Origin of the sequence: Acinetobacter sp. YZS-X1-1 (assembly GCF_000804305.1) — a bacterium.
In the GTDB taxonomy this organism is placed as follows: domain Bacteria; phylum Pseudomonadota; class Gammaproteobacteria; order Pseudomonadales; family Moraxellaceae; genus Acinetobacter; species Acinetobacter variabilis.
Window position 1 is genome coordinate 1 of the sequence record NZ_JWHB01000027.1, and the last position, 47,496, is coordinate 47,496.

General features: G+C 41.3%; 45 protein-coding genes, 2 pseudogenes and 1 riboswitch. Of the genes and pseudogenes, 21 read left to right on the forward strand and 26 right to left on the reverse strand.

Translation table 11 applies throughout. The features are described 5' to 3' along the window. Positions 1-28 precede the first annotated feature (28 nt). Positions 29-355: pseudogene (locus RJ01_RS12705) on the forward strand (MFS transporter); the annotation flags it as partial. Positions 356-429: 74 nt separating this feature from the next. Here RJ01_RS12705 and RJ01_RS12710 read toward each other — a convergent pair. From RJ01_RS12710 to RJ01_RS12730, 5 genes and pseudogenes are all read right to left on the reverse strand, one after another. Then, complete coding sequence (locus RJ01_RS12710) at positions 430-1,626, reverse strand: PilT/PilU family type 4a pilus ATPase (RefSeq protein WP_005235842.1); 1,197 nt, start codon at positions 1,624-1,626, stop codon at positions 430-432. A gap of 400 nt (positions 1,627-2,026) precedes the next feature. Then, positions 2,027-3,205, reverse strand: a complete 1,179-nt coding sequence (locus RJ01_RS12715; protein WP_005235844.1) for a PilT/PilU family type 4a pilus ATPase — start codon at positions 3,203-3,205, stop codon at positions 2,027-2,029. Between the two features lie 266 nt (positions 3,206-3,471). Next, the gene (locus RJ01_RS12720; protein WP_005235846.1) at positions 3,472-4,521 is read right to left on the reverse strand and encodes a 3-deoxy-7-phosphoheptulonate synthase; all 1,050 of its coding nucleotides are present in this window, start codon (positions 4,519-4,521) and stop codon (positions 3,472-3,474) included. Positions 4,522-5,072: 551 nt separating this feature from the next. Continuing rightward, complete coding sequence (locus RJ01_RS12725) at positions 5,073-5,603, reverse strand: hypothetical protein (RefSeq protein ID WP_005235848.1); 531 nt, start codon at positions 5,601-5,603, stop codon at positions 5,073-5,075. A gap of 208 nt (positions 5,604-5,811) precedes the next feature. Then, positions 5,812-6,925, reverse strand: a pseudogene (locus RJ01_RS12730) (S-(hydroxymethyl)glutathione dehydrogenase/class III alcohol dehydrogenase). Positions 6,926-7,045: 120 nt separating this feature from the next. On the opposite strand from RJ01_RS12730, the gene RJ01_RS12735 reads away from it, so the two are divergent. From RJ01_RS12735 to RJ01_RS12745, 3 genes are all read left to right on the forward strand, one after another. After that, positions 7,046-8,599, forward strand: a complete 1,554-nt coding sequence (locus tag RJ01_RS12735; RefSeq protein WP_034171359.1) for a phospholipase D family protein — start codon at positions 7,046-7,048, stop codon at positions 8,597-8,599. Between the two features lie 263 nt (positions 8,600-8,862). Then, positions 8,863-9,300 carry a hypothetical protein gene (locus RJ01_RS12740; RefSeq protein ID WP_034171360.1) on the forward strand — a complete coding sequence of 146 codons (438 nt, stop codon included), beginning with the start codon at positions 8,863-8,865 and terminating at the stop codon, positions 9,298-9,300. Between the two features lie 178 nt (positions 9,301-9,478). Next, positions 9,479-9,970: a pyridoxamine 5'-phosphate oxidase family protein gene (locus RJ01_RS12745; protein ID WP_034171361.1), complete on the forward strand. Its 492-nt coding sequence runs from the start codon at positions 9,479-9,481 to the stop codon at positions 9,968-9,970. Between the two features lie 60 nt (positions 9,971-10,030). On the opposite strand, the gene RJ01_RS12750 is transcribed toward RJ01_RS12745, so the two are convergent. From RJ01_RS12750 to RJ01_RS12780, 7 genes are all read right to left on the reverse strand, one after another. Next, the gene (locus RJ01_RS12750) at positions 10,031-10,615 is read right to left on the reverse strand and encodes a uracil-DNA glycosylase family protein (RefSeq protein WP_034171362.1); all 585 of its coding nucleotides are present in this window, start codon (positions 10,613-10,615) and stop codon (positions 10,031-10,033) included. Between the two features lie 32 nt (positions 10,616-10,647). Next, on the reverse strand, positions 10,648-11,358 hold the full coding sequence (locus tag RJ01_RS12755; RefSeq protein WP_005235857.1) for an SGNH/GDSL hydrolase family protein: 711 nt from the start codon (positions 11,356-11,358) through the stop codon (positions 10,648-10,650). A gap of 218 nt (positions 11,359-11,576) precedes the next feature. Next, on the reverse strand, positions 11,577-12,635 hold the full coding sequence (locus RJ01_RS12760; protein WP_005235858.1) for a fatty acid desaturase: 1,059 nt from the start codon (positions 12,633-12,635) through the stop codon (positions 11,577-11,579). 412 nt (positions 12,636-13,047) lie between these two features. Beyond that, positions 13,048-13,791 carry an SDR family oxidoreductase gene (locus RJ01_RS12765; protein WP_004785546.1) on the reverse strand — a complete coding sequence of 248 codons (744 nt, stop codon included), beginning with the start codon at positions 13,789-13,791 and terminating at the stop codon, positions 13,048-13,050. 54 nt (positions 13,792-13,845) lie between these two features. Further along, positions 13,846-14,544, reverse strand: coding sequence for a histidine phosphatase family protein (locus tag RJ01_RS12770; RefSeq protein ID WP_034171363.1), 699 nt, complete (start codon positions 14,542-14,544; stop codon positions 13,846-13,848). After that, positions 14,541-15,662, reverse strand: coding sequence for a phosphotransferase family protein (locus tag RJ01_RS12775; protein WP_034171364.1), 1,122 nt, complete (start codon positions 15,660-15,662; stop codon positions 14,541-14,543). Before RJ01_RS12775 ends, RJ01_RS12770 begins: the two co-directional genes overlap by 4 nt. Positions 15,663-15,716: 54 nt before the next feature. Then, complete coding sequence (locus RJ01_RS12780) at positions 15,717-16,958, reverse strand: acyl-CoA dehydrogenase family protein (RefSeq protein ID WP_034171365.1); 1,242 nt, start codon at positions 16,956-16,958, stop codon at positions 15,717-15,719. A 94-nt stretch (positions 16,959-17,052) separates the two neighbouring features. Here RJ01_RS12780 and RJ01_RS12785 point away from each other — a divergent pair, with 94 nt between their 5' ends. Both RJ01_RS12785 and RJ01_RS12790 read left to right on the forward strand, forming a co-directional pair. Then, a complete protein-coding gene (locus RJ01_RS12785) occupies positions 17,053-17,970 on the forward strand; it encodes a LysR family transcriptional regulator (protein WP_005235863.1) in 918 nt (305 codons plus the stop codon). Between the two features lie 160 nt (positions 17,971-18,130). Beyond that, a complete protein-coding gene (locus tag RJ01_RS12790) occupies positions 18,131-18,748 on the forward strand; it encodes a thermonuclease family protein (RefSeq protein WP_034171366.1) in 618 nt (205 codons plus the stop codon). A gap of 81 nt (positions 18,749-18,829) precedes the next feature. On the opposite strand, the gene RJ01_RS16160 is transcribed toward RJ01_RS12790, so the two are convergent. From RJ01_RS16160 to RJ01_RS12800, 3 genes are read right to left on the reverse strand one after another with little or no spacing between them, the layout of a single operon-like run. Next, entirely contained in the window at positions 18,830-18,937 is a 108-nt protein-coding gene (locus RJ01_RS16160) for a DUF2474 domain-containing protein (protein WP_104426067.1), read from the reverse strand. A gap of 9 nt (positions 18,938-18,946) precedes the next feature. Then, on the reverse strand, positions 18,947-19,951 hold the full coding sequence (gene cydB / locus RJ01_RS12795) for a cytochrome d ubiquinol oxidase subunit II (protein ID WP_034171367.1): 1,005 nt from the start codon (positions 19,949-19,951) through the stop codon (positions 18,947-18,949). Next, on the reverse strand, positions 19,948-21,393 hold the full coding sequence (locus RJ01_RS12800; RefSeq protein WP_005235865.1) for a cytochrome ubiquinol oxidase subunit I: 1,446 nt from the start codon (positions 21,391-21,393) through the stop codon (positions 19,948-19,950). Before RJ01_RS12800 ends, cydB begins: the two co-directional genes overlap by 4 nt. A gap of 260 nt (positions 21,394-21,653) precedes the next feature. Between RJ01_RS12800 and RJ01_RS12805 the strand changes: the two genes are divergently transcribed. From RJ01_RS12805 to RJ01_RS16295, 3 genes are all read left to right on the forward strand, one after another. Next, complete coding sequence (locus RJ01_RS12805; RefSeq protein WP_004785531.1) at positions 21,654-22,097, forward strand: MarR family winged helix-turn-helix transcriptional regulator; 444 nt, start codon at positions 21,654-21,656, stop codon at positions 22,095-22,097. After that, positions 22,094-23,293, forward strand: a complete 1,200-nt coding sequence (locus tag RJ01_RS12810) for an MFS transporter (RefSeq protein WP_034171368.1) — start codon at positions 22,094-22,096, stop codon at positions 23,291-23,293. Before RJ01_RS12805 ends, RJ01_RS12810 begins: the two co-directional genes overlap by 4 nt. Positions 23,294-23,378: 85 nt before the next feature. Beyond that, on the forward strand, positions 23,379-23,522 hold the full coding sequence (locus RJ01_RS16295; protein WP_161792067.1) for a hypothetical protein: 144 nt from the start codon (positions 23,379-23,381) through the stop codon (positions 23,520-23,522). A gap of 45 nt (positions 23,523-23,567) precedes the next feature. Here RJ01_RS16295 and RJ01_RS12815 read toward each other — a convergent pair whose 3' ends face one another. Next, on the reverse strand, positions 23,568-24,548 hold the full coding sequence (locus RJ01_RS12815; protein WP_034171369.1) for a GlxA family transcriptional regulator: 981 nt from the start codon (positions 24,546-24,548) through the stop codon (positions 23,568-23,570). A 78-nt stretch (positions 24,549-24,626) separates the two neighbouring features. On the opposite strand from RJ01_RS12815, the gene RJ01_RS12820 reads away from it, so the two are divergent. Next, positions 24,627-26,450: an acyl-CoA dehydrogenase gene (locus RJ01_RS12820; RefSeq protein WP_171248478.1), complete on the forward strand. Its 1,824-nt coding sequence runs from the start codon at positions 24,627-24,629 to the stop codon at positions 26,448-26,450. A 54-nt stretch (positions 26,451-26,504) separates the two neighbouring features. Here RJ01_RS12820 and RJ01_RS12825 read toward each other — a convergent pair whose 3' ends face one another. Next, positions 26,505-27,719: an alkane 1-monooxygenase gene (locus RJ01_RS12825; protein ID WP_005235872.1), complete on the reverse strand. Its 1,215-nt coding sequence runs from the start codon at positions 27,717-27,719 to the stop codon at positions 26,505-26,507. Positions 27,720-27,907: 188 nt separating this feature from the next. On the opposite strand from RJ01_RS12825, the gene RJ01_RS12830 reads away from it, so the two are divergent. Then, on the forward strand, positions 27,908-28,858 hold the full coding sequence (locus RJ01_RS12830) for an AraC family transcriptional regulator (protein WP_034171370.1): 951 nt from the start codon (positions 27,908-27,910) through the stop codon (positions 28,856-28,858). Here RJ01_RS12830 and lpxB read toward each other — a convergent pair. Then, positions 28,847-30,019, reverse strand: a complete 1,173-nt coding sequence (gene lpxB, locus RJ01_RS12835) for a lipid-A-disaccharide synthase (RefSeq protein ID WP_034171371.1) — start codon at positions 30,017-30,019, stop codon at positions 28,847-28,849. The genes RJ01_RS12830 and lpxB overlap by 12 nt on opposite strands. A 408-nt stretch (positions 30,020-30,427) precedes the next feature. On the opposite strand from lpxB, the gene RJ01_RS12840 reads away from it, so the two are divergent. The 3 genes from RJ01_RS12840 (at position 30,428) to RJ01_RS12850 (ending at position 33,126) form a co-directional block, all read left to right on the forward strand. Further along, positions 30,428-31,318 (forward strand): sulfite exporter TauE/SafE family protein, encoded by an 891-nt coding sequence (locus RJ01_RS12840; protein ID WP_034171372.1) that lies wholly within the window; start codon positions 30,428-30,430, stop codon positions 31,316-31,318. Between the two features lie 127 nt (positions 31,319-31,445). After that, positions 31,446-32,537: a 3-deoxy-7-phosphoheptulonate synthase gene (locus RJ01_RS12845; protein WP_152606034.1), complete on the forward strand. Its 1,092-nt coding sequence runs from the start codon at positions 31,446-31,448 to the stop codon at positions 32,535-32,537. Positions 32,538-32,601: 64 nt separating this feature from the next. Next, entirely contained in the window at positions 32,602-33,126 is a 525-nt protein-coding gene (locus RJ01_RS12850; protein WP_034171373.1) for a protein tyrosine phosphatase family protein, read from the forward strand. 2 nt (positions 33,127-33,128) lie between these two features. On the opposite strand, the gene ispF is transcribed toward RJ01_RS12850, so the two are convergent. Then, the gene (gene ispF / locus RJ01_RS12855) at positions 33,129-33,617 is read right to left on the reverse strand and encodes a 2-C-methyl-D-erythritol 2,4-cyclodiphosphate synthase (RefSeq protein WP_034171374.1); all 489 of its coding nucleotides are present in this window, start codon (positions 33,615-33,617) and stop codon (positions 33,129-33,131) included. A gap of 99 nt (positions 33,618-33,716) precedes the next feature. On the opposite strand from ispF, the gene RJ01_RS12860 reads away from it, so the two are divergent. Next, the gene (locus RJ01_RS12860; protein ID WP_034171375.1) at positions 33,717-34,370 is read left to right on the forward strand and encodes a hypothetical protein; all 654 of its coding nucleotides are present in this window, start codon (positions 33,717-33,719) and stop codon (positions 34,368-34,370) included. Between the two features lie 196 nt (positions 34,371-34,566). On the opposite strand, the gene RJ01_RS12865 is transcribed toward RJ01_RS12860, so the two are convergent. The 7 genes from RJ01_RS12865 to RJ01_RS12895 form a co-directional block, all read right to left on the reverse strand. Beyond that, on the reverse strand, positions 34,567-35,811 hold the full coding sequence (locus RJ01_RS12865; protein WP_034171376.1) for a D-amino acid dehydrogenase: 1,245 nt from the start codon (positions 35,809-35,811) through the stop codon (positions 34,567-34,569). Between the two features lie 134 nt (positions 35,812-35,945). After that, positions 35,946-36,033, reverse strand: a riboswitch (glycine riboswitch). 292 nt (positions 36,034-36,325) lie between these two features. Then, the gene (locus RJ01_RS12870; protein WP_034171377.1) at positions 36,326-37,234 is read right to left on the reverse strand and encodes an AEC family transporter; all 909 of its coding nucleotides are present in this window, start codon (positions 37,232-37,234) and stop codon (positions 36,326-36,328) included. A gap of 160 nt (positions 37,235-37,394) precedes the next feature. Next, the gene (locus RJ01_RS12875) at positions 37,395-37,829 is read right to left on the reverse strand and encodes an Imm44 family immunity protein (RefSeq protein WP_034171378.1); all 435 of its coding nucleotides are present in this window, start codon (positions 37,827-37,829) and stop codon (positions 37,395-37,397) included. Between the two features lie 61 nt (positions 37,830-37,890). Continuing rightward, complete coding sequence (locus RJ01_RS12880) at positions 37,891-38,412, reverse strand: GNAT family N-acetyltransferase (protein WP_034171379.1); 522 nt, start codon at positions 38,410-38,412, stop codon at positions 37,891-37,893. Positions 38,413-38,476: 64 nt separating this feature from the next. Further along, positions 38,477-39,571 carry a chorismate synthase gene (aroC, locus tag RJ01_RS12885; protein ID WP_004785500.1) on the reverse strand — a complete coding sequence of 365 codons (1,095 nt, stop codon included), beginning with the start codon at positions 39,569-39,571 and terminating at the stop codon, positions 38,477-38,479. Between the two features lie 12 nt (positions 39,572-39,583). Beyond that, a complete protein-coding gene (gene prmB / locus RJ01_RS12890; protein WP_034171380.1) occupies positions 39,584-40,594 on the reverse strand; it encodes a 50S ribosomal protein L3 N(5)-glutamine methyltransferase in 1,011 nt (336 codons plus the stop codon). A 197-nt stretch (positions 40,595-40,791) separates the two neighbouring features. Next, positions 40,792-41,178, reverse strand: a complete 387-nt coding sequence (locus RJ01_RS12895; protein ID WP_034171381.1) for a lysozyme inhibitor LprI family protein — start codon at positions 41,176-41,178, stop codon at positions 40,792-40,794. 201 nt (positions 41,179-41,379) lie between these two features. Between RJ01_RS12895 and RJ01_RS12900 the strand changes: the two genes are divergently transcribed. The 6 genes from RJ01_RS12900 (at position 41,380) to RJ01_RS12925 (ending at position 47,368) form a co-directional block, all read left to right on the forward strand. After that, positions 41,380-41,688, forward strand: coding sequence for a hypothetical protein (locus tag RJ01_RS12900; RefSeq protein ID WP_004785493.1), 309 nt, complete (start codon positions 41,380-41,382; stop codon positions 41,686-41,688). A 156-nt stretch (positions 41,689-41,844) separates the two neighbouring features. Then, positions 41,845-43,218, forward strand: a complete 1,374-nt coding sequence (locus RJ01_RS12905) for an AarF/ABC1/UbiB kinase family protein (RefSeq protein WP_034171382.1) — start codon at positions 41,845-41,847, stop codon at positions 43,216-43,218. Between the two features lie 252 nt (positions 43,219-43,470). After that, positions 43,471-44,757, forward strand: a complete 1,287-nt coding sequence (locus tag RJ01_RS12910) for an acyl-CoA dehydrogenase family protein (RefSeq protein ID WP_171248479.1) — start codon at positions 43,471-43,473, stop codon at positions 44,755-44,757. Positions 44,758-44,780: 23 nt separating this feature from the next. Continuing rightward, positions 44,781-45,980, forward strand: a complete 1,200-nt coding sequence (locus RJ01_RS12915; RefSeq protein ID WP_034171384.1) for an acyl-CoA dehydrogenase family protein — start codon at positions 44,781-44,783, stop codon at positions 45,978-45,980. 106 nt (positions 45,981-46,086) lie between these two features. Next, positions 46,087-46,575: a GNAT family N-acetyltransferase gene (locus tag RJ01_RS12920; RefSeq protein WP_034171385.1), complete on the forward strand. Its 489-nt coding sequence runs from the start codon at positions 46,087-46,089 to the stop codon at positions 46,573-46,575. A gap of 286 nt (positions 46,576-46,861) precedes the next feature. After that, positions 46,862-47,368 carry a lytic transglycosylase domain-containing protein gene (locus RJ01_RS12925; RefSeq protein WP_227504435.1) on the forward strand — a complete coding sequence of 169 codons (507 nt, stop codon included), beginning with the start codon at positions 46,862-46,864 and terminating at the stop codon, positions 47,366-47,368. Positions 47,369-47,496 lie beyond the last annotated feature (128 nt).

Sequence of the window (47,496 nt, forward strand, 5' to 3'; positions counted from 1 at the left end):
TTGGTGTAAAGCCAAATGAGGACACGCCCTAGTATTTAGTTTAGGACTTTTTTTACTCAGTCAGATTCAGACGTTGTGGGGATTCCTGCTGGCTGCGGTATTGATCGGTGTCGGTTTTGGTAGCGCACAACCTTGCATCCAGACACTGGCCATTCAACGTGCACCGAAACACCGGATTGGTTATGCGACTTCGACCTTTTATACCTTTTATGATGTAGAAATTGCGGTCGGCTCGCTCCTGATTGGGGTGCTTATTGCGACTTATAGTTATCAGTTCGCCTTTATTCTCTGTAGTTTACTCACCCTATGCAGTATTGTTTACTTTAAATTGGTCGTTCAAGTTAAGACTGCCTAATACAAGTTAATGTCTAAATATAATAAAAAACAGGCAGATGAACTGCCTGTTTTAATTCTGACACGAAGATGTATTTATTCAGATGCTGAAGTATTTTCTTGTTCTTTTTCTTCTGCTTTCGGTTCTTGCATCATCGTGAATTGTGTTGCTTCTCCGGCAGCAGGATTATCTTGGCGGTTGCTTTTCAGCTTGATCTGTAAACGTAATTCATTAGTCGAATCGGCATTACGCAATGCTTCCTCATAAGAAATCGCACCCTCGTTATACAGGTCAAATAAGGCCTGATCGAAAGTCTGCATGCCCAGTTCACGAGATTTGCCCATAATAGCTTTCAGCTCATGAAACTCACCTTTTAAAATCAGATCAGAAATCAAAGGTGTATTTAACATGATTTCAATCGCAGCCCGACGGCCTTTCCCATCCTGAGTACGAATCAGACGCTGGGAAATAATTGCCTTCATATTCGAAGATAGATCCATCAATAACTGATTACGGCGTTCTTCCGGGAAGAAGTTAATAATCCGGTCCAAAGTCTGGTTAGCATTATTGGAATGCAGTGTGCCCAGACATAAATGTCCGGTTTCGGCGAAGGCAATTGCGTGTTCCATGGTTTCAGTATCGCGAATCTCACCAATCAGAATCACATCAGGTGCCTGACGCAAGGTATTTTTCAACGCATTGTGCCAGGAATGGCAATCTACCCCGACTTCACGGTGAGTAATCATAGATTTCTTGTGCTTATGCACATATTCCACTGGGTCTTCCACGGTAATAATATGCCCTGCAGAATTTTCATTGCGGTAGTCGATCATCGCTGCCAAAGAGGTCGATTTACCTGAACCTGTTCCTCCCACAACCAGTACCAGACCACGTTTTTCCATAATCACGTGTTTCAATGATTCTGGTAATTTCAGTTTCTGAAAATTTGGAATTTCTGCCGTAATGGTCCGGATCACCATCCCAACCTGAAGCTGTTGTACGAAAACATTTACTCGGAAGCGCGATACACCCGGCACGGTAATCGCGAAGTTACATTCTAGTTCAGCTTCAAACTCTTGACGCTGTTTGTCATTCATCAAGCTATAGGCAAACAGTTTGGTTTTTTCAGCAGTTAAGGTCTGTTGTCCAAAGGGCTTCATTAAGCCCTGGTGTTTAATACTCGGTGGAAAATCTGCGGTAATAAATAAGTCTGAGCCCCCATATTCCACTACTTTGGTCAGCATGTGATGCATGAATTTTTTTGCTTCGTCCAACAGTTCTGCCGTGAACATTCTCTTCCCCTGGAAATACACAATTACATGAATTTTAAATGCTTGATTCATGCCAATATCATTTGATTTTTATTGTGCAGCGTTTTTTTTAAAGCCTCAAATAGATTTGATTTATAAAGAAAATATTTTTGGAAAAATATGTGATACAGTTCAATAAAATATCAATTAAGTGGACATGATTTGATTTTTAAAACTATTCCACTTTAAAAGAATATTACGATGAAAAGATCATATTTAGGATAAATGCAGACAGGGTTAAATTAAATTCGTCAGGACAGAAAGGATAGAATTTAAAATAGATAGATGGCCGAAAACTGCCTTGCTTAAAAGCCACCATTAAAGAAGATTTATGACTCAGTTCTATTGAGCTGAATGACAGTCTGTTAATAAAAAGCAAAGATTAATCAGGAGAAAGTGCACGTAATCTGGACTGTTCCAGAAGTGATATTTGTGCATTTTCTGCCCGTAAGACTGGATTAATACGACTGCTCTTTAGCTTGATTTGTAGACGTAATTCATTGCTGGAGTCTGCATTACGCAAGGCTTCTTCATAAGAAATAATGCCTTGGTTATATAAATCAAACAACGCTTGATCAAAGGTTTGCATGCCCAGTTCCCGCGAACGAGCCATAATCGTTTTAAGTTCATGGAATTCACCTTTACGAATCAGGTCAGAAACTAAAGGTGTATTTTGCAGAATTTCTACCGCTGCCCGACGACCTTTACCATCTTCAGTACGAATTAGGCGCTGAGAAATCACGGCTTTGATATTGGCTGATAAATCTAGCAATAGCTGATTACGGCGTTCTTCCGGGAAGAAGTTAATAATCCGGTCCAGTGCCTGATCGGCATTATTGGAATGAAGTGTGGTAAGACATAAATGGCCGGATTCAGCAAAGGCAATTGCATGTTCCATACTGTCTGTATCGCGGATTTCACCAATCACGATGACGTCAGGTGCCTGCCGCATGGTATTAATCAGTGCATTGTGCCAGGAAACACAATCCACACCAATTTCCCGCTGGGTAATCATCGATTTTTTATGCTGATAGACATATTCCACCGGATCTTCGATTGTAATAATATGCCCTTCAGTATGCGTATTACGGTAATCAATCATAGCTGCTAATGTAGTCGATTTTCCGACACCCGTTGCGCCGACTACCAGCACCAGACCACGTTTCTGCATGATGACCTGTTGCAATGAAGCCGGTAAGCCTAGTTGCTCAAAGCTTGGAATATCTGTCGTAATGATCCTAATCACCATGCCTACATTGTGCTGTTGCTGGAAGACATTAACCCGGAAACGAGACACATTCGGGATGCTAATACTAAAATTGCATTCCATCACCGATTCAAACTCCTGAATCTGTCGCTCGTTCATCAAGGCATAAGCAAACAAACGGGTCTTTTCGGCTGTGAGTTTCTGCTGGCCAAACGGTTTCATTAACCCCTGCTGTTTGATACTAGGGGGGAAATCAGCTGTGATAAAAAGATCGGAACCACCATATTCAACGACTTTGGTCAGCATATGGTGCATAAATTTACGTGCTTCATCGAGCAATTCAGTTGTATACATAGCAAGATTCCTGGGATCATGACTCATCCGCTGTATAAAAACAGTGTCAGACTGACCTCTAATAAGTTATTGTTATTGTTATTGTTATTGTTTATTTTTTAAATTAATTATTTTTTATTCAATTTTTAAAATCGTTTTAATACTCATTGTTTTAATTTTCAAAATATCGAATAGTTTTCTTGAGTGTCCAAATATACACTTCTTAATACCCATATTCGATCATAATATCTTTCCCCAACGAATTGAGGAAAGACAAGACCGTCAGTTTAAGCGCTACGCTTTAAACTTTCGCATCGCAGTGAATCTGCCATATTTAACAATAATTGCTCGGTTTTTGTCCAGCCCAGACATCCATCAGTCACTGACTGGCCGTAAACCATATCTTCTGAGATTTTCTGGTTGCCATCGACCAGATGACTTTCGAGCATTACACCACGTACATTGTTGTGCAAACGTTCAGCGACGATCTGCTCCAGCACTTTAGATTGTAGCATTGGGTTTTTTGAACTATTGCCATGACTGCAATCAATAACCAGGGCCGGCAAATCGATTGAGTGTTTTGCTTTAATCTTTTCAATTTCAGACAACTGGTAGTTCGGACCACTATTTGAACCACGCAGGATCAAATGTGCTTTTGGATTACCTTGTGAGTTCAGGATACATGGCAAACCCGATTGACTCATGCCCATGAACTGATGGGAGTTGGAAGCTGACTGAATGGCATCAAGAGCAATTTGAATCGAACCATCTGTCCCATTTTTGAAACCGATGCTGTACGACATATGGCTGGAAATTTCACGGTGAATTTGTGATTCACTGGTACGCGCGCCAATCGCGCCCCAGGTCAATAGATCATCAAAATACGCCGTTGCCATTGGACTTAAGATCTCTGAGGCAATCGGCAGGCCCATGCCAATCAGTTTTAGGTACAGTGCACGAGATTTTTCCAGACCCAATTGCATATTGGATGAGCCATCGAGTTCTGGGTCATACAGGAAGCCTTTCCAGCCGACAGTAGTCCGTGGTTTTTCAATATAAGCCCGCATAACCAGGAAAATTTGATCTGAGACCTGTTCCTGAAGCTGTTTTAATTTTTCTGCATATTCCAGTGCGGAAGCTTCATCATGAATGGAACATGGTCCGGTAATCACCATTAAACGGTGATCTTTACCCTCTAAAATATTTTGAATAATTTGACGCTGTTCAGCGACTTGTACAGCCAATTGCGGAGACAGTGGCAATCGCTGCTTAAGCTGCTGTGGCAAAGCTAAAATGGTTTCTGTTTGATGTTGTTGTGATGTATTTGCAATATTCATGACTTTAAATCCTGGGACTGGCAATCAGTCCAAACTTTTATTTGAGCGTTATGGGTCTAATCGAAGATGTCGAAAGCGTCATTAGCTGGCTAAAGTAAGACCAATAAAAGTTGCTAAAGTATGAATAGTTAAAGTTTGTCATGTCTGTCTCCAAAAACTGTTAAATCACATGCATAAAAAAACCTGATCAGGGTTGCCGATCAGGTATTAACTGGTGGGCAACCTTTTCATTGCCCAAACGCATTCAGGCAATTATCTAAACTGCCAAAAATAAAAATAAGCGTTTGAAATGATAGGTTGCTTTAACATGTTTATGTCTTTCATAAAAATGTGAATCTGAAATTAAAATACGCGCTCTATCCAGTTTTGACAAGTAGTAAATATAAAAAAATATTTATCAGTATTTGTACTTTTACTTATCGCCCTAGAATTCTAGCCTTTCAGTGATTAATTTTCAGATATTAATAATGAACAAAGTCGTGAAAGTCAGCGGACTTTGCCCATTTCCTTAAAACCAAGAGCATATTAGATCTTGGTTTTGGCATTTGCAATTAACGGGTTACGCGATTCCATGCATCACGTACTGCAAATTTTGCCTGTTCCCAGTTCAGACGTGACTGGCCTTTTGCTTGCTCCCATTTTACTTTCAGATCGCTTTCTACGTCTTCAAAACGGGTATTAGCATCATATGCCCCACGGTTTTCATAACCGACACGATAGGCCGCATCATAGTCACGATCGTAATCTAAATCGCTATACGTGGTACGGGCATCTGAATAATAAGGGGTTTCAACAGCATTATCTCGCCAGAAAGCTGCTTCTTCAGTCGGGTTCACAGCTTCGCCTACGCCTTTACCTGCGAGACCACCGACCACTGCCCCAACAACACCGCCTACTGCTGCACCGACCGGACCGCCTGCGGCACCGACCGCTGCACCTGCCGCTGCGCCACCTGCAGCACCAATACCTGTACCCACAGGATGAGCACCAGGTTCACCAGTAATTGGATCAGCATTTAAATCATCGCGGACATCTTTAGGCGCATTCTTAATTACATCACGATCAAAATTATCATTCGACATAGAGCTTATCCTTATTCTTTAAAATGGTTTTATCACGTATTTTCATACGTCCTATTTAATATAAGCATCTGGCATGTAATGACATTAGCAGGCGTGTGTTGTTTCAGTGACTCTCTGTGAGGCTTTCATGCACTAATGTATCTTGAATCAAGTGAAAGCCGCATAAAAAAGACCGGATTGGTACCGGTCTTTTTTAGATTAAAACAGCTTAGTCAAAATGAATGACTGTACGGATTGATTTACCTTCATGCATCAGGTCAAAAGCTTCATTGATCTGATCTAATGGCATCGTATGTGTCACAAATGGTTCTAATTGAATTTCGCCTTTCATGGCCTGCTCAACCATGCCCGGTAATTGAGAACGGCCCTTAACACCACCAAATGCCGTACTCATCCATTTACGGCTTGTGACTAGCTGGAATGGACGAGTCGAGATTTCTTTACCTGCACCTGCTACGCCAATAATCACAGACTGACCCCAACCGCGATGCGCACATTCTAGTGCTGAACGCATTACGTCGACATTACCAATACATTCAAAAGAGTGGTCTACGCCCCAACCGGTCATTTCCACAATCACTTGCTGAATTGGCTTGTCATAGTCTTTCGGATTCACAAAATCAGTAGCACCAAACTGTTTAGCCAGTTCGAATTTATCTGGATTGGTATCCACGGCAATAATACGACCTGCCTTAGCCTGACGAGCACCCTTGTACAACTGCAAGTCCAATACCGCCTAAGCCAAATACAGCAACACTATCGCCTTCCTGCACTTTAGCAGTGTTATGTACTGCACCAATACCTGTAGTCACGCCACAGCCCAATAAACACACTTGCTCATGGTTAGCTTCAGGGTTAATTTTCGCCAGAGAAACTTCTGCAACGACTGTATATTCAGAGAACGTTGAACAGCCCATATAATGATAAATTGGCTGGCCATTATAAGAAAAACGGGTAGTTCCATCTGGCATTACACCTTTACCCTGAGTCGCACGAACCGCTACACACAGGTTGGTCTTACCCGATTTACAGAACAGACATTCACCACATTCTGCTGTGTAAAGTGGAATCACATGATCACCCGGTTTCAGACTCGTTACGCCTTCACTTACCTCAACGACCACACCCGCACCTTCGTGGCCTAAAATTGCTGGAAATACGCCTTCCGGATCATCACCAGACAAGGTAAATGCATCGGTATGACATACGCCAGTATGGCTAATTTTTACCAGTACTTCACCTGCTTTTGGTGGAGCAACATCTACTTCCACAATTTCTAATGGCTGACCTGAGCCAAATGTAACCGCTGCACGTGATTTCATGTAAAACAAGCCTTTTATTACTGATTTACAGATGGTTAACAGTAACCTCTTTCTATTCGGAGATTCAACCATTAACATCACTAGTTGAGGAATAAAACCCCTATAACAAATGGAACATCAATGACTAAGCCCTCGTCAATTACATGTTTAAGTATTTTTGTTTTTAGCCTGACTATTTCTGGCTGTGAATTAGCTCCCAATACAGCAAAAGAAGAAGCTATTACTCCCGTACAATCGGCCCACTGGATTAGAGAGGAACAGCTACCACAGATTCAGGAAGGTAAAACGGCTTATCTGCCTTTATATGATGGTTTTATGAGTATGGCGGCAAGGTTATATCTGATCAATCAGGCCAAATACCATCTCGACCTGCAATATTACATCTGGAAAGATGACTATATTGGCAACATGATTCTCTCCCAATTATTAAAAGCCGCTGATCGAGGCGTGAAGGTTCGGGTTCAGATTGATGACCAGAACGGAACTCAACTGGATGATAAGCTGCTGGCCTTAGCTCAGCATCCTAATTTCGAAGTCAGATTATTTAATCCTTATAAATTCCGTCATTTGCGTGCCCTAGATTACGGATTCCGTATGAAATATGTTAATCCGCGCATGCATAATAAACTGATTATTGCGGATGGTACGGCAGCGGTCACAGGTGGTCGGAATATCAGTAGTGAATATTTTGATGCCAGTGAAGACTTTCAGTTTAGCGATGTTGATATTTTCTTTGCCGGAAAACCAGCACACGATGCGAATCAGACCTTTATCAAATTCTGGAACGATGATCTAAGCTATGACATCCGACAAGTTCTAAATGATTCAGGTAATCCACAACTTTTAAAACGGTTGAGAACAGAATTTAAAGAAGATGAAGTCGATAAAAATGAACTAAGACGTCGAGTCGGTATTGCGGAACAGCAGATTGATGAGCAGCTGAGAAAGCGCCCGATAAAATGGGGAAATGCCTATTTTGTTGCCGACGCCCCTTCCAAGGTCCGTGGTAGCACCCAGAATGGTGATTATATTTATACTCATATGCTGGAACTTATGGGTGAGCCCAAAGACCATCTGGAACTGGTTTCTTCTTATTTCATTCCTACTCAGGAAGGTGCGGATTATTTAAGTAAACGTGCCCAACAGGGTGTCAAAATCAGAATTTTAACCAATTCGTTCCAGGCAAATGATGTTGCTTTGGTTCATGCCTATTATCAGCAATACCGTAAACAGCTCCTCAAAAATGGAATTGAACTCTGGGAATTTAAACCCTATATTGAACGACCAAAACGGACTTGGTATGAAATTATGACCGGTAATATTATTCCGGCCAAAAATAAGAACAGTTCCAGTCTACATGCCAAATTCTTTGATCTGGATGGCATGGTATTTATTGGTTCCTTTAACTTCGATCCACGTTCTGCCTATTTAAACACTGAAATCGGTCTGGTGATTGAATCTGATCAGCTCCAAGATGAAATTACCAAGTCCTTAAACCAGTATTTACCCAGAATAGCTTATCAACTTAAGTTAAATAAACAGGGCGAGATCATTTGGCTGGAACATCAAAAAAATGGTTCAGTGATTCAGCATAATCATGACCCTGAAACAACACAATTCCAGCGTTATATGATGAATCTGGTGACAAAATTCCCGGGAGAATGGTTAATGTAATGACAGATACATTGCGATCAAATCACATTTAGTGTGGTTTTTCCTTAATTGATAGTTGGCTTTAGATATTTTAGATCTTTATTGGTAATAAGCTGAACAATATAAAATTGACTAAATCTCTAAATCGAGTTTTTCTACTTATATTTTTCAGCTTATTTCTTATACATTAATCAGATCAATGCTGACAAAGGTTTTACCTATTCCGTTGATTGCTCTAGAATTACACTTTTCTAGTATTTTGCGAATTTTCGCTTTCCACTCCCATGCAATTTTTTGATTTAAGCCGCCAGTTTAAACTCAGTGATATTCTCACCCCTGTTAAGACCTTGCAGGATCTGTCTCAACAAGAATGGTTTTTAGCCAAAGTACGGGTTGAACATGATTGCCTGTCTGATTCAGACTTGGTCGAAGGTCAGGTCGTACTTAAATCTAATCAGAATATCCAGATCGAACTGGAATGGTTGATTCAGGATAACGGTTATGAATTACAGGTACTATTTAAAGGTGTTGAAACCGAAGCTTCTGAAGAAACGCTGGTGATGGTTAAAGGTGCACAACTGGTCGATGAACAACAGCAACTGATTTCTGCACAGGCTTTAAGTTTATGGATTGACGGGACATTACTTCCAATGTTGCCAAATATTCGCAAGGAAATTAAAGCGCGCTTAAACCTGTGGGATTATGTGGAATATGAAAGTTAATTCATTTTTCCATTTTCCATTTCTAAAATTTAAAAGAGCCATATCGGCTCTTTTTGTTCATAGGAAATTTATTTCTTATTTTTAATTGGTTAAATTGCCTTGACCTGAATATTTTTATGGCAATGCCTATTTTAGACATACAGATTAAGCTTGATTAAAATAATAAAGAGAAAACATCATGATTTCCCCTTCTGAATGGCAAAATATCCGTCAGGTAGTTGCTAATGCACAGCGTGCAGCAATGTATTGTTCGATCGCAACCGTCAATCCCCAAGGTTTTCCTAGTATCACTCCGATCGGAACTGTCTTCCTGGATCAGCAGTCTAATACAGGTTTCTTTTTTGATATCTACTCCACCACCTTCTCTGAAAATTTACAGCATCAGCCACTTGCATGCATTCAAGCTGTGAATAGCAGCAAACTTTTCTGGTTAAGCTCCATGTTTAAGGGAAAATTTAAGCATTATCCCGGTGTACGTCTATATGCAGAAATTGGCTCTTTACGTCCTGCTACAGCGGAAGAGATTGAGAAAGTTGAATCTCGTATTTTAGCTTTAAAATGGAGTAAAGGGAGCAAACTGATCTGGTCCAGCTTTCATCATGTGCGGGATATTAAAGTTAAGGATTATCGCTGGGTCGAATATCCCAATATGCAGGTAGAAAATATTTAAAAACTTTCTAAAAGTAAGTTTATTTCAAAAATATACTTAAAATTTATATTTATTCATAACTCAAATTAGACCGACATGCTCGAACATCATCCGATAACTGTCTGCTTTCTTATCTAGAGCCAAAGGATAAGCTCGGGATGAAGACGGCATCCGGTATAAATACAGCTCACGTCCAAGAAAATGTGCCTGAGTGGGCTCGCCTATACTTGGTTTCAACGTACCTTCAGGCATCGATAGCATCAGGGTATCTGTAGCCTTGTCGCCTGTGGTCATGATGTGGTTGCAGTCTGGCATTTTCCCTAATAGATCCTGCAAATTGGTTGGTACTACAATTTCCAGAAATTTATCGGAAGCATTTCCCTTCAGGCGTCGGATCTGATAAGCACTGTCAAAAATCGCAATCCCCGTTTCAGTTAGAAACTCACGGATTAGATGTTCCTGAAATTTTTTATTGGGTAAGTCCAAAAAGTAATCTTTATTTTTAAAGAAAATTAACCCAAATATCCGCCACATATCATTTTGGTAATTCGGATAATAAAAATTCATTTTCCAGCGCGTTGCGGGTGGTGGAAAGCTGCCCAACATCAGTAATTTGGCATTGGGCGGTAAAAATGGCGGTAATGGATGGGTTTCAATATCCAACATAAACTGTTCCAGATTCAGGTATTTCAGTTATTTTAGAATGCCTGACGGATCTTACTAGCAACTTCTTGTCCCCAAAGTGTATAAACTTCCTTACTTGGATGAAATCCATCTTGGGCCATTTGTAAATTCATGGCACGATATTTTTCAATATCGTATTCAATCCATTGCATGTTTTTCTGTTTGTTCACAAATTTTTCCAGTTGCTGGTTCATGTGTTTGGCATATTGACCAAATAACCAGGCCAGAGGATTCGGTAAAGCCGGGAACATATTCATCGGAGGAACACCGGCTGCAATGACCAGTTTTGGATTAAACTTTTGCTGGATTTTGCTATAAAACTGTTCCTGCTTCTTGATCCAGACATCGGCAGGCATGAGTTTAGTTACATCATTCACGCCGACTGAAGTCACGACCACATCATAGGATTTAGCTTCAATCTGATCTAAAGTATGAATGACTTTTGAGGTGGTATCGCCTGTTTTTGCCTGCAACTTCCATTCAATTTCAAAGTCATTTTTTAGCTCATTCAGAATCGCGCCGAGTAAGGCATCATCCTGATGATCTACGCCCACGCCTGCTGCTGCTGAATCACCTACAATCAGTAATGAAAGTTTTTTTCCTGTTCCTGTTTGCCCTTCACGTGCACCTTCTGGTTCTGGAAGTTTTATCGTATTTTTTTTGACACGGTTACCCTGAATTATGAGCGCGGGAATTAAGGCGATAGTGGCAGCTTTGAGCAACATAATGGACTAATTTATATAAAGATATGATTGATTTTACTGCAATTTATGGATTACGAGTAATACCTCAGCAGTCATTTTTAATGAATATTCACGTAACTTAGAATTTTGTCCGTACATTGCTTTCTAATATTTGTATATAAAATTTTTACTTAACGAGTAGATTAAAAAATTAAAAAATCCCGCCATTTAGCGGGATTTTTTTTAATGTAGCTGATCTATCAAACTTTATGATCATTCCAGCGGTTCATGCGCTTGAAAGTTCCGATATCATTAAAGCGTACACCCACTTCTTTCATGACTTTATGCGCCGTTTTAGAGGTCAACTGACGTATATAAAAGGGTTCTTTGACCACAAAATGATGGATCGCATGAGTTGAACCGAAATTACAGCAAAATAACTGGAATGGCACCATCCACCATGGATTCAGTACCTGAGTCTGCTTGATGACATCGCGTGGATCAATATCACCATAATAATGCATATTGGAGCTAACGAATTGCAGGCTAAAAGAACGGATAAAATTCGGAATGATCCAAACTACTGTCAAGAAATTCACGAGCGGCATAGCTTCGATGATACTTTCCGACCAAAGCATTTCATAACCAAAGATTGGTGCAACAGCATTGCCTACATGAAAAACTACAAATAAATAGCACAGACCATAATAAATCATGCTTAATGGCAAGAAGCCCAAGAGCTGAGAAATCATGGCAACTTTACGTTCTTTTTCAGGTTGTTTTTCCATAAAAATATGAATCATTTTAAACATCTGAAATGGACGTAAATAGACCGACATGAGCTGGTCACTTATCACTAGTATGCGGCGAATCCCCCATGGCATACCATTACTGATGCCACGTTCTTCAAGATCATATTCAGTTCCTGAATATTTATGATGGTGCAAATGTAAACGACGACGTGCCCATGGACTAATTGTATTTGGACGAGCCAGCCACACCAAAGCCAACATTAAATGATGTGCCCAAGGCGTTTTTTTGAAATACATATAATGAATCAGGTCATGTTCCAATTCATGTGTCAGTGAAGCAAAAATTGCAATCAATGGAATGGTGAACCACGCCGAAAGATAACCATATCCATATGCCAATGCGCATGCGATCATCCCCGTCCAGGCAAAACCTAAAATACTCGCACCAATAAAATTCTGATGTTTGAGTATAGGATAACGGGTACGTATTTCTTCCCCGGCCTGTGTAACGATATTTCTGACCTTAGAGATTCGCTGTTGGTCAGTCATATCCGAAGATGTAGACATATGGACAACCTTTAATTTCTGAACAATTGTACATTAAAGGAATTTATAAAAAAGAGAAGTTATCTTTCCACTTTCGCAGCGAGTATGTCCAAGTTTTGGGCAGTTTTAGTAATTTTTTTAAGATCAAGAATAAAGCAGAAAAATAAGGAGATATTTTCTATAAAATTTATCGTCTAAAAATTCTTTTCTTAAAAATTTAATTATCTCTATTCTGATAAAATTTTTATTTTTATATAGAAATAAAATTTATTCATCATCAAAGTGTTAATGACTTTTAGGGATTTAACTAAACATCTTAATAATTTATAACGCCTTTAAATCCGATACCAGAATTATCCAACCTACTTTTATCCAAATTTTTAAATACTAAAAATTAAAAAAGCCCCTGATGGAGCTTTTTTGAATTGAAGTTTTAACCTAATTTATTGACTAATTTTAGCGGTAATACTTTCATTGCTAAACCGAGTGGCAACCAAGGCCACTTCGGTACATAAGCTTTGACTGGCGCTTTTTCAATTTCTTCTGCCAATAGACGTGAACCCGTTTTCTCATCCACTTCAAACGGTAATTTTTTCGCGCCTTCATTAATTTCAGTACGAATATAGCCTGGGAAAATGGTCGTAACTTTAATTGGTGTATCAATTAGTTCAGCACGAATGCCTTCAGCCAGATGTGCAACTCCAGCCTTACTTGCGCCGTAAGCGGTCAAGTGTTTTGGCATACCACGCATTGCGCTCATCGATGAAATCATCACCAGATGACCGGAGTTTTGTGCGCGGAAAATTTCCACTGCAGCTTCACATTGTGCCAATGCAGAAATAAAGTTAGTTTCAACAGTAGCTTTATTGATCGCAAAATTACCTTTACCAATCCGGCGGCCTTCACCTACACCGGCATTGACAATAATCCGGTCAATGGTGCCAAAGTCTTCTTTAAAGGCACGGAAAACTTCAAAAACCTGATCATAATTGGTTACATCCAGTGTTTTGGCAATGACTTTAATATCATATTGGCTTTCGAGTTCTTGTTTCAAAGTTTCCAGACGTTCCAGACGACGTGCACAAATCGCCAGGTTATACCCTTTTTTTGCAAATTCACGTGCCATACCGGCACCAATCCCTGAACTTGCACCAGTAATTAAAATCGTTTTAGCCATAATTTTTACCCTATCCCTTTATTTTTTTCTAAGGTGTTTTATCTTCAAAAATTTTTAAATCCAGGTTAGCAGGTCTGGACGTTGTGCTTTAATAAAATGATGTTCATTCAAGCTGAGTAGCTGGGGTTCATTTCCGACCAGACGTAATGTAGTAATGCTGGTATTGGTAATTGCCCAGTTTAAAGCGAAAGTTTTCTCTGGACTCAGACCCAGGATTTTGCCTACCGCGACAGAGATGACACCACCCGAGGTATACACGATTGCATAGCGCGGTTTAGTTTGCGCAAGCTGGTCACATAAATTTTGCAAACCGGTTTCTACACGGCTTTTAAAATTGGGCCAGGATTCATCATATTCGTGGTGATAATCATCACAGGTCCATCGAGCAATCGCTCCACTAAAGATTTTGCTCAAATAGTCTCGCGGATTGGCATGTTCTGAGACATCCTGCTTCAGCAGTTCTGGCTGATTAAAACGCGGTTCATAACGGGCAAAGACCTGCTGATGATTAAACTCATTCCAGGCACTATCGGTCAAAATCTCGCTTTCAGGAAAACATTCTTCTAGAGATAACTGCGCCGTTTGTTGATGACGTTGCATAGAACCAGCCACTACATACGGTGCTTCTTTCAGAATTTCATCAAAATAACGACCGAGCAATTTTGCCTGTAGTTCCCCATTTGGCGAAAGCTGATCATAACTGGCTGCCCCGAAAGATGCCTGTCCATGCCGGATCAAGTAAATGGTGGTCATTTTTGCATTAACTCTTTAAATTTCAGGATATATTTTTGTGCAATGTCATTGGCTTCAAGCTTTTGTAGACCAATCAGTTTTAATGCACGGATATGCAAGGCATGAATCACTACCCAAAAATCCTTAAAGGCCGGATTGTTGGTTTGTTTGTGGTAATAACGGTAATAGATCTGCTGAGCAATCACTGAGAGACGGAAAATCCCAAACACTTCATAGAATGTCCAGTTTTCCGGTTGCAGACCGGTTTTCTCCAGATAGTAATCCACCACTTCTTTACGGGTAAACATACCTTTTAAATTGGTGGGCTGACGACGTGTTGCTTTAAAAATGGCATTGTCCGTATCTTCTACCCAATAAGCCAAGGCAGAACCCAAGTCCATCAGCGGATCACCCAGAGTGGCCATTTCCCAGTCCAGCACCCCAATAACTTCAGTTGGATTTTCTGGATCCAAAATGACATTATCAAAACGCCAGTCATTGTGAATGACACAGGTTTTAGAATCAGATGGAATATTATCTTTCAGCCAGTTACGCACGTATTTAAAAGATGGAACATTTAATGTTTTGGCTTTTTCGTAACGTGCATCCCAGCCTTCTACCTGACGACGGCAATAGCCTTCACCTTTACCTAACTTTTCCAGTTCTGTACCAGTGTAAGGAACTTGGTGTAGTTCGATCAGCTTATCAATCACATTAATACATAGAGTCTGGATATCTGGTTCAGTCAGTTGTAATTCAGGCGGCAGCTTGGCACGCGGAATAATACCTTCAATGCGTTTCATCACATAAAAATCACAGCCAATGACTGATTCATCCTGACAAAGTGCCACCATTTCAGGTACGACTGGATAGTGTTCAGCCAAAGCTTTTTGTACATGATATTCACGTGCCATGTCATGCGCAGATTTAGCTTTAGTCCCTTGAGGCGGACGACGTAGAATCAAATCGGCATTGGCATATTGCAAACGATAAGTCCAGTTTGAAGCTCCACCGGAATATTGAGTAAGCTCTAAAGGACCTTCTACATTTACTCCTTGTTGATTTAACCAATCTGTGATGGCCTGTACATCCAGTTCCTCACCTTCACGAACTGATCCACCTACATCAATGACCGCCATAATTTTTCCTTAAAATCTTCTAATACGTTTCAATGTTCTGTATATAAAGCCAGCTTATTTTTTACGACGTGTGCTATAACCACGTTTTGCCAGTTCCAGCTTGGCAATCATACCTTTATGCACTTCATCCGGACCATCAGCCAGACGTAAGGCACGGGCTTGGGCAAAGAATCCGGTCAGCGGTGTATCACGAGAAACACCCGCACCACCGTGGATCTGAATCGCCATATCCACAACTTTTTCCAGTACACTTGGCGCAACGACTTTAATTGCAGAAATTTCAGTCAGTGCTGCCATATTCCCTAAAGTATCCATTTTATAGGCAGCATACAAGGTTAATAATCGAGCCTGATCAATGGCAACGCGAGCTTCTGCGACACGTTCCAGGTTACCACCCAGTTTTAAAATCTCTTTACCAAATGCGGTACGGCTCATACCCCGGTCAATCATAAGTTCTAATGATTTTTCAGCAGCACCAATGCAACGCATACAATGGTGAATACGGCCTGGCCCTAAACGCCCTTGGGCAATTTCAAAGCCTTGACCTGCACCCCCAATAAAATTCGAAACTGGAACACGAACATTATCGAAGCTGACTTCGCCGTGACCATGTGGTGCATCATAATCACCAAAGACTGGAAGCATCCGTTCAATTTTCACGCCTGCAGTATCGACTGGAACTAAAACCATGGAATGCTGATGATGACGGTCTTTGGATTCATCCGGTGTATGTGCCATAAAGATGATGATTTTGGCATTCGGATCCCCCAAACCCGAAGACCACCATTTACGACCATTCAAAACAATTTCATCACTTTCAACTACTGCCGTCGCCTGCATATTGGTAGCATCACTTGAAGCCACAGCAGGTTCAGTCATACAGAACACTGAACGGATTTTCCCTTCCAGAAGTGGTATCAACCATTGCTGTTTTTGTTCTTCAGAACCATAGCGCCACAATACTTCCATATTACCGCTATCTGGCGCATTACAGTTAAAGACGGTAGGTGCAATCAGGCTTCGTCCAGAAAGTTCAGCGATATGTGCATATTCCTGAACGGATAATCCCTGACCTAATTCTGGACAAGGCAAAAACATATTCCAGAGACCTGCCGCTTTGGCTTTATCTTTCAATATTTCAAGCTCTGCCGGCCATTGCCATTTGGTCCAGTCGCCACCTTGATTCAGTTGATGCACCTGATGCCAGAAACCAGCCTCGACAGGTTCAATTTCATCAGTAATAAACTTTTTTGTTCTATTTAAATAATCCTGCGCTCGTGCAGACAACTCAAACATTGCTTTATCCCTCTGAATATTCTAATTCATACGCTTTACAACACCTTAACCCAAAATATATTATGAATAAAATGATTTAATTCCATATAGTAGTATGCATAGTATTCATTCAAAAACCGTGATGGACCTACGAAATTTTCATCGTATTGATATTAATCTTTATCCACTTTTTATTGCCATTTACGAACAAAACAGTATTTCTAAAGCCGCACAAATTCTATCGATAAGCCAGTCAGCGGCCAGTCATGCTTTACAACGTTTAAGACAGCATTTACAGGATGATTTATTTGTGCGAACGGGTAGCAAGATGCAGCCCACACCGTTTGCGGATCAGATCTATCCTGAAATTAAAAATGCACTTTTTGCGATTCAGAATATTTCGATGCAGCATCAGCAATTCAGACCGGAATTGATTCATAGCTTAAAAATCGCTGTACATGATGAAATTGAACCCATGATATTTCCAAAACTGGTTCAACATTTTCAAAAAATTAACCTGGATCTTCAGCTGAGTAGCATGAAACTCGACCGTAAAAATATTGCTGCAGATCTCGCCTCTCAACAGGTCGATTTTGTCATTGATCTGGAGCAAAGTATTAGTGAAAAAATTCAGTTTGAACGACTGGTACAAGATGAATTCGTGGTCTGTACACAACAAACAGAAATGAATGAACAGATTTATCTGGCCTCACCTCATATTGGCGTTTCCTCACGCCGTACGGGAGTTTTAGTTGAAGATATATATTTAAGTCGAAAACATTATTCCCGGCAGATTTTTTTACGTTGTCAGCACTATTCCACAGCCCTGCAAATTCTGGAACAGCAAAAGACTGCTATGCTGACAATTCCTAAAAATGTATTGACACATCTACAGTTAGCAAACTGTCTGAATATTTTTGACGTTCCTGTACAACTGCCGAAAATTAATATGGGGATGTATTGGCATAAAGATCTGCAAGAAAATAAAAGACATCAATTTTTAAGAAATGAAATTTATAAAATTTTTACTTAGGCTATTTATGAGATGATTTAAAATTGCTTAGGCTATTTTATTATCAAGTTTTAGGATTGAGATTGGCCTAATTTGATAGTGCTTAGGCTATTTTATCGGTACAAAACTAAACACTGATTGATGACTTTTTAAGCCTTATGCGGAGTGGCTTTGATCTAAAATGGCTCAACTTTTAGCTGTGTTTATGCGGCTGTTTTTGCTGATTTGGATCTTGCCCTTGTTACATCTCTCTACCACCTGGCAAATTGTGCTGGGCTTCGTACTTCTGTGTTTTTCCTATTATCTGCTGCATAAAATTACGGTGTATTTAAAGGACCTATTTCGCCCCTTTAAGAAAGGTAAGAAATACTGGTGCCGGGTTAGTGCTGTCAGTGATGGCGATACCCTCACCTGCTACCGTTTTAATATCCGTCGCTCTGAGACCAAACTGCGCTTTGCTTATGTCGATGCACCTAAATCTTCACAGGCCTATGGTAAGGAATCGCTACGCCTGGTTCAAAGTATGGTTAAAAATAAAATGATTCGTGTACAAATTACTGATATTGACCGATATGGTCGCTGTGTCGGTGTGGTCTATCGTTATCGCAAGAATATCAATGAAGAGATTGTGAAACGTGGTGCGGCATGGGTTTATGAGGAATATATACGGGATAAAAACCATTTACGCTATATGATGGAACTACAGAATAAAGCCAAAAAGCAGAAAAAAGGGTTATGGAAAAATAGCCGCCCTGTCCGTCCAAGTGTGTATCGTAAACAGATCAAAGCCGCATCTTGATTTTAAAGATCTAAAATTTAGCTTATAAAAAAGGGATCTGTACTAACAAATCCCTTTTGCTTGTTCAGTTCATATCATGACCTAATAGGCCAAATGCACCAGAAAGCGGAATGCCCCTGCAATAAGTGCCAGTGTCAAAAAACCTGCAAGCCATAAGCCTACAAACCATACTATCTGTTTGCGTGTCATACCTGCTCCTTAATGATAACCATCATCACCAACACGCACCTTATGCCGGAATACCCAATAGGACATGCAGGTATAAATCACGATAATCGGAATCAGGACTAAGGCTCCAATCAAAGCAAATAACTGACTATTTTCATGTGCCGCTGCCTGCCAGATCGTGACTGATGGTGGAATAATATAAGGCCACAGACTAATCAGAAAACCGGTATATGCCAGGAATACCAGCACTAACATATAGGAAAATGGGCCTAGTTCACTGCGTCTTTTACAGGCACGTAAGGCCAGCCAGGTAAACAAGATGACCAGGATCGGTACGGGCATAAAGTAGGTAAATTGAGGCTGGCTGAACCAGCGCTCCGCAATTTGCGGATGGGTCAACGGCGTATAAACACTAACAGCACTTAGAATAATCAATAAGGCTATAATCAGCTTCGGCATCAGTTTAAACATGCGATCCTGTAAATCATCACCGGTTTTATAAATGAGCCATCCACAGCCTAATGCTGCATATAGCACCACGACACTGATTCCTGTAAAGATACTAAATGGACTGAGCCAATCCAGACCACCACCTACATAGACACCATTTCGTGTTTCAATTCCCTGAATATATGCACCCAGGATCATCCCTTGCAAGAAACTGGTGATGATCGATCCACCTATAAAAGCTTTATCCCACCAGTGTTTGCTTTTATTCGCCTTAAAACGGAACTCAAAAGCAACACCACGAAAAATCAAGGCGATCACCATCAGGATAATGGGCATATACAGTGCTGAGAGTACCGTCGAATAAGCCAATGGAAAGGCAGCAAATAATCCAGCGCCCCCTAGAACCATCCAAGTTTCATTACCATCCCAGACCGGAGCGACCGTATTCATCATGACATCGCGTTCATCCTGATGCGGGAAGAATGGAAATAGAATGCCAATGCCCAGATCGAAACCATCGAGAATAGTATAGACCAGTACACCCAGTCCAATAATCGCAATCCAAATTAATGATAAATCAATCATTTTTTATCCTCCTGATCCGGATGTTCAGGAACCTCTTCAATACGTTCGCGAATACTGCTCAATGGTCGACGGGAAGCCTGAACCACATCGCTATCCGATTCATGGTGTGGTCTGGAATGAATAAATTCTGGACCTCTATGCATTAGGCGCAACATGTAGAAAATTCCTACGCCAAAAACAACGCAGTACACCACCACAAAGATAATCAAGGTCAAACCGACCTGTTCAGCGGACACTGGTGATAATGCATCTTTGGTCCGCATAATGCCGTAGACAACCCAAGGCTGACGGCCGACTTCTGTGGTAAACCATCCTGCCAGCATGGCAAGAAATCCAGATGGACCCATGATGAGTGCAAAACGATGCAGACCACGTGACTCATAAAAACGTCCTCGGGTACGTGACCATAGTCCCCATAATGCAAGCAAGAGCATCAACATACCCATCCCGACCATAATCCGGAAACTCCAGAACACGACCAGTGAATTGGGACGATCTTCAGGCGCAAAATCTTTAAGCCCCGTGACTTTTCCATCCATAGAATGCGTCAGAATCAGGCTACCCAATTTAGGAATACCAATTGCATATTTGGTTTCTTCCGCTTGCATATCTGGAATCCCAAACAGGTATAAAGGCATTCCTTCATCATGATTGGTTTCCCAATGGCCTTCCATCGCGGCCAGTTTGGCTGGCTGATGTTCAAGTGTATTCAGACCATGCATATCCCCCACAAAAATTTGTAAAGGTGCAAGTGCCAGAATCAGCCACATGGCCATGGAAAATGAAGTTTTAACTAAAGGATCGCGACGACCCTTGATCAGATGCCATGCCGCTGTTGAGGCTACAAGTAAGGCCGAGACCAGAAAGGCGGCCATCGCCATATGGGCCAGACGATAAGGAAAAGACGGGTTAAATACGATCGCTACCCAGTCCTGCGGGACGATTAGGCCGTTTTCAATCGCAAAACCTTGTGGGGTCTGCATCCAGCTATTGGAAGATAAAATCCAGAACATGGAAATACAGGTGCCGACTGCGACCATTAAAGTGGAGAAAAAGTGTGCTCGTGGGCCAACCCGATCCCAGCCAAAGAGCATGATGCCCAGGAATCCGGCTTCTAAAAAGAACGCAGTTAAAACTTCATAAGCCAGCAAGGGTCCGGTCACACTTCCAGCGACCCGGGAAAACTCACTCCAGTTGGTTCCGAACTGATAGCTCATTACCACACCGGATACGACGCCCATACCAAATGCAACGGCGAAAATTTTGACCCAAAACTTGAACAGATCCTGAAAAATCGGATTTTTAGTCTTTAACCAGCGCCATTCCAGAATAGCCAGAAAACTTGCCAATCCGATTGAAATTGCAGGAAAGATAATATGAAAAGATACAGTAAAGGCGAACTGTATACGTGCTAACTCTAATGCAGTTAAACCCAGAGTCATAAACTTCACCTATGTAGTGTTATTTGGCATATCTGCCCTTCAGTTATTAAGTGATGGATTTTTCTAGTGCTTAGGTAGCTTAGGCTGAATCATTCTTAAAAGTATGTAGTCTTTTGTTGATTGTTTTTTAATCAGGTTAAAGACTTGTAATAACTTAGTCAAAAAGACGTTAACCATGCAAAAATTTTCAAAATTTCCCTCTTGTCTAATTGAATAAAGAGGCGTAAATTAGGCACAATTTAGTTAGCCAGGTTAACTATATGTTTCAACCCTCTTCCAGATTTCGTTCACTGTTGCTGCGTTGCGCACGACTCATGAGTGATGAAATCAATACTATTTTGTTATCCTCCCAACTTAATTATTCCTTATGGCAAGTGCTCTATACCATTCAATCCCAACAGCAATGCACGCTGGTTGATATTTCAAGCTATTTAAATGTTTCAAAACCAAGCATAACCAAACGTATCCAGCATTTAAGTGAACTCGACTTAATCTGCCAGATCGAAACCGAAGATAAACGTCAAAAAGTATTTAAACTCAGCGAGCAAGGGGTTAAAACCTTTAACCTGTGTTCTAAACAGATTGATGCTTTTGAAGATCAGTTACTGCAACAGATTGACGCAGATGATCTGCAAAGCAGTAAAAATACTTTGGTTCAGCTGATTCAGCAATTACACCCTTCATCTCAGGAAACACCACAATGAGCCAAGATCAAGCCCGCCTATGGACCCCTAATTTCGTCCTGGTCAGTCTGGTTAATTTCCAGCTTGTTCTGGTGTTTTACCTGCTGGTGATTGTGATTGTCGGTTTCTCGGTCGCTGAACTGGGAGCATCGACTGCACAAGCCGGTCTGGTATCCGGTCTGTTTATTGTCGGAACGCTAATTGGACGCTTATTTATTGGGAAATTGCTGAATCGTCTAGGGCTGAAAAATACTCTGGTGATTGGCCTGACCGGCTTTTTGCTATTTTCCGGACTTTATATGATTCCGGCCAAACTAGAAGTGTTATTGGGTATTCGTCTGATCCACGGCTTTATGATGGGTATGGCCTCTACCGTACTCGGCACAGTAATTGCGCAAACCATTCCGGCAACACGACGTGGTGAAGGTATCGGTTATTTCAGTATGAGCAGTACGCTTGGTACAGCGATTGGTCCTTTTGTCGGGATTTGGCTGATGACGAATTTTAATTATCAGGTGATTTTTATCTTCACCACTATCGTTGCGCTCAGCTGCCTGATCTGCGGTCTGTTTATCCAGCCGCCGCGCCTTAAAGCGAGTGGTACATCAACTTCCTCTGTTCCACAATCTGCCAGTAAACTCGCTCAATATGTAGAGCCCAATGCCTTGCCGATTGCTGTCATTGTCCTGCTGGTGGCCACCTGTTATTCAGGCGTACTGTCCTTTATCCACTTCTATGCCAAGAACATCAATCTGGTTGAAGCAGCCTCTTTCTTCTTCCTGATGTATGCCTTTGCTATTCTGCTGTCGCGTCCTTTTACTGGCCCATTAATGGACCGTAAAGGTGAAAATATCATTATCTACCCTGCAATCGTGATTATGGCAGTAGGTATTCTGATGCTGAGTCAGACACAAAACTCTGTGATGTTACTGGCGAGTGCCGCGTTATTAGGTTTTGGTTTCGGGAATATCCAGTCCGTGTGTCAAACCATTGCTGTGAAAAGTACCACCTTGCAACGGATGGGTCTCGCCACCTCAACCTTCTTTATTGCACTGGATGCAGGTCTTGGTTTCGGCCCTTATTTCCTCGGCATGCTGCTGGATCAGGTGGGTTATCGTCAGCTTTATCTGTTCTCTGCATTGCTTACCTTTAGCTGTCTAATCTGGTATTACCTGCTGCATGGCCGCAAGGTTAAATCGACCTCAGTCAAAGCTTAAACGAGTTGATTCAATACTTTTTTAAACGGGCATCAAGCCCGTTTTTTATATCTCAACTTATTTTTTGGGAATTAGTTCAGCCTTTTTGATCATCATCGGATTTGAAGGCTTCGGACTAAAATGGTTAGAACGTGAAGTTTTCATTTACTGGATCATGTTCACTGGCTTCCTGCAAAGCATCGCCTCAACTATTTATACGCATTATTTACGTAAAGACATCTTTAGCTAATAAGTATGTTAAGAGAGACTTTCGAATCTCCCTGTTTATCAAAATCTAGAAACGTCGGCTAAAACGACGGCGATATTCTAAGGGTGTTAACCCTGTTTTTTTATAAAATAAACGCCGAAATGAGCTTGGATCCTGATAACCGACATTTTGCATAATCAGATCTATTGCCTGATCAGTTTCCTCAAGCCGTTTACGTGCTGCTTCAATGCGAATGGCTTGCAGATACTGGCTCGGTGCAATATTTAGCGCCTGCTTAAAATGCCGGATTAAAGTACGAGTGGTGACATTAAAACGTTCTGCCAGTGCATTCAAAGTGAATTCTTCATGAAAATGCTGCTCTAACCAGTCCTGAACTTTTTGCACCAGTTCATCATGATGAGGTTGACCAATCTTCATTAATGAATAAGACAATTGACTATCACGTCGATAATCAATCACAAAGGATTTGGCAGATTGCATGGCAACTTCAAAACCATAGAAACGTTCAATCAGATGCAAGCCTAAGTCAAACCAGGCCAAGCCTCCACCTGCACAGTAAATATTCTGATCCCGGCTAATCATCAGATCGGCATTGAGTTTGACCTGAGGATAACGGGCACGAAACATGTCCTGAAATCCCCAATGCGTTGTCGCCACACGTCCATCTAAAATGCCGGCTTCTGCCAGAAAGAAATTCCCGGTGCAGTTTCCAGCGATTAAGGTGGATTGTGTATGAGCGGAAGTTAAAAACTGAATCAGGCCTGGATTTTCATCCAGTACCTCTTGAATAGGTGCGGCAATGGTCGGCACTACCAGAATATCTGCTGTTTGAATCTCTTTATACGCACAATGAGCTTGCAATTCCAGACCATTAATGCAACGAATTGGCTGTCCATCTGGACTGGCGATCCTGACTTTAAACAGGCGTTGCACATCCTGCCGCTGAATCCGGTTCCAGCTGACGCCCGCCATAGCAAATAAATCGACGACACCCGTAATAGCCGAAGCTAAAGCACCATCAAAACCTAAAATCACTACCTGTTGCATATTTTTCTATTTGTCGTTTTTCACCCGTTTCATGTCATTATTGACAATCCTCCTTGATAAATGCAACTGCTAGTCTTGATGCTATCTCAAGGATTGTATATTCAGGATCGTACTGTGACTCAGCTGATTAATGATAAAGACTTCAATTTTCTGCTTTATGATGTTTTCAAACTCGAAGCCTTAACTGACCTGGAACGTTATCAGGATCATGACAAAAATACCTTTGATAGCATTCTGGAAACGGCAAAAGGCATCGCGACCGATTATTTTGCGCCGCATAATGCCAAGGCTGATCATCACGAACCGAGCTTTGATGGCAAACAGGTGAAGACCATTGATGAAGTGAAAATAGCATGGCAACAATTTGCTGATGCTGGTCTACTCTGCGCCCAGCATGATTACGCAGACGGCGGCATGCAATTGCCGACTTTGGTGAATATGGCCTGCAATGCCTATTTCATGTCGGCGAATCCTTCGACTGTTGCCTACTCTTTTCTGACAGCCGCTGCAGCAAATCTGATTCAGGCCTTTGCTTCTTCAGAACAAAAACAAATGTTCTTGCCGCATATGCTCAGTGGCCGCTTTGCCGGGACTATGGCGATGACCGAGCCGAATGTAGGTTCCTCTTTGGGAGATCTGACCACTAAAGCGATTTCTCAGGCAGATGGAAGTTATAAAATTAAAGGCCAGAAAATGTTTATTTCTGGTGGTGATCAGGACATTACTGAAAATATTGTGCATCTGGTTCTGGCTCGTATCCAAGATGCACCACAAGGCATAAAAGGTATTTCCCTATTCATCGTGCCGAAACTCAAAACCAATACAGATGGCACTGTAGGTGAATCCAATGATGTACAGTTAGCCGGCCTTTTACATAAAATGGGTTATCGTGGCACTACTTCAACAGTGCTAAGCTTTGGGGAAAATGACAATTGCTTAGGCTATTTAATTGGTGAAGCGGGGCATGGCTTAAAATACATGTTCAAGATGATGAATGAAGCACGTGTCGGTGTTGGTCTCGGTGCAGCCATGATTGGTTATCGTGGTTATCTGGAATCTCTGGACTATGCCAAAAACCGTCCTCAAGGCCGGCTGGTTCATGAAAAAACACCTGGTGCCAAGCCCGTAAATATCATTGAGCATACTGATGTCAAACGTATGCTATTGGCACAAAAGTCTTATGTTGAAGGTGCTTTGGCGCTGTGCTTATTTGCAGCTCGTTTAATTGATGAACATCAGGCTGCACAAGATGAAAATAGTGCCATTTTACTCGATCTTATTACACCCGTGGTCAAGTCCTTCCCTTCTGCCTATGGTCCTAAAGCCAATGATCTGGCGATTCAGGTCTTGGGTGGTGCGGGCTATACGCGTGAATATCCGGTTGAGCAATGCTATCGTGATAACCGCCTTAATCCGATTCATGAAGGCACTTATGGGATTCAGTCTCTGGATCTATTAGGCCGTAAACTCTGGCAGCACAATGGCAAAGGCCTGACTCTGCTCATGCAACGCATCCAGAAAACCTTATTTGAGATTCAGGATAGTAAGTTAACAGAACTGACAGATGTCTATAAACAGCATCTTGCCACTGTGCAAAAGACCACTCAGGTTTTAGGTCAGGCTCTGCATCAAGGCAACGTTAGTGAAGCTTTGGCCAATTCTGGCCTATATCTGGATATAATGGGCAAAACTATTATTGCGTGGTTGTGGCTGGAAATGGCTAATCAGGCTCAACTTAAGTTTGGCACATCTTCTCAACAGGAAGATCAAGCCTTTCTGACGGGTAAAATTCAGGCAGCTCAATATTTTATTCATTGGGAACTGCCTGAAATTGAACATCAGGCTAAATTACTGATGAACTTCGATGACACCTGTCTAAATATGCAAAGTGACTGGTTCTAATTAAAAATCAATAAAAATGCGCCTCGAATGGCGCATTTTTATTTGTTTACATCATCAAGCCGCAGCGTCTTTTAGACCAAATTTCTTAAGCAGCTTGGCACGCTTCGAAGGCAGAATATTCGCTTTAGTCAGATCGCCTTGATAATGCTGATACACACGTTGATCCATCATCTTGTACCACAATGGTGGAATCAGTGCCGGGATCAGCATGGTGGCATAACCACTTGGTAATTCTGGCGCTTCATCAAAATGTCGCAATGCCTGAAATGGCCGGCTTGGATAGGCATGATGATCTGAATGGCGCTGTAACTGGTACAGAAACAGATTAGTCACGATGTTGTTATTGTTCCAGCTATGTTCGGGCAAGGTTCGCTCATAGGTACCATCCGCTTTTTGCCCGCGTTTCAACCCATAATGCTCGATATAATTCACGATCTCAAACAGGCTGATGCCATAGAAGGCCTGGGTCAGCGTATAAGGAATAATTTTTTTGCCATACGTTTTCAGCATCAAGGCATGATAGCCCGCACTCATGGCCCAGCCATGAAACAGTTCATTCTCCTGACTAAAGAATTTTAAGCCTTTACGTTCCAAACGTCTTTTTTCTATCTGAATTGCTGATTTCAAGCCACCCAATACAGTACGTGGCCAGAAACGGTAGAAAGATTCACCCATTTTCGAAGATGCCGGGTCTTCTGGCGTCGCCACCCGTTTATGATGTCCATAAGGATGCTCAATCCGGAAATGGTTATAGGCCAGTGGCATCAGGCTGGCATGCGACCAGTAATGGTCTTTTTTCTGAGGACGATGGCTCAGCTCGTGCGCAGTATTCACGCCGATCCCATTAATCGCCCCCATAGATACACCAAGTAACACCTGATCGACTAGAGAGACATTTGGACGAGATACTACATAACCTGCAAAAGCATTGGCAGCCATTTGCAAAGGAATAAACATCTTCACGATCCGGTCATAATAAGGATCTCTGACCAATGCCTGAATCTGCTCATCATTTGGATTATTGGCATCATCACCAATTAAAGCATCCAGAGTCGGGATAATCACATGCAATAATAAAGGTCCACCCATCGCAAAGACTTTTTTAGTGGCTTTGGGACCAAAATGATAGCCAGCCAGAATTCCCATACCGATCACAGGCAAACTGGGACTGAGCAGCCAGCCAAAACGTTTTTTATCCAGTTGTAAACCTTTCAGCACTGACGCATCCTGCGTGAACTGAGCTTTGCTAATTTGTGCAGGGGCATTCATTGCGACCCTCCTTTTTTATGTTACTCTGCACATATAGTTGAATATTTCAGCATTAGCGAACAGTATTGAACGTCCAGAAAAACTATGTCAGCGTCTTTGGCGCAATAGGCTAAATCTTGGCCTTAAATCACAATTCTGGAGTATTTAAATTTAATTAAATTAATTAAAACAAAAGAATAGAGTCAGGCATGGATGCTTTAAGTAAAATTTTTGATGATATTCATCTGGAAAAATCAGAATATCTCTACCTCAATGTGTTCCATCCAGGCGGGTTTGATTATGAATATGAACCTTCCATGCTGGCTTATGTGTTATTGCAAGGTCAAGCGCAATTAATATTTAAAGATGGTGATTTGCTTGAGCTGCAACAAGGCGATCTAGTGTTATTGCCTGCAGGTTCTACCCATCGGATTTCTAGTCCCGGTAATGCAGATTTTTCTGAACATCATTCGATCAATTCTTATTTTCAGACTCATGCACAGCAATGTGTGGATCTCAATATCACCCATTCAGCAGAACGCAGTTTTATTCTGGCGATTCGTTCCAATCTGGATATCCAGATGGCGAAACCGCTATTGAGTGCTTTACCCAAATTTCTGCACATCCAGCATATTCTGGGAGATACAGCACCAGAATGGTTACAGGTCGGTTTGCAATTTCTGGCGCTAGAAACCCAACAACTTCGTCCTGGACGGGACAAGATTCTGGATCATCTGGTCAGTATTTTACTGATTGAATGCGTACGAGATTATATTTTGAATCTGGAAAATGCCTCAAGCTGGCTAAATGCCCTTTCGCATCCTGAACTATCCAATGCCTTGGCAGCGATTCATGGCAAACCAGAACAGCCTTGGACTGTAGAAAGTTTGGCTGAACAATGCCATATGTCGCGTTCCAAATTTGCCCAGCTGTTTACCCAGATTGTTCGTGAGCCGCCATTAGCTTATCTGCAACAGCATCGACTTCGACTGGCAGCACAATATCTCAGAAATAGCGGATTTAGCATCCAGCAGATCGCCTATCTGGTGGGCTATTCTTCGGAAACGGCGTTTAGTCAAAGCTTTAAAAAACAGTTTGAACTAACCCCGACCCAATATCGTATTGCCTGTCAGAAAAACAAGACGCCTTTATTGGACTAAGTCTAGTACCGCTTTGACAGGATCTTCACTATTGCCGGAAAGCAGCTGCTTATGCATGGTGAGATGCTGCATCACTTGAATTTGAGCTGCTTCAATATCCATCAATTTTTCAATTTCAGCAGCCAGATTTTCAGGCGTTGCTTCAGACTGAATTAATTCCTGAATGACTTTTTTGCCAGCAATAATATTTGGCAACGAGAAATAAGGAATTTTGACCAGCAATTTGGCAATCTGGTAAGTCAGCCAGTGCAATTTATAAAAGGTCACCATCGGACGATGCAATAACATGGCTTCCAGTGTCGCAGTACCTGAAGCTAAGGCAATAATATTGGAAGCATTCATGACTTGGCGGCCAATTTTTGACTCGCTACTGGTATTTTCTATCAGGCGGATATTCGCTTTTAAACTGTCCGGATATTGTGCCAGCAAGTTTTCAATCTGCTGTTTGCGCATCTCATTAATGGCAGGAATCAGAAACATATAATCCGGATATTTCTGATGCAGAATTTTGGCTGCATCCAGTACCAATGGCCCTAAGCGTTCAATTTCACCACGGCGGCTCCCCGGCAGCAATGCAATATATTTTTGTGCAGGATCTAAACCCAGTTCTGCCTGTGCTTCAGCCAGATCATTGTTGAGGGGTAACTGGCTTGCCAATGGATGACCGACAAAGGCAGCCGGAACATCCCATTTCTTGAAAAATGCTTTTTCAAATGGAAATAGGCACAGCACCAGATCAATACAGGCCTTGATACCATGTACCCGGCCCTGACGCCATGCCCAGACTGAAGGACTGACATATTGCACGGTCTTAATCGGTAACTGTTTTTGCTTCAGGCTTTTGGAAAGTCGCAAATTAAAATCAGGCGCATCAATACCGATAAACACATCGACTGGATCTTTCGTCCAGGTCTCGACCAGACCATCACGAACTGCAAACAGTTTTTTAATATCTTTCAGGACTTCAACAATGCCCATGACTGAGAGAATATCCATTGGATAGTAGCTCTTGAAGCCTTCCGCCAGCATTTGTGGTCCGCCGATCCCTTCAAACTCTGCGTCAATACCCTGCTCTCGAAAACTACGGATGAGCTTCGCACCAAGCGTATCTCCAGATACTTCTCCCACCACGATTCCGATTTTAAGTTTCCGATTCTGCAAGTGTATTCCCTCGAATGAGACAAATTAATTCCGTTCAGATTCTATCATAAAGCATGATTTGAGCATGCTTAAGTGTTGAACTCACAAATCGTGGCTACCTCAAATAATTAAACTACTGGAATCTGGACAATGCTCGCACCTTAGCTAAGCTTAAAAATTAAAATAAATTTAAAGCGGCTGATCTTTAGACAAATAAATCAAAAGGCATTTTGCAGAATCTTTATCAATTTTCGTACTTAGCAATAGAAAGGTGTGCTAGATGATTCAAATTAAAATATAAATCAGGATGAATTACTTTAAATTTTACAGTCTTTATCTCTTTTTAGAATAAGCAAATCAATAATCAAGACAACGACTTATATTTAAAAGTCATAAGATATGCTCGTTTTTTGATTTTGGCATATATGCATGTTTGGTCCGATTGAATTTATTTTAGCAGGTGTATTGGTAGGTTTCTGTGTCGGGATTACCGGTGTCGGTGGCGGTTCGTTAATGACCCCAATTCTGATTACACTGCTTCGGGTTGAACCGCATATCGCGATTGGTACAGACCTTCTTTATGCCGCAATTTCTAAATTCTGTGGTTCATTGGTTCATGCCAAGAAAATGAATATTGTCTGGCCCATTGTAATCTGGCTGGCGATCGGTAGTATCCCTGCCTCATTTGTGACCCACTGGGTACTTGAGAATTACCTTAGTCAATCGACACATTATAAAGCAACACTGACTATGGTATTGGGCTTTATGCTGACCCTTACCGGTGCATCTATTGTATTCCGCAATTCTATTGAAAAGTTTTTTAATAAATACCGCAAACAAGAACTGCCTGACATGACTCAGGATCTGGACAAAGTTGACTTTAAATCTGGTAATAAACGTGTCTTGATCGTGATCATGGGGATTGTACTGGGCGTGTTTGTGACCCTGTCATCTGTCGGTGCCGGTGCTTTCGGTATTATGGCCTTGATCCTCATGTTTCCGAATTTACCCATGATTCGCATCATCGGTTCGGATGTAGTACATGCTGTACTTCTAACTTTAGTCGCAGGTCTGGGCCATATGAGCGCAGGTAATGTAGACTTTACTTTATTAGGCTGGTTACTTTGCGGTTCTATTCCAGCAATTGTGATTGGTACACTGATCAGTTCACGTATGCCAGAGAAAATTATCCGTAAAATTCTTGGGATTACCCTGTTCTGTCTTGGCGTGAATTTCATTGTGAATCCAGTCAAGTCAAAACCGGCACAACCCGCCCAACCTGAATTGGTAACAGCAGCAGAAAAAGCTGCTGCTGTTTAAACTAAATCATGGATTCATCACTTTTTTTTCAAAGAAGTATTCATCTTTTTTATAACAAAGTGACGCATCATTCATGTTATATTCAGGCTATTAAACAACCTTTTGTATGATCAAACCAGTGACGGCAATGAATACACTACAGTCAAAACCTATTTCAGCATCAGATATTGATGACGTGAATATCCAAAGCATGATTCCTTTGGTAACACCTGCTCAGTTGAAAGCAGAGTTACCTTTGACTGAAACTGCTTATCAAACCGTACTGCATGGTCGTGAAACGATTCGTAATATCCTGGATGGCAAGGATAAGCGTATTTTTGTAGTGATTGGTCCATGTTCAATTCATGATCCAGCGGCTGCGCATGAATATGCTGAACGTTTAAAAGCTTTAAGCGAAAAAGTAAGAGATAGCCTGTATATCGTAATGCGTGTTTATTTTGAAAAACCGCGTACAACTGTAGGCTGGAAAGGTCTGATCAATGACCCTGATATGAATGACTCTTTCAATATTGAAAAAGGTCTGCGTATCGGTCGTAAACTGTTACTGGAGCTAAATGAACTTGGCCTGCCATGTGCTACAGAAGCACTGGATCCAAACTCTCCACAGTACTATCAGGATCTAATTTCATGGTCAGCGATCGGTGCACGTACTACCGAGAGCCAAACTCACCGTGAAATGTCTTCTGGCCTGTCTTCACCAGTCGGCTTCAAAAATGGTACAGACGGCGGCTTAACTGTTGCGACCAATGCAATGCAGTCTGTTAAACATGGTCACAGCTTCTTGGGCCTTAACGATCAAGGTCAGGTTGCGGTGATTCGTACTTCAGGTAACCCATATGCACACGTGGTTCTACGTGGCGGTAATGGCAAACCTAACTACGATGCAGGTTCAGTTGCAGATGCTGAGGCAGCTCTTGCGAAAGCAAAAGTCAGTGGCAAGATCATGATTGATGCCAGCCACGCAAACTCAAATAAAGACCCGTACTTACAACCGCTTGTCTTAAAAAATATTACTGAACAAATTCTTGATGGAAACAAGTCAATTGTTGGTATTATGGTAGAAAGTCACCTGAAAGGTGGTCGTCAGGATATCCCTGCCAATCTTTGTGATCTGGAATATGGAAAATCAGTAACTGATGGCTGTATCGATTGGGAGACCACAGAAAAAGTGTTGCTTGACATGCATGAGGCATTGAAGGACGTTTTACCTAATCGTTAAACGAACTGACAAACGCCATCGACAAGATGGCGTTTTCATTTCTGAACAAGGAAAATTTTATCTGATGAATGAAATTGAAACTGCATTAAGTCAAATTGAAAATTTTCAGTTCATCCATGACCATCTGTTCAGCTCTGGTCAGCCGACAACTGAACAACTGAGGTTGATTAAAGAATACGGCGTCTCTACCGTAATCAATGTGGCATTAACAGATAGCGATCATCATCTGTTACATGAAGATAAAATTTGTCTTGATCTTGGCCTGAACTATATCCAGTTGCCGATCTCATGGGAAACCCCTTCGGATAGTCAGTGCCTGCTGGTACTGGATCTGATTGATCATCTGGTCAAAGAACAAATGGTCTGGGTACATTGTACGCAGAATTATCATGTCAGCTGCCTGATATATCTATATCGTCAATACTATATGAATATGGATATGCCGACTGCGCAGGAATATCTGCATCAGCTCTGGGAACCGAATGAAACCTGGACCGGTTTAATTCATGCGGCTGCCCTACAGCTGCAAGGCCGTAAAGCTACACATGAACTGGAATTATCCCTGATTCATCCCAATAACTTCGGTTGATGTTATTTGTAGTGGCTGATTAGAACAGTTGCCATAGACAGAATACCTTCCTGACGGCCAGTAAATCCTAATTTTTCAGTGGTTGTGGCTTTAATACTGATTTGAGTCACATCCACATCCAGTACATCGGCAATGCTCTGACGCATTTCCAGATTATGTTTAGCCAGCTTTGGACGTTCACAAGCTACAGTGATATCAGCGTTATTCAGGCGATAACCACGATCCAGAATTAGCTGATAGACATGCTTTAACAAGACCTTGCTGTCCGCACCCTTAAACTGCGGATCGGTATCCGGAAAATGTTGACCAATATCGCCCAGTGCTAAGGCACCTAATAAAGCATCACAAAGTGCATGTAAAACTACATCACCATCAGAGTGTGCTTTCAAGCCATGCGTATGTGGAATCTGAATACCTGCCAGAGTGACAAAATCACCTTCTTCAAATGCATGTACATCCAGTCCCTGACCAATACGAATTTGTGCAATCACTTTTATATCCTTTAGAAATAACTGATTGAAATCTTGTACACCACGTTTCTATTTCGCTATAGTTAGACCTAGCGTAACACAGTGAAAGTATAAGCGATCATGCTACTGAAAACTGATATAAATATGATGAAAATAATGGGACTTTTACTCGGGACAGGCCTTTTTGCTAGCAGCATTCATGCTGAATCGCTGGACTGTAGCAGTCATCATAACAATAACGCAGCCATGAAAAAGATCTGCTCAACCTCTCTAGCTGAACCGCGTGAAAAACTGACAGATCAATATTTTACCGCTTTTCTGATTACAGATGCACCTGTTCGCTTGTTGCAAGATACCCAGCAACTATGGAGCACACGCTTACAGCAATGTAAAACGCTGGACTGCTTTAAACAGCAATTTGACCAGCGTCTGGATGACCTCAATATTTATATTTCTTTGAATCAGAGCCTGACTCAGCACTATCTGAAGTTTGAACAGGGCCAAATGGCCAAACAGCCGATTCATCTCAAGATTCATCAGCTGACGAAAGACCGCATCAAGATTGAAGGGGTCGCCTACCGTAATCCGAATAATCGTGCAGAAACCCAGACCATTCCTTTTCTGGCCTATACCACGACCGAAACTAAAAGTCAGATTACGGATAATGAGCATGACTGCAAATATAACTTTAATTATAGCAAGGCAATCTTGACGGTCAGTACTGAACAAAAAGGCTGCGAGCGCTTTAGTGGTATTTATCGTTTATATGATTAAACAGCCGACTTTTATTTGTATCTATCAATGTCCTAAATATATATTTAAAAATTTAAGCTAGAAATTCCTTCTCCTTATTGGAGAAGTTTTTATAAAGATTCCCTTCACCCCAACCTTCTTCCCCAAGTAGAAGGAGCTTAATTGATAAACAATTATTTTTTGATCTTTTAAAATAGCCCGCAAGCGGGCTATTTACTTATGCCGGGTAATGCTGAGCTATTTCTTGGCTAATCATGGCTGCGGTTGCCGCTGATAATGTCCAACCCAAGTGTCCATGACCGGTGTTATAAAAGACACGTTCCTGTCTACCACGGCGCACTACAGGCATCATATTCGGCATCATGGGACGCAGACCTGCCCACGGAATCACATGTTCAGTACACAGATCGAAATTGCGTTGTGTCCAGTCAATTAAAGGCTGAATCCGGTCAACACGAATATCGCGATTATAACCATTAAATTCCGCGGTTCCTGCAACACGTAAGCGGTCTTTACCTAAACGTGATAAGACAATCTTGGCACTCTCATCTAGCAGACTGACCCAAGGAGCATTTTGCTGACTTTGCTCATCATTGAGCTGTACCGTAATTGAATAGCCTTTCACCGGGTAGACATTCACTCGCTCACCCAACAGATCTGCCAACTGATAACTGCTGACACCAGCACATACTACAATGGCATCTGCCTGAATCTCGAGCACATCTTCAGCATCAGCACGCACATTTTCAGAGCTGGGCCTGCATTTAACTATAATCTGCTGTGTCTGGTGATCGACTGCAAATACATCCTGACCAAATTCGAATTTCGCCCCTTTTTTCATACAGGCATTTGCCAGTCCAGTACTGAATTTATGAATATCTCCAGTCGCATCACTCTGGCAATAAAACCCCGCGTAATAATCCCCAGTTAATGCAGGTTCAATCTGCTTGATTTCCTCATTGGTAATTGCATTACGTTCTAGACCACCACTACATAGGAGATCATTGACCTTAATTGCGACATCATAATCAGCTTTATTATGGTAGAAATGTAGAATTCCGCGCTTTTCCAGATCAAAATCAATTTGCTCAATTTCGGCAATTTCAAACAGGCGTTTTCGGGCCAGTAACGCGAGTCTTACCGTTTCCCGGGTATTGGTTTCATAATTTTTAATATGACCTAGAAATTCCATCAGCCAGCTATATTTATGCAGACTAAAAGAAGGATTGAGCAATAGCGGGGCGGTTTTTTGTGACATCCATTTGATGCCTTTTAACACAGTGGCTTTCTGATTCCAGACTTCTGCATTACAGGCAGAAAGTTGCCCGCCATTGGCGAAGGATGTTTCCATCGCGGGATAAAGATGACGGTCGACCACCGTGACCTGATAACCGAGTAAAGCGAGCTCATAAGCTGTTGTTACACCGGTAATGCCTGCCCCCACCACAATAACATGACGCATAGACACCTCTCCTTAATATGTGATGTCTTTCCCATCTGTCATGTGTACCTGAGAGCTTCGGTGACTGCATCATAACTGTATGCAGCAACCTTCCCCCTTCGGTGAGTGATTCAACACTTCTCTCCAGAGTTTAATATATTATTGCAGTCCTTTTGCCTGAGAGTTTCCTGGGACCTTGCTCCTTCGGCGAATGCAGTAGCATTTCTCTCCTGCAATAATATTTTTATTATCCTGAGCAATTTATATACCATCTTATCGGGGACTACAGTTTTTTATTTATGTTAATTCACGTGATTTAAGTGGTAACAACACTTTCAATAAATTTAGAAGAAATAACACTATCCATTTCAAATGAGTTTTAAGATTTTAATTTGGTTTTTTGCCTCATTTTTCTACGTCATGCTCCAATAAAAAGCATTTAAGAAAAGCAATAAAGTTTATAATTGCTTAGGCTATTTACGGGATTGATTTACCAAAAAACGCTCAATATACGACCAGCCTTCAGATCCTAAAATTAAATTAACCAGGAAAGAATTAACATGAGAGATCCAGCCGCGACTACCGTTTGCATACTGATAATACTAGCCATGAACTGGCTATCTCCTCCATAGACACGTGTCAACACATAAGAAGCTGAAGCGGTAGGTAAAGCAAAAAACAACACCAGTACCTGTGTGGTTAAAGGGTCAATATTAAATAATTGGCAGACAAAGAAAGCAGCAAGTGGCATTCCTAATAAACGTCCAAAAGTCGCCAGGCTCAATAGTAAGATATCCCGTTGGAAGCCTTGGAACTGTAGGGCAGCCCCCACACACATCAAGCCAAGCGGCAAACTGCATAAGGCAATCTGTTTTAGGAATAATGCAAACCCGGCCCAGAGTGACAAGCCTGAAAGATTAAATAGGCCACCCACAAGAGAGCCTAAAATTAAAGGATTCTTTAACAGATCAACCAGAATTTTGAAGATCTGCATATCTGAATTACGAGTAAATGCAAGTACAGATAAAATATTGACCAGTGGAATACACAACACCATCACTACGGCGAAAATGGTCATACCCTGCTGATGAAATAAGGCATTCACTGCTGCAAGTCCGATATAGGTGTTAAAGCGCAGAAGTGCCTGCACATAGACCCCAAAACGTGCATAGCCAATCTGATAAATCTTGCGCAGTACATATAGCGCAATACTGACCACCGCCATAAGGCTAAAGACCACCAGAATCACATCTTTAATGACTGCCATTTCAATCTTGGCTACGGCCAGATTTAAAAACAGCATAACTGGAAACAGGACAAAATAATTGAGTTTTTCTGCCCCACGCCAGAAACTATCTTCCAGCCATTTCCTTTGTTTTAATACATAGCCCAAAGTAATCAGGCCAATAAGCGGAAACAGTACAGTGAAGATAGTCTGAAACATTGAACAACTCATGATATGGGTTTTGCGGCAATCGCATCCAATTCAATTGCCTATCAATGAGCAAGGATACAACAAGTGGCTCGTTTCAGGATAAAAATAGTGGAAAATTCAATGGATAATAAATAAAAAACACTCTGGCTGGCTTTAATTAAAATACGCTTTAAATCCAACTTTCATCTTTTGCAATATTTAGTGCATCATTTTTTAATCTTTCAAGCTCCTCATAAACCTTTGCATCAAGCTTCGGGCGGACTTTTTCAAACTTAACTTTTAACAAATCTAGGCTTCTTAAGAGCATCCTAAAAATGAGTCTTTCACGGCCTAAATCATCTGTTGCCTTAAAAGTTGTTGGATCAATCCTTAAACGGAAATCCATATTTCTACGTTTAAATGAATAAAAAATACGTTCATCAAAACTATAATTTCCCATTATAATTTCAATGCACTTCCATTTATCTATCGGAATATCATACGACTTATTTTGTAGTTGAGCATTTAAGGCATTTTCTACTGCGTTACGTGCTTTATTTTCGAGATCAAGATGATCTTCTGTTAACACTTCACTACTTAATTCAGCACTTAACCATACTTCCATTCATACATCCTGTCATTATTCTTATTAAACACACTTAGAATCAAAAATAGATTCAAATAACTTAATAAATCTTTTCGAGACTCTTTTCTAAAATCACCAGATTTAAATCTACTAAAGGCTGTCCAACCTCTGCATCCAGTGGATAACTCTCTGTTTTGCCGGTTTGGTGATAACCACGACGCTCATAATACGCGATTAATTCAATGCGCACATTAAGAACAGACATTCTAAGTTTTTTGAAAGGTATTTTTTCTCTAGAGTATTGCTCAGCGAAATCTAACAATATTCGACCATAACCTGAATTTTGCCGGACTGGGTCAATAGCAAAACTGCCGATTTCAAAACAATCTGGCAAGTGTGTCAAACCAATACAACCCACCAGTTGGTCATCATTTTCCAAAACATAAAGTTCAAAATCAGGCCGTGCTAAAAGCTCACTTAACTGAGCCTCATTAATTCGATCACCTGAAACAATGTCATGTTCATGCGTCCAACCCAAATTTGATCGATAAGCTGTATTGATCAACTTAACAATATTTTGAATGTCCGTAGCTTGGGCTAAACGAATATTGTTATTTTTCATCTTATAAATATAAAAAAGCCAGGCCAAAGCCTGACTTTAATTTTATTTGCTTCTATAAAGCAAATTATTTAGGTTCAATTGGCTCAAACGGCGCAACGACATCGGCATTTTGTGCACGATGACGCATGAAGTGATCCATCAAAACAATTGCTAGCATCGCTTCAGCAATTGGTGTCGCACGTACACCCACGCAAGGATCATGACGGCCTTTGGTCAGTACATCAGTATCTTCACGGTTAATGGTAATAGTTTTGCCCGGAGTTGTAATGGAAGCAGTTGGTTTCAGCGCAATCGAAACACGAATATCCTGACCGCTAGAAATACCACCTAAGATACCGCCAGCATGGTTCGCCAGGAAGCCATCTGTTGTGAGTTCATCACGGGTTTCATGACCGAACTGCTCAGCCACACCAAAACCATCACCAATTTCCACGCCTTTCACGGCATTAATTGACATCATGGCATGGGCAATATCCGCATCTAAACGATCAAATACTGGTTCACCCCAACCGACTGGTACTTTAGAAGCAATAATTTCTAAACGTGCACCACAGCTTGTGCCTTGCTCACGTAATGAAGTTACCAATGCTTCAAACCGCGGCACCGCATCAACATCACCACAGAAGAACGGGTTATTTGGCACTTCATTCCAGTCCAGTTTTTCTGCTTTTTCAGTCCCGATTTGGGTCACATGACCACGGATTTCAATACCAAATTTCTCAAACAGGAATTTCTTGGCAATCGCACCTGCTGCTACACGCATCGCAGTTTCACGCGCACTTGAACGGCCACCACCGCGATAGTCACGGAAACCATACTTCTGGGTATAGGTATAGTCTGCATGGCCCGGGCGGAAAGTTTGCGCGATATTGCCATAATCTTTCGATTTTTGATCCGTATTGCGGATTAAAAGACCGATTGAAGTTCCGGTGGTTTTACCCTCAAACACACCGGAAATAATTTCAACTTCATCTGGCTCTTTACGCTGTGTTGCAAATTTTGAAGTACCTGGCTTACGACGGTCCAAATCCTTTTGCAAATCAGCTTCAGACAGTTCAATCCCTGGTGGAACCCCATCAATAATGGCCATTAAGCCAACACCATGAGATTCACCACAAGTCGTTACACGGAAGAGTTGCCCTATACTATTACCTGCCATGTCAACGACTCCTTATGAATTAACAGATTGAATGAATAAATCGCGATATTGACGGCATTGGGCTGCAGTCAGTGCAAAGATACCTGAACCACCACGTTGGAACTGCAACCAGTGGAAATCAACGGTATTGAAGTTTTGCTTCATTGCCCATTCAGAGTTACCCACTTCAATCACGATCAGACCATCTTCAGTCAGATAATCAGCCGCTTGAGCCAGCATTTTACGAACTAGATCCAGACCGTCTTGACCAGCAGCCAATGCCAGTTCTGGCTCATGATGGAATTCATCAGGAAGATCAGCCATATCCTCTGCATCGACATATGGAGGATTAGATACGATTAGATCATATTGGTTTTCAGCTGGAATTTTAGCGAACAAATCAGATTCAAGTAAGGCCACTTGGTACTGTTTACTGTGATGTTCACAGTTAATCTGCGCCACTTCCAAGGCATCTTTAGAAATATCAGTTGCATCCACTTCTGAATCCGGGAAAGCATAGGCCAATGCAATCGCGATACAGCCAGAACCGGTACACATATCCAGAATGCGTTGTGGAGTTTTTGGATTCGGGTTTTCTGGCAAGTTATTTACTGCTGCGCCTATTTCACCATTTTCAGTCAGGCAATAAGGAGCAAAGCGGTTTTCAATCAGCTCAACGATTGGCGAACGTGGAATCAGAACACGTTCATCGACATAGAATGGCTTGCCAAAGAAATAGGCCAGATTCAATAAATAAGAGGTAGGAACACGTTCATTAATGCGGCGTTCCAGCAAGCTTAAGAACTCAGCGACTTCACTCGGCAATAATTTAGAATCCAGAATTTCAGGATCTGCATTCCAGTCCAGTGACAAGGTTTGTAGAACCAGCGCTGAACTTTCAGCAAAATAATCTTCTGTACCTTGACCTAAGTGCGCATCGTATTGACGTAATGCTGTAACCCCAAAACGGATAAAATCACGAATGGTAGTTAAATTTTCAGCGGCTTCCTGCAAATGTTCAGGGCTAATAGTCGGTCGATCCACTTAAGGCGTCTCCAAGGTCATTTTTTAGAACGCCTTATGATACCTTGTTTTGAGGTCTTTTATAATGCCAAAACCATGAAAAACCCGAATTCTCCATGGTTTATCAATGACAGATCTTCTGGATTTCAGACAGATTAGAATCCTGCTTTTTAAGATTTATCACTATTTCCGGAAGGATTTATTAACTTAAAACCAGTTTAAGCACCGGCACGATAAGAACGCGATTGATACAAATTCGCCTGATCTTTTACCATCTCTAGCGCACATTGACCCTGTTTAATCTGGGCATATTGGGTATTCATAGTCAGTTTGCATTGCTGTGATAGTTTACGTTGCCAAACTGTATGCTGATCACGAATATTATTACGATAGCCTGCATTCAATTTCAGATAAGTCTTATAGTTTTTCTTCAGACGTTTATTCTGTGCTTTTAATTCTTTTTTCACACATTTTTGTAGCTTAGCTGTATTGCCATAACTAAAGTTCATACACTGGATATATTCCTGAGAATAACCTGTAGCCGCCTGAACCTGTAATGCCACCGTCCCCAAACAACCTGCCATTAATAAACATGCAAAACGCATAATATCCCCTTCACCAAAACCGGCTTGTTTCCAATCAATATTGAATAATGAATCTTGTTTATATTATTGCCTGATACTAACTTAGTCCTCGATAAAATCCTATATTTTTCTCGCTTAAAAAGATGTCACAGTTCTTTGGTTGAAACTTGATTTTATGGCCGCATATAATTCGGCAATGATGTCCAAACGAGCCCAGATCTTATGAGCTATAAGCACAACAATCTTATGGCCATGCGCCAGAACTACTGGAATGACCAGTTATCCAGTCAGGTGCAGCAGGAAAAGGTATTTTTACAAACCACATTAATGCAGCAAGGTGTATTTAGTAGCGCGACACTGGAAGATGCCAAATACCTGTTTTTCAGCTTGCCAAGCATCATTATTGTGAAGGGTTATGCGCTGGGTTTTATGCATGAAACAGTCCAGAACCTAATTCATCAACATATTCAAACAAATAAACAACAGTTACAACAACGATCTGAATTAAAAATTCAATTTCAAATGTCATAATATTCACCCTACACTGGTCAAAACGGCAAGCGATATGCTCTTGCCGAGATTTTCACCGTGAATTCAGCGGCTTAAACTTTTTTAATACGTGCAGACACGGTAATATCCACTACAATGATTTATTCCGCTTTATGCTGATAAAAGGATTGAGTTTACATGTCAGATCAGAACGATAAGCTTAAACAATTGAAAACTTCCTCAATGGATCGACGCTTATCGATCGCAAAGGCATCTTTGCTGGCAGGTACGCGCTGGGCAGCATCCAGTGCGGGTTCTATATTCTCGAGCGAAGAAGAAAAAGAAAGAAGACGCAAGAAAGCCATGAAAGAACAGGCCGATTATCTGGTTGCAGAAATTGGCAAGCTTAAAGGTTCAATTGTCAAAATTGGCCAGATGATGGCACTGTATGGCGAGCATTTTCTGCCAGAAGAAGTTACTCAAGCCTTAAATACTTTAAATAATAAAACAGTCGCTTTGGCTTGGCCGGCGATCAAAGCCCAATTACAGCAGCAATTAGGTTCCAAGCTAGATGATCTGACAGTTGATCATGAGCCCTTGGGCACTGCCTCTTTGGCTCAGGTGCATCGTGCGGTGCGTAAGTCAGACGGTATGGAGCTGGTGCTTAAAATCCAGTACCCGGGTGTAGCTGAAGCTATTGATTCTGATATGAGCCTGTTTAAGAACATGCTCAAATTGACCCGTATGGTGCCGCAAACCCGTGAATTTGATCAATGGTTTGATGAAGTTCGCGAGATGATGCATCGTGAGGTCAATTACAAAATTGAGGCGGATACCACTCGCCGCTTCTGTAAGCGTCTGCAAAATGATTCACGATATATCGTACCGACCATTATCGATAACTATTGTACCGACCGTGTCTTGTGCATGACCTTTGAACGTGGTGTACCCATCAATAGTCCAGTGATGCTGTCTCTACCACAGGAACGTCGTAATAAACTGGGTGAAGCTTCCCTTGAAATCGCTGTACGTGAGATTTTTGAATGGGGCGAGATGCAGACTGACCCGAATTTCGGCAATTACCTGGTACGTCTAGGGGATGGCGAAAATATCCAGGACAAGATTGTGCTTCTCGACTTCGGTGCAATCCGTCAGTTTGACCAGCATCTACTCAATGTAGCGCGTAACCTGATCCAGGCCGGTTATCATCATGATTCAGACATGATGGTAAAAGCCATGACCGGTTATGAATTCTTTGATTCTATTCCGCCTAGCATCAAACCGGATATGGCAAAAGTCTTTCTGTTAGCCACAGAAGCCTTCAGCTCGCCAATGAATAATAAAGACTTGCCTCCAGGTGTGATGGATGAACATGACCGCTATAACTGGAAAAAAAGCCAGCTTCATAGCCGTGTGATGCAGCAGGCTTCTAAATCCATGGCTTCACGTTATTTCAGTGTACCGCCTAAAGAATTTATGTTTATTAGCCGTAAGTTTATTGGTGCTTATACCTTCATGACGGTGATTGATGCGAAAACTAATGTACGCGCAATGATTAAACGTCATCTCTAATAGACTAAGTTATTATTAGCCTTATAGAAGACCCGGATGATTTTGTCATTCGGGTCAATTTTTGATAAAAACCAAATTTTTCTTATTTTATTTTTCTATTTATTTTCAATATCTTAATTTTTTAAATCCTCTCTTTATTTTAATAATAAATTGACAATGATTCATGTCATTGATGACATGGTTTTTTCTAGAACTGCATGTCAACATCAGGCAAATAAGATAACACCCCGTAGGATAATTAGAATGAACAATATGGTGAACAAAGCACAAGGATTTGGCTTGTCCATCCTGACCAAAGTGGCTGGAAGTGATTTACTCGACCAATTAAAGCTGCGTAAATTTTTAGAAAAATCTCTTTATCAAAGCTCTAAAGCAGGTTTTAAAACACTCAGCCAAACTCAGAAAATCCTGAAATCTGGTCAGAAAATTCAAAGACAACGTTTACCACATCAGTCCAAATCCCTGTTTGATCTGAATCTGACTGAAGAACAGCAAATGACCTGCGAGGCGATGCAACAGTTTGCCAGCGAAGTCCTTTATCCTTTGGCACATGATGCAGATCATCATGAAATCTTCCCAGAGGAACTCTGGCAATATTCAACTGATCTGGGTCTTAATTTTTATGCGCTGCCTGAAGCTCTAGGTGGCGTTGCTGCAGAACAGAATATCGTCAGCAATGTCCTGATGGCTCAACAGTTGGCTCAAGGCGATTTCAGTCTGACCGCTGGACTGCTTTCTACCTTTAGTGTGATTAATGCGATTACCCGTTGGGGTTCAGAACAGGTTCAGACTGAGTATTTGACTGGATTCGCTGATGATCCTCATCTTAAAGCTACCTTCGCAGTACAGGAAGTAACAGCTGCCTTTAATCCTTATCAGTTAAAAACTCAAGCAACGTCGAATGGAGATAACTATTTAATTAATGGTGAAAAAACCTTAGTGATGCTCGGAGAAACTGCTGATATCTATCTGGTCAGTGCAGATCTGAATGGCAAAACCGAAGTATTTATTGTGCAACGCAATAATACTATTACTGCACAAAAATCTCCGGCTATGGGTCTGAAAGCCACTCAAACCATGAATCTCAAATTTAATAACACACCGGCACAACGCCTGGGAGATGACGATTTTGATTACACCGCTTTTATTGATCTGGGTAACTTGATGTGGTGTGCCATGGCGGTCGGTACCTGTGAAGCGGTTAAAAAATACTGTGTGCAATATGCCAATGAACGCACAGCCTTTGGTGAACCAATTTCCCATCGGCAAAGTGTAGCTTTTATGATTGCAGATATGGCGATTGAAATTGATGCTATGCAAATGCTGATCCTGAATGCCGCCAGTCTGGCAGAATCCGGACAGGATTTTCATCGTGAAGCTTATCTGGCCCGTCTGCTCTGTGCAGAAAAATCCATGAAAATTGGCACAGATGGCGTGCAGATCCTCGGCGGATATGGCTTCACCAAGGAACATCCGGTAGAACGCTGGTATCGGGACTTAAGAGCAACAGCAATCGTACATTCTGGCCTTCATGCCTGAGCAAAGAATAAGGAAAAAAATAGATGAACTTGCAAAATCCTAAAAAATTCAAATTGCTGATTGATCAGGCACATGAAGTTGCTCTAAATGTACTCCGCCCTATTTCACGCAAATATGACAAAGCTGAACATGCTTATCCGAAAGAGTTAAATATGCTCGCTTCTGTCATCGACGGCATGAACCAAGGCAGCGAAGGCATGAATGCGGGAGTTGCGGTCAATAAACGCGGTGATAACGATGAAAGTAATAAAAATGGCGTCAATATGTCCACTGCACTTAGTATTGTCGAAATGTGTTATGGCGATACCGGACTACTTTTATCAATGCCGCGTCAAGGTCTAGGAAATTCAGCCATTGCTGCTGTTGCTAATGATGAACAGTTACAACGCTTTCATGGCATCTGGGCAGCGATGGCAATCACTGAACCAGGCTGTGGTTCCGATTCAGCTGCCATTCGTACCACTGCCATTAAAGATGGTGATGATTATATTCTGAACGGAGAGAAAATCTTTATCACCTCTGGCGAACGTGCAGATGCGGTTGTCGTCTGGGCGACTTTAGATAAAAAACTTGGCCGTGCTGCGATAAAGTCCTTTGTCGTACGCAAAGGTACGCCTGGCATGAAAATCGAGCGTCTGGAACATAAGCTAGGCATTAAAGCCTCGGATACGGCTACAATTAGTTTTATCGATTGTCGTATACCTGCTGCTAATTTGCTTGGACATGCCGAAATTGATGTGGCTAAAGGTTTTGCGGGTGTCATGGAAACTTTTGATAATACCCGTCCACTCGTTGCAGCAATGGCAATTGGTTGCTCTAAAGCTTCCTTAGAAAGAATCAAGGAGATTTTTAAGGATCAGCTAGATTCTGAATACCATACACCTTACTTACAAACATCGAATATTGCAGCGCAGATTTATCGCATGGAAGCCGAATGGGAATCTGCCCGTTTATTAATGTTGAAAGCTGCGTGGATGGCGGATAATCGTAAGCCTAATTCCCGTGAAGCTTCTATTGCTAAAGCCAAGGCGGGTCGTATTGCGAATGAAATCACTTTGAAGTGCGTCGAATTAGCAGCATCTATAGGCTATAACGAGACTGAACTTTTAGAAAAATGGGCACGTGATTCCAAGATTCTAGATATTTTTGAAGGAACTCAACAGATTCAGCAACTCATTATTGCTCGACGTGAACTAGGTAAATCTTCAAGTGAATTAAAATAATCAAAAACTGGAAATACTGCTTTATTAAAGAACGAATCATCAAAAAGGATGGATTTTTTATGGTTTTCGGACTATAAAATTTCCATCCTTTTTTATGTCATAATCTATGTATTTTATTCGTCCTATACAACCTCAAGATAATGCTCAAATTGCCAAAATTATTCGTGAAGTTTCCGTAGAATTCGGGCTTGCAGCAGAGTCCGGCTTTGCTGTCGGTGATTCAATTCTGGATAATCTGTATGAAGTATATCAACAGCCAAAAGCGGCTTATTGGGTCATTGCCGATGAGCAGGATCAAGTGTTTGGCGGTGGAGGTATTGCGCCATTAGAGGGTGATCAGAGTATTCTAGAAATACAGAAAATGTATTTCTTACCTATTATTCGTCGTTATGGATTTGCGAAACAGATTTTAAATCTGGCTTTTGACTTCGCTCATGAGCAGAGCTTTAAACGAATCTATCTTGAAACTACTGCAAGTCTTTGGCAGGCAGTAAAGCTTTACGAAAAATTAGGTTTTGAACATCTGGATCATCCCGAAGGCAATACAGGTCATAGTGCAGCTTGTGAAATCTGGATGCTAAAAACTTTAGACTAAACTTTCTTGTGCATTCAGATACAAACACTTTAAAGAAAAAGCCAGAAATAAAAATTCGACTGCTAACTGGCTTTTCTTTAAGCAATTCTTCATAAAAAATTCATTATTCAACAAAATCTAATTTGTCTTTGTAAACAAATCATCTAATTTCTTGACGATTTTAATACATCTTCCTAAGATCAATCTAATTTTAAAAATACAGGGAAGCTGAAAGTTGTTGGGCAAATTTTCTGGCAAAAACTATTCGTTATTAAAGGTCTTAAATCCTACTACTTTAAAAATTGGGATGCTTGGCTTTAGTACAATATTAATAAGTGCTTGCTCTTCACTAGGAGGTAACTCCTTAGAAAAACGCTCTGCTAAACTGTCTCAAGGAATTCAGACTGCATATGCTGTGCCTGCGACAACTGCTACTCGCGTTTCACCTTTAATTATTCAGAATGCAGAAAGACATAGTATAGATCCCTTGCTAGTAGCAGCCGTGATTCGACAGGAATCTACCTATCGCAGTCAGGTCGCTTCACCTGCAGGTGCAGTGGGTCTTATGCAAATTGTTCCGCGTTATTGGCAATCTACCTGTGGACCTGATTTATTTAATGAAGCAGTCAATATTGGATGTGGGAGTTATATTCTGTCACGTTATCAGGAATCTAGCGGTAGCCTAGAAAAAGCACTGGGCTATTATAATGTAGGCCCTACTGCCTATGAGAAAGATCGGAAAATGCGTAAACAAGGCAAAAAATATGCAAAAGAGGTTTTAACGCACCAGAAGCAACTTAAAAAATCAATGTAATTAGAATGTACTAATAATTAAGTAAATGCATTCCAGAAATATTAATACATAAATAAAACGGCTTAAATTAAATTTAAGCCATTTTTATCTTGTCTTATTAAACCCCACGCATAAAAAAAGCCCCCTGC

What these genes read in the sequence shown, in the direction of transcription:
- cydB (WP_034171367.1), bottom strand. Translation starts at nt 19,951, where the DNA reads ATGATTGATTTATCATTAATTTGGATTGCGATTATTGGACTGGGTGTA.
- RJ01_RS12850 (WP_034171373.1), top strand. Translation starts at nt 32,602, where the DNA reads ATGAATGAAATTGAAACTGCATTAAGTCAAATTGAAAATTTTCAGTTC.
- RJ01_RS12910 (WP_171248479.1), top strand. Translation starts at nt 43,471, where the DNA reads ATGGTGAACAAAGCACAAGGATTTGGCTTGTCCATCCTGACCAAAGTG.
- RJ01_RS12775 (WP_034171364.1), bottom strand. Translation starts at nt 15,662, where the DNA reads ATGGCGGTCATTGATGTAGGTGGATCAGTTCGTGAAGGTGAGGAACTG.
- RJ01_RS12915 (WP_034171384.1), top strand. Translation starts at nt 44,781, where the DNA reads ATGAACTTGCAAAATCCTAAAAAATTCAAATTGCTGATTGATCAGGCA.
- RJ01_RS12750 (WP_034171362.1), bottom strand. Translation starts at nt 10,615, where the DNA reads ATGTTGGATATTGAAACCCATCCATTACCGCCATTTTTACCGCCCAAT.
- RJ01_RS12725 (WP_005235848.1), bottom strand. Translation starts at nt 5,603, where the DNA reads ATGTCGAATGATAATTTTGATCGTGATGTAATTAAGAATGCGCCTAAA.
- RJ01_RS12735 (WP_034171359.1), top strand. Translation starts at nt 7,046, where the DNA reads ATGACTAAGCCCTCGTCAATTACATGTTTAAGTATTTTTGTTTTTAGC.
- RJ01_RS12805 (WP_004785531.1), top strand. Translation starts at nt 21,654, where the DNA reads ATGTTTCAACCCTCTTCCAGATTTCGTTCACTGTTGCTGCGTTGCGCA.
- RJ01_RS12720 (WP_005235846.1), bottom strand. Translation starts at nt 4,521, where the DNA reads ATGAATATTGCAAATACATCACAACAACATCAAACAGAAACCATTTTA.
- RJ01_RS12825 (WP_005235872.1), bottom strand. Translation starts at nt 27,719, where the DNA reads ATGAATGCCCCTGCACAAATTAGCAAAGCTCAGTTCACGCAGGATGCG.
- RJ01_RS12820 (WP_171248478.1), top strand. Translation starts at nt 24,627, where the DNA reads ATGCTATCTCAAGGATTGTATATTCAGGATCGTACTGTGACTCAGCTG.
- RJ01_RS12745 (WP_034171361.1), top strand. Translation starts at nt 9,479, where the DNA reads ATGATTTCCCCTTCTGAATGGCAAAATATCCGTCAGGTAGTTGCTAAT.
- RJ01_RS12785 (WP_005235863.1), top strand. Translation starts at nt 17,053, where the DNA reads ATGCATAGTATTCATTCAAAAACCGTGATGGACCTACGAAATTTTCAT.
- RJ01_RS16160 (WP_104426067.1), bottom strand. Translation starts at nt 18,937, where the DNA reads ATGACACGCAAACAGATAGTATGGTTTGTAGGCTTATGGCTTGCAGGT.
- RJ01_RS12780 (WP_034171365.1), bottom strand. Translation starts at nt 16,958, where the DNA reads ATGTTTGAGTTGTCTGCACGAGCGCAGGATTATTTAAATAGAACAAAA.
- RJ01_RS12895 (WP_034171381.1), bottom strand. Translation starts at nt 41,178, where the DNA reads ATGCGTTTTGCATGTTTATTAATGGCAGGTTGTTTGGGGACGGTGGCA.
- RJ01_RS12865 (WP_034171376.1), bottom strand. Translation starts at nt 35,811, where the DNA reads ATGCGTCATGTTATTGTGGTGGGGGCAGGCATTACCGGTGTAACAACA.
- RJ01_RS12810 (WP_034171368.1), top strand. Translation starts at nt 22,094, where the DNA reads ATGAGCCAAGATCAAGCCCGCCTATGGACCCCTAATTTCGTCCTGGTC.
- RJ01_RS12875 (WP_034171378.1), bottom strand. Translation starts at nt 37,829, where the DNA reads ATGGAAGTATGGTTAAGTGCTGAATTAAGTAGTGAAGTGTTAACAGAA.
- RJ01_RS12880 (WP_034171379.1), bottom strand. Translation starts at nt 38,412, where the DNA reads ATGAAAAATAACAATATTCGTTTAGCCCAAGCTACGGACATTCAAAAT.
- RJ01_RS12765 (WP_004785546.1), bottom strand. Translation starts at nt 13,791, where the DNA reads ATGGCTAAAACGATTTTAATTACTGGTGCAAGTTCAGGGATTGGTGCC.
- aroC (WP_004785500.1), bottom strand. Translation starts at nt 39,571, where the DNA reads ATGGCAGGTAATAGTATAGGGCAACTCTTCCGTGTAACGACTTGTGGT.
- RJ01_RS12830 (WP_034171370.1), top strand. Translation starts at nt 27,908, where the DNA reads ATGGATGCTTTAAGTAAAATTTTTGATGATATTCATCTGGAAAAATCA.
- RJ01_RS12760 (WP_005235858.1), bottom strand. Translation starts at nt 12,635, where the DNA reads ATGTCTACATCTTCGGATATGACTGACCAACAGCGAATCTCTAAGGTC.
- RJ01_RS12815 (WP_034171369.1), bottom strand. Translation starts at nt 24,548, where the DNA reads ATGCAACAGGTAGTGATTTTAGGTTTTGATGGTGCTTTAGCTTCGGCT.
- RJ01_RS12740 (WP_034171360.1), top strand. Translation starts at nt 8,863, where the DNA reads ATGCAATTTTTTGATTTAAGCCGCCAGTTTAAACTCAGTGATATTCTC.
- RJ01_RS12870 (WP_034171377.1), bottom strand. Translation starts at nt 37,234, where the DNA reads ATGTTTCAGACTATCTTCACTGTACTGTTTCCGCTTATTGGCCTGATT.
- RJ01_RS12770 (WP_034171363.1), bottom strand. Translation starts at nt 14,544, where the DNA reads ATGACCACCATTTACTTGATCCGGCATGGACAGGCATCTTTCGGGGCA.
- RJ01_RS12845 (WP_152606034.1), top strand. Translation starts at nt 31,446, where the DNA reads ATGAATACACTACAGTCAAAACCTATTTCAGCATCAGATATTGATGAC.
- RJ01_RS12900 (WP_004785493.1), top strand. Translation starts at nt 41,380, where the DNA reads ATGAGCTATAAGCACAACAATCTTATGGCCATGCGCCAGAACTACTGG.
- RJ01_RS12905 (WP_034171382.1), top strand. Translation starts at nt 41,845, where the DNA reads ATGTCAGATCAGAACGATAAGCTTAAACAATTGAAAACTTCCTCAATG.
- RJ01_RS12920 (WP_034171385.1), top strand. Translation starts at nt 46,087, where the DNA reads ATGTATTTTATTCGTCCTATACAACCTCAAGATAATGCTCAAATTGCC.
- RJ01_RS12710 (WP_005235842.1), bottom strand. Translation starts at nt 1,626, where the DNA reads ATGTTCACGGCAGAACTGTTGGACGAAGCAAAAAAATTCATGCATCAC.
- RJ01_RS12755 (WP_005235857.1), bottom strand. Translation starts at nt 11,358, where the DNA reads ATGTTGCTCAAAGCTGCCACTATCGCCTTAATTCCCGCGCTCATAATT.
- RJ01_RS12860 (WP_034171375.1), top strand. Translation starts at nt 33,717, where the DNA reads ATGCTACTGAAAACTGATATAAATATGATGAAAATAATGGGACTTTTA.
- RJ01_RS12715 (WP_005235844.1), bottom strand. Translation starts at nt 3,205, where the DNA reads ATGTATACAACTGAATTGCTCGATGAAGCACGTAAATTTATGCACCAT.
- RJ01_RS12925 (WP_227504435.1), top strand. Translation starts at nt 46,862, where the DNA reads ATGCTTGGCTTTAGTACAATATTAATAAGTGCTTGCTCTTCACTAGGA.
- RJ01_RS12790 (WP_034171366.1), top strand. Translation starts at nt 18,131, where the DNA reads ATGGCTCAACTTTTAGCTGTGTTTATGCGGCTGTTTTTGCTGATTTGG.
- RJ01_RS12840 (WP_034171372.1), top strand. Translation starts at nt 30,428, where the DNA reads ATGTTTGGTCCGATTGAATTTATTTTAGCAGGTGTATTGGTAGGTTTC.
- RJ01_RS12800 (WP_005235865.1), bottom strand. Translation starts at nt 21,393, where the DNA reads ATGACTCTGGGTTTAACTGCATTAGAGTTAGCACGTATACAGTTCGCC.